The sequence below is a fragment of the Burkholderia sp. BCC1977 genome (assembly GCF_905339595.1).
In the GTDB taxonomy this organism is placed as follows: Bacteria; Pseudomonadota; Gammaproteobacteria; order Burkholderiales; family Burkholderiaceae; genus Burkholderia.
The window spans coordinates 1-55,017 of sequence record NZ_CAJPGQ010000050.1; the positions used below are offsets into that span (position 1 = coordinate 1).

Below are 55,017 nucleotides of genomic sequence, written 5' to 3' on the forward strand. Positions count from 1 at the left end.
TTTGTTGGGAAATCGATTAATTTTTGTAAGAATATGGGCGGATGGTGTTTCGGGGGTTTCTGGTGTTTCGGGGGTTTCTGGTGCCGCGGGCAAGGCGTCGGCTGCAATGGCGGTCGGTGCAGGCGGGACGGCATCGGGCGACGCGACACCGGACGTGCGCGCGTCGCAGCCTGAGCGGCCCGAGCGGCCCGAGCGGCCCGAGCAGCCGGACGGCCGGTCGAGCACGTCGAGCACGTCGGATATGCGGCCTGCCGAGCCCGCAGTGGCCGGCGACAAGCCGCAGGACGGCGCGGCTTCGGCGTCGAAGACGGCTGCGGGAGCGGCGGCTTCATCGGCTTCTTCGTCCTTGTCGCAAGCGTCGCCGTCCTCCGCGAAAACGGGGCGCTCGGATGGGCGTGACAGTGAGAGCAAACGCGCAACGGACGCTTCGCGGGATGCGCCGGCAGCGTCGAAGACCGACGCGCATGACGCCGCCGGCATGCGATCGGCAAGCGCCGGGCCGGACATCGGGCAGCGCGGGGCGACCGATACAGGGAACCTGAACGCAACGGCAGGCCCGATTGCTGGTGCTGCTGGTGCTGCTGGTGCTGCTGGTGCTGCTGGTGCTGCTGGTGCTGCTGGTGCCTCCACATCGACGTCCTCGCCGGGCGCAGCGCCTTCGTCCCGTACGCCACGCCGCCCGTCCTTCATCTCGGCTGGCAGACGGCGCATGCCGACCTACGTGGGTGGCGCGCTGATCGCGCTGATCGCCGTCGGACTCGCGGTGACCTATCTGTCGCGACCCGCGCAAGTCGCGGGCGAATCGGCAGCCGGCGCAAGCCAGCCGCAGGCCGGTGCCGCATCGTCGGCCGGCGCGTCGGACGCGACGCTCGCGCAGCACGGCCCGACGCCGATCGTCGTGCCGCCGTCGAGCCTGCCGGCCGGATCGTCCGCGCAGGTGCCGCCGCCAGCGCTGGCCGCCGCGCCGGCCAGCGCACCCGCCGTCGCGGCTGCCGGCTCCGCGCCGCAGGTCGCGACGACCGCCACGGACGTCGCGGGCGCGACGCCGTCGCAAGCCGGCTCACGCTCGACCATCGCGCCGGCCGGCAGCCTCGACGCGTCGGAGCGCGTCGTCAACGTGCCGCCGTCGGAGGCCGCCGCGTCGCCGTCGACCGCACCGGTGCCCGTGCCGACGTCGCCGTCGGAAGCCGGGACGGCCGTCGCCGCGGTCGACGCGCCGGCCGCCGAGCAGCGCCCGCCGAAGCAGGAAACCGTCCAGGTGCGCTTCAACGTGCGCCCGTGGGGCGACGTGTACGTGAACGGCGCACGGCGCGGCGCGAGCCCGCCGCTGCGCGCGGTGGCGCTGACGCCAGGCGTCTATCAGATCGAGATCCGCAACGGCTCGCTGCCGCCGTTGCACCGCACCGTGGCGATCGACTTCGGCAGCAAACCGGTGAACATCGACTATGCATTCGAATGACGTCAGCCAGGCGGCGCTGGCCGCCGCCACGTTGTCCTCTCCGTCGCCCGGTCTGTCGGCGGCAACGCCGCGCGCCGACCTGATCGGACGGCTGCTCGCGGACGTCGCGGCCGATGCGCCGTGCGGCGCCAACCTCGAATACGACGCCGATTTCATGCAGCTTCAGGAGCGGGCGACGCCGCGGGCCGAGCAGCAGTACGGCGACACCGTGATCCCGGCCGAGACGCCCGACTGGCGCGCGGTCGAGCGCCTTGCGCTCGCGCTGGGCGAGCGGACGAAGGACCTGCGCGTCGCCGCCTGTCTCGCGCGCAGCTGGACCGAGCAGCACGGCATTCCCGGCTACGCGGACGGGCTCGCGGTCGTCGCCGGCCTGATCGAGCGCTGGTGGGACGACCTGCACCCGCGCCTCGACGCCGACGGCGAACCGGACCCGACACCGCGGATGAACGCGCTCGCCGAGGTCGCCGGCGCGCACGAGTGCGCGCGTGCGGCGCGGCGCCAGCCGCTGTTCGACGGCGGCCCGAGCGTGCGCGACGCCGAACGCGTACTCGACGGCCGCGACGAAGCGGGCGGTCCGGCGGCCGGCAGCCGCGACGGCCTGGTCGCCGCGTTGTCGACCGCGCGCGACGACGGCCGCGTGCCGATCGATGCGGTGCGCGCGGCACTGCACGCGCTGGACGCGATCCGTGCGCACGTGACGGACCGGCTCGGCAGCGAATGGGCGCCCGAGGCGAGCGATACGGAGAAGGCGTTGCAACGCATCGTCCGCGAACTGCCGGAACCGGCGCCGGCGGTGCGGCCGTCCGCACCGGACGGTTCGATTCCGGTCACGCCGGCCGCATCCGGCGCCGCACCGGCCGCCGTGCCGAACGCACTGGCCTGGCGCGATGCCGAGGTCACGAGCCGCGACGACGTGCGGCTCGGCCTCGACAAGATGTGCCGCTATTTCGAACTGCACGAGCCGAGCCACCCGGCGCCGCTGCTGCTGCGGCGCGCGCAGCGGCTGCTCGCGCTCGACTTCTACGAAATCATCCGGGACCTCGCTCCGGAGAGCCTGCCGAAGCTGGACCTGCTGAGCGGCGAGCGGAGCGAGTGAGGCAGGCCGCCATCCACGCGGCGGCCACGTACACGCAATCTGAACGATGTGAAGGAGCGGACGATGACGGACAGAACCAAGGCGGCAGGCAGCGGACAGAAATTCATCGCGCGCAATCGGGCGCCGCGCGTGCAGATCGAGTACGACGTCGAGACCTACGGCGCCGAGCGCAAGGTGCAGCTGCCGTTCGTGATGGGCGTCATCGCGGACCTGGCTGGCAAGCGCGCCGAACCGCTGCCGGACCTGCCGGAGCGCAAGTTCCTCGAGATCGACGTCGACAACTTCGACGAGCGGATGAAGTCGGTCGCGCCGCGCGTCGCGTTCCAGGTGCCGAACACGCTGACCGGCGAAGGCATGCTCAGCGTCGACATGACGTTCGAGCAGATCGACGATTTCACGCCGGCGGCGATCGCGCGCAACGTCGACGCGCTGCGCCGGCTGCTGGAGGCGCGCACCGAGCTGTCGAACCTGCTGTCGTACATGGACGGCAAGCACGGCGCAGAACAGCTGATCGAGCGCGCGATCAACGATCCCGACCTGCTGAAGACGCTGGTGCGCGCGCCGCGCGCGGACGCGCAGGACGGCGACGCGACCCAACCGGAGGCCCGCGATGAATGACCCTGTCCAGTCCCGCGCCGATACCCGCGATGCACGCAACGCCGCGCAGCCGGCCGCCGCGCCCGGCGAGTTCGCCGCGCTGCTGCAGAAGGCGTTCAAGCCGAAGACCGCCGAGGCGCGCGAGTCGGTCGAGCGTGCGGTGCGCACGCTCGCACAGCAGGCGCTCGAACATACGGTCGGCATGACGACCGACGCCTACGGCAGCGTGAAGCAGATCATCGCGGAGCTCGACCGGAAGCTGTCCGAGCAGATCAACCAGATCCTGCATCACGACGACTTCCAGACGCTCGAAGGCGCGTGGCGCGGCCTGCATTACCTCGTCACGCACACCGAGACCGACGAGCTGCTGAAGATCAAGGCGTTGCCGGCGTCGCGCAACGAGGTCGCGCGGATGCTCAAGCGCTACAAGGGCGTCGCGTGGGACCAGAGCCCGCTGTTCCGCAAGATCTACGAGGAGGAATACGGGCAGTTCGGCGGCGAGCCGTTCGGCTGCCTCGTCGGCGACTTCTACTTCAATCACAGCCCGCCGGACGTCGAGATGCTCGGCGAGCTGTCGAAGATCGCGGCGGCCGCGCACGCGCCGTTCATCGCGGGCGCGTCGCCGGCGCTGATGCAGATGGATTCGTGGCAGGAGCTGTCGAATCCGCGCGACCTGACCAAGATCTTCCAGAACACCGAATACGCGGCGTGGCGCAGCCTGCGGCAATCGGACGATTCGCGCTACGTCGGCCTCGCGATGCCGCGTTTTCTCGCGCGGCTGCCGTACGGCGCGCGCACCAATCCGGTCGACGAATTCGACTTCGAGGAAGACACCGACGCGGCGAATCACGACCGCTACACCTGGGCGAACGCCGCATACGCGATGGCAGCGAACATCAACCGCTCGTTCAAGCTGTACGGCTGGTGCTCGTCGATCCGCGGCGTCGAGTCGGGCGGGGCGGTCGAAGGGCTGCCGAGCCACACGTTCCCGACCGACGACGGCGGCGTCGACCAGAAATGCCCGACCGAGATCGCGATCAGCGACCGCCGCGAGGCCGAACTCGCGAAGAACGGCTTCATGCCGTTCGTACACCGGAAGAACTCGGATTTCGCGGCGTTCATCGGTGCGCAGTCGCTGTACCAGCCGGCCGAGTATCACGACCCCGACGCGACCGCGAACGCGCGGCTGTCCGGCCGCCTGCCGTATCTGTTCGCGTGCTGCCGCTTCGCGCACTACCTGAAGTGCATCGTGCGCGACAAGATCGGCTCGTTCCGCGAGCGCGACGACATGGAGCGCTGGCTCAACGACTGGATCATGAACTACGTCGACGGCGACCCCGTGAACTCGTCGCAGGAAACCAAGGCGCGCAAGCCGCTGGCGGCCGCACAGGTGGTCGTCGACGAGGTCGAGGACAACCCCGGCTACTACACGTCGAAATTCTTCCTGCGGCCGCACTACCAGCTCGAAGGGCTCACCGTGTCGCTGCGGCTCATCTCGCGGCTGCCGTCCGCGAAGGCGGCGAACGAGTGAGCGGCAACTGGTATTCGATACAGCACGCAATCCGGCATTCAACCTGATTTCGCACCGAAACGGAGACGGCAATGGGCGTGGCAATGTTTATGAAGGTGGACGGCGTGACCGGCGAATCGGCGGACGCGCAGCACAAGGGCTGGACCGACATCGAATCGTTCACGTGGGGCGCGAGCCAGCCGGGCGCGATGGCGAGCGGCAGCGGCGGCAATGCGGGCAAGGCGAGCTTCAACGATCTCGTCGTGGCTGCGTACATGGACAAGGGCGCGCCCGCGATCGTCAAGAACTGCGCGAGCGGCAAGCACTTGCCGAAGGTCGAGATTTCCGCGTGCAAGACCGGCGGCACGCAGGTCGAGTTCATGCGCGTGACGCTGCAGGAAGTGCTCGTCACGTCCGCGCAAGTCGCGGGCGTCGATCCCGGCGACGCGGCGGACCGGCTGATGATGCATTACGGCTTCCAGGCCGCGAAGGTGAAGAAGCAGTACTGGCAGCAGAACGACAACGGCGGCAAGGGCGCCGAGGTGTCGGTCGGCTGGAACATCAAGGAAAACACCGAAATGTGACCACGGACCGACGACGATGGACGACCCGAAAGCCCGCGATGGCCGCCACGGCCGCCACGGCGGGATGCGCGACCGGCTGCAGCCCGCGCTGCTCGACCGGCTGACCGACGACGCGCCGCGGCGCACGACCGATCTGCCCGGCACCCAATGGATCGACGCCGAGCGCCTGCGCGCGGCCGTGCTGCGCGATCTCGCGTGGCTGCTGAATACGCGCAACGCCGAGGACGGCTTCGTCGACTGGGCCGCATTCGCGCACGCGCAGGCGTCGGTGCTCAACTACGGAATGCGGCCGCTCGTCGGCAAGCCGATGTCGGGCGTCGAGCGGATGTCGGTCGAGGCGTCGATCCGCGACGCGATCGTCCGCTTCGAGCCGCGCATCGCGCCCGACAGCGTCGAGGTCCGCAGCATGGCGGATGCAGCAGGCGGGCGGGCCGGCGAACGGCGTCACAACGTGCTGCTGTTCGAGATCCGCGGCACCCTGTGGTCGATCCCGCATCCGGTCGAATTCGTGCTGCGCTCCGATCTCGATCTCGAGACGGGCGCGATGTCGCTGCAGTCGTCAGCGGGACACTGACACGATGGATACGCGCCTGCTCGACTACTACAACCGCGAACTCGCGTACCTGCGCGAGCTCGGCGACGAATTCGCGCAGCAGTTCCCGAAGGTCGCCGCGCGGCTGCGGCTGCACGAATCGGGGCCGCCCGACCCGTACGTCGAACGGCTGCTCGAAGGCTTCAGCTTCCTCACCGCGCGCGTGCAGCTGAAGATGGACGCCGAGTTTCCGCGCTTCACCCAGGCGCTGCTCGATGCCGTGTATCCGGGTTACCTCGCACCGTTGCCGTCGATGGCGATCGTGCGGTTCGCGCCGATGCTGAACGAAGGCAGCCTCGCGCAGGGCTGGCGGTTGCCGGCCGGCACCGCGCTGCGCGCGCGGCCGGCCGCGTCCGAGCAGACCGCGTGCGAATTCCGCACCGCGCACGACCTGACGCTGTGGCCGCTCGAGCTGACCGATGCGGCCGTCACCGGCGCGCCGTCGTGGCTGCCGCGCGGCGCCATGCCGGCGCGCCGGGACGTGCGCGGCGCGCTGCGCATCCGGCTCAAGGCGCGTGGCGGCGCCAGGCTGTCGCAACTGCCGCTCGAGCGGCTGGCCTTTCATCTCGCGGGCCCCGAGCGCGATGCCCTGCACCTGCTCGAACTGATCGCCGCGCATGCGCTTGGCGTTTGCTGCCACGATCCGGGGCAACCGCCGCGCTGGCAGCATACGCTCGACGCGGATGCGATCGTCCATGAGGGATTCGACCCGGCGCAGGCAATCCTGCCCGACGACGGACGCAGTTTTCACGGCTACCGGCTGTTGCGCGAGTATTTCGCGTTTCCGGCGCGCTTCCTGTTCTTCAGCATCGGCGGGCTGCGCGCCGCGCTCGCGCGTGCCACCGGCGACGAATGCGAGCTGACCGTGCTGTTCGACCGGCACGACGCGGCGCTCGAGGCGGCCGTCGACGCGCGGCATCTGGCACTGAACTGCACACCGGCCGTGAACCTGTTCGCGCGCCGCGGCGACCGCATCCGGTTGCAGCCGGGCGCACGCGAGCATCATGTCGTGGTCGACCGCAGCCGGCCGCTCGATCACGAGGTCTATGCGGTGCAGCGGCTCGCGAGCGAGCAGCGCGACGACGGCCAGTCGCGCGAATTCCGGCCGTTTCACGCGTCGTTCGCGCGCGACGACGGCAACTACGGCGCGTACTACACGGTGCGGCGCGAGCCGCGGCTGGTGTCCGCGCAGGCACGCGCGAACGGCACGCGCACCGGCTACGTCGGCAGCGAAGCCTATGTGTCGCTCGTCGACAGCCAGTGTGCGCCGTACGACGAGACGATGCGCTATCTGTCGGTCGACACGCTGTGCACGAACCGCGATCTCGCGCTGCTGCTGCCGGCGGGCGACGCGAACGCGTTCACGCTGCGCATCTCGGCGCCCGTCGAGCGCATCGTCGCGATTCGCGGCCCGTCGCGGCCGCGCCCGCCGATCGCCGATGCGCAGACCGCCTGGCGGCTCATCCGCCATCTCGGGCTGGCCCGCCAGACGCTGACCGATCTCGACGACGACGAGGGCGCGCAGGCGCTGCGCGAGCTGCTCGGCCTGCACGCCGACCCGGCCGATGCCGCGATGCACCGGCAGATCGACGGCGTGCGGCGCGTCGCATTCTCGCCGGTGTTCCGGCGGTTGCCGGCGCTCGGGCCGCTGATGTTCGGGCGCGGCGTGCAGGTCGACGTGACCGTGGACGACCATGCGTTCTCCGGCGACAGCCCGTTCCTGCTCGGCGCGGTGCTCGAACAGTTCTTCGCGCGTCATGTGTCGATCAACGCGTTCGCCGAATGCGTGCTGACCAGCGCGCAGCGCGGCACGCTCGCGCACTGGCCGGCGCGCATCGGCAGGCGGCCCGCGATATGAAACACCGCACGCCGCCCGGCGCTCGGCCGGCCACCGAAGCCGCACGCCGCGACGCGTGGTGGGCACGGCTGCGCGCCGCGCCGCATGGCTACGACCTGTTCCAGGCATTGCGCTGGCTCGACGCGCTGTCGCCCGGCCGCGCACCGCTCGGCCATGCCGCGCGGCCGCGCGACGAACCGGTGCGGCTCGGGCAGCAGCCGTCGCTCGCGTTCGCGGCATCGATGCTGGCCGGCGCCTGCGATGGCGAGGGCGGCGCCGCGCGGCCGCGCATCGCGATCCACGGCTTCGGGCTGTTCGGGCCGAACGGTCCGTTGCCGACCCACCTGACCGAGTACGCGCACGAGCGCGCCGCCCAGCACGACGACCCGACCTTCGCCGCGTTCGCGGACCTGTTTCATCACCGGCTGATCCTGCTGTTCTACCGCGCATGGGCCGACGCGCAGCCGACGGTGAGCCTCGATCGCCCCGGGCGCGCACGCTTCGACGCGTATCTCGCGAGCCTGGTCGGACGCGTGGCGCATGGCGACGGACCGGCCGCGCGGGCCGATGCCGGACCCGCGGCGACCGACACGCTCGCGCCGCATGCGCTGTATTTCCATGCCGGCCATCTCGTCCGGCACACGCGCAACCCGGAAGGGCTGGTGCAGATCCTGCGACGCCATTTCAGCGTCGACGCGCGCATCGTCGAGCACGTGCCGCGCTGGGTCGCGATCGAGCGCTCGCAACGCTGCGTGATCCGTGCGACGCGGCCGACCCTGCGCGTCGGCGCCGTCGCGCTCGGCATCGCGGTGCGCGATGCGCAATCGCATTTCCGGATCGTGCTCGGGCCGCTGTCGCTCGACGCGTACCGCCGCTTCCTGCCCGGCGGCCCGTACGCGCGGCAGCTTGCGCACTGGGTGCGCGAATACGTCGGCATCGAGTTCGACTGGGACGTGCAGCTCGAACTGGCGGCCGACGCGGTGCCGGCGATCGCGCTCGGCGCGCCGCAGGGCCTCGGCCGCACCGCATGGCTCGGGCAGCGGCTCGACGCGGGACCCGCGCGTGATCTCGTCGTCCGTTACGACGCGCGGCATGGCGGCCCGCCGCGCGCCGGCGCCGCCTTTCATCGCGAAACCGCCTAAACGGGAACCGTCATGTCCGATATCGGCCGCGTCAACCTGTTCGGAAAGCTCGATCCGCTCCTCTACGAGACGCTCGAACAGGCGACCGGATTCTGCCGGCTGCGCGGCAATCCGTACGTGGAACTCGCGCACTGGTTCAAGCAGCTCCTGCAGCGGCCCGACGGCGACCTGCAGCGCGTGCTGCGTCGGTTCGAGATCGACGAGGCCGTCATCGAACGCGGAATCGTCGTCGCGCTCGACCGGCTGCCGCGCGGTGCGGGATCGGTGTCGGACCTGTCCGTGCACATCGACGACGCGGTCGAGCGCGCGTGGGTCTATGCCACCTTGAAATACGACGCGACGCGGATTCGCGGCGCCGTCCTGCTGCTCGCGATCCTGAAGACGCCGCAGTTGCGCAACGTGCTCTACGCGATCGCACGCGAGTTCGAGCGCATCGTGCCCGACGTGCTGGCCGACCAGCTCGAAGCGATCGTCGACGGCTCGCCCGAGGCGCAATCGGCCGCGCGTTCCGCTTCGGGTTCCGGCGACGCCGCGACGCGCGGTGCGCCCGCCGCCGAAGGATCGGCCCTGGCACGCTTCGCCGTCGACCTGACCGCCCGCGCGCGGGCCGGCGAGATCGACCCCGTCATCGGGCGCGACGCGGAGATTCGCCAGATCGTCGACATCCTCCTGCGGCGCCGCCAGAACAACCCGCTGCTGGTCGGCGAAGCGGGCGTCGGCAAGACCGCCGTCGCGGAAGGCTTCGCGCTGCGGATCGCCGCCGGCGACGTGCCGCCGGCGCTGGGCGACGTCGCGCTGTACCTGCTCGACATCGGGCTGCTGCAGGCCGGCGCGAGCGTGAAGGGCGAGTTCGAGAGCCGGCTGCGCGGCGTGATCGACGAAGCGATGTCGTCCGAGCGGCCGGCGATCCTGTTCGTCGACGAGGTGCATACGCTCGTCGGTGCGGGCGGGGCGGCCGGCACCGGCGACGCCGCGAACCTGCTGAAGCCCGCGCTCGCGCGCGGCCTGCTGCGCACCATCGGCGCGACCACCTGGTCCGAGTACAAGCAGTACATCGAGAAGGATCCCGCGCTGACGCGGCGCTTCCAGCTCGTGCACGTGCTCGAGCCCGAAGAGGCGGCCGCCGTGACGATGCTGCGCGGCCTCGCCGCGCAACTCGAAGCGCACCATCGCGTGCTGGTGCTCGACGACGCGCTGCAGGCCGCCGTGACGCTGTCGCACCGGTATATTCCCGCGCGGCAGTTGCCGGACAAGGCCATCAGCCTGCTCGATACGGCCTGCGCGCGCGTCGCCGTCAGCCAGCACGCGGTGCCCGCGCCGATCGAGGACGCGCGCCGGCGCATCGACGGCCTGCGCGTCGAACGCGAACGGGTCGCGCGCGAGTGCGCGCTCGGCAGCGGCGACGCCGCGCGGCGCGATTCGATCGATGCCGAAGTCGCCGTCGTTCAGGCGGAACTCGACCGGCTCGACACGCGCTGGCAAGCCGAGCGCGCCGCGTTGGCCTCGATCGTCGCATCGCGCGCCACGCTGCTCGACGACACGCCGTCGCAGCAACGCTCCGCCGCCGCCCGCGCCGAGATTCAGGCACGCCTCGCCGCCGCGCAGCAGGTGCTCGCCGACCTGCAGGGCGACGCCCCGCTCGTGCTGCCCGCCGTCGACACACATGCGGTTGCCGCCGTCGTCGCCGACTGGACCGGCATTCCGCTCGGCCGGATGGTGCGCGACGAAACGCAGGCCGTGCTGAAGCTCGCCGAGACGCTGGGCGAACGCGTCGTCGGCCAGCGTCATGCGGTCGAGTTGATCGCCAAACGGATTCAGACCGCACGCGCGAAGCTCGACGATCCGACCAAGCCGCACGGCGTGTTCCTGCTGTGCGGGCCGTCCGGGGTCGGCAAGACCGAGACCGCGCTCGCGCTGGCCGACACGCTGTACGGCGGCGAGCGCAACGCGATCACCATCAACATGAGCGAGTTCCAGGAGGCGCACACGGTATCGACGCTGAAAGGCGCGCCGCCCGGCTATGTCGGCTACGGACAGGGCGGGGTGCTCACCGAGGCCGTGCGCCGGCGGCCGTACAGCGTCGTGCTGCTCGACGAGATCGAGAAGGCGCATCGCGACGTGCACGAGATATTCTTCCAGGTGTTCGACAAGGGCTGGATGGAGGATGGCGAAGGGCGTGACATCGACTTCCGGCATACCGTGATCCTGCTGACCTCGAACGTCGGTGCCGATCGCGTGATGCAGCTGTGCCGCGATCCCGACCAGCTGCCCGACATGCAGACGCTCGCCGATGCGCTGCGCGCGCCGCTGCTCGACGTGTTCCCCGCCGCGCTGCTCGGCCGGCTGACCGTCGTGCCGTACTACCCGCTGACCGATGCGACGCTTGCGCGCATCGTCGAACTGCAGTTGCGCCGCTTCGAGAAGCGGATCGACCTGCATCACGGCATCCGGCTGCGCTGCACCGACGCCGCGACCGCGTTGATCGTCGAGCGCTGCCGGACGATCGAATCCGGCGGCCGCATGGTCGACGCGATTCTCACGCATACCGTCATGCCGAGGATCGGCCGCGCGATCCTCGAGGCCACGCTCGAAGGCCGCGCGCTGGCGTCCATCGAGGTGAGCGCGTCCAGTGGCGAATTCGCCTACCGGTTCGACGAGGAGGGAACGACGTGAATCGCGTATTCACACTCGACAGCCCGCACGGCGACGACCTGAAATTCCACACGCTCGACGGCAGCGAAGCACTCGGCCAGTTGTTCGAATTCCGGATCGAGACGCTCGCCGACAGCCACAGCCTGTCGCTGAAGGACCTGCTCGGCAAGCCCGTGACGGTCCGGATCGAGCAGCAGGATCATTCGACGCGCTACCTGAACGGAATCGTCGCGCGCGCGTCGCTCGGCGGCCGGCGCGCCGAGCGGCACTACGGTTACGAGCTCGTCGTGCGGCCGTGGCTGTGGCTCGCAACGCGCCGCTCCGACTGCCGGATCTTCCAGAACCGCACCGTGCCCGACATCGTGCAGGACGTGCTGGCGCCTTACGGTTTCCCCATCGAGAACAAGCTGACCGACACATACCCGCCGCGCGAATACTGCGTGCAGTACAACGAGACCGATACCGCGTTCGTGTTGCGGCTGATGGAGTGCGAGGGCATCTATTTCCATTTCCGGCACGCGGCGGACCATCACACGCTCGTGCTGTGCGACGCGATGTCGTCGCACGTTGCGTTGCCCGGTTACGAAACGATCCCGTACATCGCACGGGATCGCACCGCGATCGCCGACGAGGAGCATATCGACGGCTGGCTGCCCGCGCAGGAAGTGAGCGTCGGCAAGCATCAGACCACCGACTACGACTATACGAAGCCGCGCGCCGACCTTTCATCGCAGAAGGTCGATCCGCGCGGCCACGATCACGACAGCTTCGCGTCGTTCGAATGGCCGGGCGGGTATCGCGACGATGCGCCGGGTGCGCACTACAGCCGTGTGCGGCTCGAGGAACAGCAGGCCGAGCACGAGCGCGCGAGCGCCGATACCGACGTGCGCGGCGTCGCGCCCGGCTATCTGTTCGCGCTCGCGCATTGTCCGCGGGCCGACCAGAACCGCGAGTACCTGATCGTGCAATGCCGGTATCGCTTCCAGGAGAACGCGTATGCGAGCGACCAGGGTGCCGAGGCAGTCGTGCATCGGACGATGCTGCTCGTGCAGCCGTCGAGCCTGCCTTACCGGTCGCCGCGCGATACGCCGCGGCCGCGGACCAACGGGCCGCAGACGGCGACCGTCGTCGGGCCGCCGGGGGAGGAAATCTGGACCGATCAGTACGGGCGCGTGAAGCTGCAGTTTCGCTGGGATCGGTACGGGCAGGGCAACCAGGATTCGTCTTGCTGGGTGCGGGTGTCGAGTCCTTGGGCTGGCGGCGGGTTTGGGGGCGTGCAGATTCCGCGGGTCGGCGATGAAGTCGTGGTCGATTTTCTCAATGGCGACCCGGACGAGCCGATCGTCACCGGGCGGGTTTACAACGGCGAGAAGATGCCGCCGTGGGGGTTGCCGGGCAGTGCGACGCAAAGCGGGCTGCTGTCCCGGTCGTCGCCGGGCGGGACGACCGATCATGCGAACGCGTTCCGCTTCGAGGACAAGAAGGGCGCCGAGCAGCTGTGGATGCATGCGGAGCGGAATTTCGATGCGGAGACGGAGCTCGATCATTCGCTTTCCGTCGGGAACAACCATACGCATACGGTCGGGAATGACGAGACGATGCAGGTGAAGAACAACCGGCAGCGGACGGTCGGGCAGAACGAGACGGTGAATATCGGACAGAACCGGGTGGCGCAGATCGGGGCGAACGAGACGCACGGGGTGGCGGGGAATCGCACGCGCACGGTCGGACAGAACGAAACCGTGACGATCTCCGCCAATCGCGACGCGACCATCGGTGGTACGCACAGCGAGACGGTCGCGAAAGGCAAGACGGAAACGATCGGCGAAGGCAAGACGCTGAACGTCGGACAGATGTATCAGACGACGTCGCAGGACATGACGACGTTGGTTGCAGCGTCGCACACCGAGGAAATCGGTGCGAGGACGTCGACGATTGCGAAAGCGCATACGCTCACGGTCGGCGGAGAACACACCGTCAACGTTGGCGCGAACCACACGACGAACGTGCAGCATCAGGTGCTCGTCGCGGCCGGCGACCAACTGGTGCTCATGTGCGGCGCATCGAGCATCGTGATGAAGCGCGACGGCACGATCGCGATCCAGGGCATCAACGTGACATCGACCGGTACGGAAAGCCATAGCGTCAGCGGCAAGACGGTCACGTCGTCGGCGACGGGCGAGCACACCGTCGAAGGCACGATCCTGAAACTGAATCCGTGACGGAGGTTCGCACGAATGCAGAACTGGCAGCCGACCAATCCGGTGGAGCGCAGGTTCATGGATGCGCATTCGGACTGGATGCGTTTCGCGCAGGAGCGGGATGCGCGCTTGATGATCTGGCAGACCGACGAGATGGATGCGCAGCTCGTGCGGCTGTATTTCCAGGTTCAGGATGAAACGTCGTGCGCGGTGCGGACGATGCGTGCGCCATTTGTCAATGAGTCGGGTTATGCCAAGGCATTGACGGACGAACTCATTGCGTTCTACGACAGCCGGCGCGACGCATCCAGTGCGCATGGCGTGCGCGCCGATTGGCAAGCGCCGCACGACGACCGCAAGGATCCCGTGCTGTATCTGCTCACGGTTGCGGAGAGCCTGATGCAGCACCATCCGGAAGTGTTTCCGTCGATGGTGTTCGTGCTGGAGCCGGCGAAGGTGCGCGATGACGCCGCGTGGGTGCGATGGCTGGACCGCTTATTGTCGATCATCGTGGCGGCACCGAAGCTGGGCGAGCGCGTGCGTTTCGTCGTGCCGTGCACGGAGGTCACGCGCTTCGCACCGGTGATGCAACGACATCGGGCCGCGGTGCACGTCGTGCAAGGCAAATACGCGATGGCGAGCGTGCCGCGCGAATTGCTGGCGGAGTCGGGCGAGCGCGGGCCGAGCGGCGAATTCCGTCGGCAATTCGTGATGCTGACCGAGACGATCGAGGGTGGCGATCCTTCCCGGCTGGAGGAGTTGCGCACGGCCGCGCTTAAGGTTGCCGAGCGCGAGCAGTGGTTCGATCAATGCGTCGTCGTGCATCTGATTGCGGGCGCCGCGTATCTGAAATGGCGCGACCTGGAGCGTGCGATCGAGGCTTACCGGAGCGCCGCCAGCAGCGGTATGCGCGCAGTCGAGGCGGGGCATCCGGCGGGGCACAAGCTCGTTGCGAACGGATTGTTCGGCGAGGCGAGCGTGCATTTGACCCACAAGGACTATGCGCACTCGGCGTATTGCTATGAGCGTGCGGCGGCGTCGACTACGGCGGCGAACGACGGTCTGATGACGGTCGAGGCGTGGCGGATGAGCGCCGTGTGCTGGGAGCGGGCAGGGGCGCGCGAGCATGCGCTGGAGGCCGGATTCAATGCGCTTGATGCGGGCTTGATGATCGACGAGCCGATGCGGGCGAACAGTAATCTGCCGCTTGTCGTCGAGTGGATGGCATCGCAATTGGGCGCGATGGACCGGCGGCGTCATGCGCTCAGCGAGAAGGTCGCGGCGTTGCGCGGCGGACGCTGAACGGGGAGGGCGACGTGGGGCTGCTGGCCGTCAAGCATCTGGATCCCGTCGTCGGCATCGACGTTCACTCGGTATTGGTCGCGCCGAGCCCGACACCGGTGTTTCTGCCGCATCCCCATGTCGGATTCATGCTCGATCTGCGGGAGTATGTCGAGGCGGCGAAGGGCGTCGTGGGCAGCATCGCGATGGCGCTTGTCCAGGAGAAGGTCGGCAAGTATCTCGAGGATCATCCGGATGTCGTGAAGAAGCTCGACGATGCGACCTCGTTCGCATCCGGAAAGCTTACCGATATCCAGGACAACGCGATCGTCGCCGAGGGGCTGAAACTCGAGCAGCAAGCGGCGGCGCTTCAGAGCAGCATTGGAAACGCGATCGGCGCAGGCGTCGGAATGGGCGGTGCGGCAGGCCGGCCGATATTCGTGAACGGGTTGATGCGGGCCACGGTCGGCACACATTCATATCACGTGCCGGGGCTGCATTTCCCGCTCGGGGAGTCGTTTGCGCCGCCGCCGGAGCCGGATCCGTTTCCGTCGGACGACGCCGAATCATTTATGGGGAGCCGGACGGTGCTCGCCAACAACGATCCGATGTCGTTCATGGCGCTGCCGGCGCTGAGCTGTTGGGCGGTCGGGATGGAGCCGCCAGGGCACAACAGCGCGCATACGGAGCGGACCTATCCGTCCATGCCGAGTGCGGTGATGCTGCCGATTCCCGCTGGAAGGCCGGTGATGGTCGGGGGGCCGCCGGTGCTGAACATGGCTGCGGCCGCGAAGGGGCTGTTCAAGGCGTTTCAAGGGTCCAAGTGGGCGAAGTCGCTGGCGGACAAGCTGAATTTGAAGTCGGGGTTCTTGCGGTGCAATGTCCTGAAGGCGGAGCCGGTGGATACAACGACGGGAGAGGTTGTCGTTCAGCAGTGCGATTTCACCGTGTTGGGGCGGTTGCCGCTCGTTTGGGATCGCCATTACGCCAGCCACGATACGTATGTAGGTGAGATCGGCGCAGGTTGGCAGACGCCCGCAGATATCAGGCTCGAGTTGATGGAATACGAGATCGGGGGCGGTGTCGTGGCGCACTTTCCGGATCATGCGACAGCGTTCAGTGCAATGCCGGCCGACAGTGGCTGGTCGGGCCGTGTGTATGACTGGCAGCATGGGCATGCGCTGTATTGGAGTGACGATCGGCTGGTGCTTCGCACACGTACCGGGCTCGAATACGAGTTTGCGTTGCCCGCGCACCGGTCTGTGCTGGAATGGCATGCGGATGGCACTCCATTGATCTTGCCCGTTGGACAGGTGGCCGATCTTAACGACAATGCGTGGCAATTTGACCGCGGACCGTATGGCAACCTGGCGCGCCTTGTCGAGTGGAAGGGCAAGGAAGCGACCGGCCGCGTGATCGAGTGTCAGGCGGGCTCGCTCCCCGGCGCCGAAGGCCGTGCGAGCCTGCTCACCGAGCTGACGCTGATCGATACCGACGGCGGTGCACATCCGCTCGTCGGCTACGAACACGACCGGAACGGGAATCTCGTTGCGGCGCTAGACGCGATGAGCCAGCCGCAGCGTTTCACCTACACCGACGGGCACCGGATGGCCAAGCACACAAGTGCCCGGGGGATATCGTTCTACTACAGCCACCATCGGCATGAAGACGGCATATGGCGCGTCGATCACGCGTGGGGCGACGATGGCCTGTTTGATTATCGCTTCGTATTCGATCTCGGACATCGGGAAACGAAGGTCATCGATTCGCTAGGGCACGTGACGATCCTGCAGGCAAACGAACGCGGCATGCCGGTGTCGCTGGTCGACCCGCTGGGGGGGCTGACAAGTTACAGGTATGACGCACAGGGGCGCACGTGCGCGGAAACCGATCGCTCCGGGCGCACCACCACGTGGGCGTACGATGCCTATGGCAATCTGGTTGGACAGACTCTCCCGGATGGGAGCGTCACGCATACCGCGTACAGCGCCCACCATAAACCGGTATGCGTGACCGCCTCGGGCAGCAGGCAGTGGCACTATGCCTGGGACGAGCGCGGCAACCTGCTGGCGCAGACCTTGCCGTCACTGGCCTGCGCTCGCTACGGATACGACCGGTTCGGCCAACTTGTAACGCACATGGGGCCACGCGGCGCGGTGACGCGCTTCGATTACGACCTCGATGGAAATCTCTCACAGGTCATCGATGCACTTGGTCATTGCACCCGGTACACCCATGATGCGCGGGCCAACGTCATTCAGTCTGCCAACGCGCTGGGTCAAGTGAGTCGCTATGAATACGATCGAAACGGCAACATGACACGGGCATTCGAGCCTGGACAGCAGGAGATGTTTTGCAGTTATGACGCCGACGACAACCTGGTGCGCTACTGCGATCCGAATGGCCAGGTGACGCAACTGGAGTATTCCGCTTTGGGGCAAATCGTCAAACGGCTAACGCCGGACGGCGGCGTGGTCGAATACCTGTACGACACCGAAGAGCAATTGGTCGGCGTAGTCAATGAGTGCGGCGAGCACTACCAGATGAGACGCAACGCGTTGGGGCAGGTCATCGAAGAAATCGACTATCGTGGGCAGGTACGCATGTATGAATACGGCCTGAACGGAAGACCCGTATACAGCACCGATCCCTTGGGTCAATCGATCGCCTACCAAACCGACGTGCTTGGACGCATCATACAAAAGCGCATACCCGATCCGCGCCAACCGGACGGATTTCGTATCGAAGTCTTCGAATATGACGCCTGCGGCAATCTTGTAGTTGCAGAGAATCCCGATTGCCGCGTCGAGTTCACCTACGATGCAGCTGGCCGTGTAACTGAAGAAAAGCAGGGGACCGACTTCAGGATCACAAACTGCTACGACGCGTCGGGAAATCGCGTTAAACGCCGCACACATTCGACAAGCCGCGGTAAGCCGGAAATCCATGAGATTCGCTACACGTACGATGCGTTGGACTCAGTCAGTTCGATCCAAATCGACGGCAACGTTGCGATCACTCTGGAACGAGACGAACTAGGCCGGATTTCTGCCGAGCGTCTGGGGAGCGAACTTCGGCGTGAAATGTCATACGACTCGAGCGGATTCCTGGACGCCCAGACTGTCCTTTCAGCATCTGGAACCCTCTTTACGAGCGAATACACCTACGATGTGAACGGGGAAATGATAGAGAAGCGCGACTCCCGGTCCGGCATCGAGCGTTTTGAGTACGACCCGGTAGGAAAGTTGACCGGACACCTCGACCGGGTCGGCAAGCTTCACCGCTTCCTGTATGACCCGATTGGTGATCTGCTGAAGACGCGAATCCGTGAGGGTACCCAGACCGGCGTTTTTGGACAGGGGCAGCAGACCGCCACGTGGATTTGCGAAGGCGAACATGACAGTTGCAGGTATGCGTACGACCGGATAGGCAATCTCGTGCGAAAGAAAGATAAACAACAGGACCTTTTCCTTCATTGGGATGCCGCAGGTCTACTGATTGAGACCCTGACAGTTCGGCAGTGCCTCCGGACGTCCGGTGAATCAGGTCGGATGCTCAACGAATGCACGCGTTATAAGTACGATGCATTTCATCGACGAGTAGCAAAATTCACGGAAATTCATGATGAAACTGTCATGATCACCGATGAACGGCGCGCAATTGTTCATCAATTTTTTTGGGATGGTGATAATTTGGTGTCGAGCCGGATAATTCGCGGCACACAAATCATCAACTCGCTCACACCTGAAAATCAGGCCTTGGCAAATGCCGACGATCATGGCGAGATTCTGTATTTTTATTATCCGAAATCCTTTCGTCCTGTCGCGCTAATTGAGCGTGCTCCGGACCGCAGCGATCCGACATCGTGCGCCGACGCGCGGTTCTTTCACAATGATCCCAATGGAGCGCCGATGCGCATTACGGATATTCGCGGCGAAATTGTCTGGGATGCCGACTACCAGGTTTGGGGGGCGTCAACGTCCCAAAACGGAACAGAGCAGCCTCTGCGTTTTCAGGGGCAGTACCGTGACCACGAAACAGGATTGCACTATTGCCGATATCGCTATTACGACCCGTCGAGCGGGCACTTTATTACCCCAGATCCGATCGGGCTGCTGGGAGGGACGAATGTCTACCGATACTCGCCAAATCCGATCGCCTGGATAGATCCGCTTGGACTTGCACTGCATCTAGTTCAGCACAATTACCACGAGCTACCGGATTATGATGAAATTGCGGGGTACCTGGCTGGGATGCCGCAGCAGCAGTTCGACGCCATGAATTTATTCAAGAAAGGAAATGCTCAGGCAGTCCGGAATCTTGCCGCAATGAGGTTGAGATCTACCGACTCCGGATTAATCATCTCTCCCAGCATTCCCAGCGTACTCCACGGTGAGATTAATACCCTGATGTCTCACCCGAATTACACCGACATCGATTACTTGATGTCGGAACGCGCCCCGTGCCCGAACTGCGCGTCCGATTTGAGATATTTGAGCCAAAGGTTGGGGCGCGACATCACCGTCCATCATGTCTATCCATACATCCGTGGCGATCATGCTACTGGTCAGCGGATTATCACCGCGCGATGTGCGGCGCGCGCGGGCATGTCAGCGCCATGATTCGGGAACACTCCGTACGGGCCCTCTGGTAGTTGACATAACGTGAAGAAAGACCGCTAACTTTAGCTGGCGTTACACCTGCGGGACCCAAGCCCCACAAGCGTTAGCGGGTAGCGCCAGCCACCGAAAACCCTTGGAAAATTTTTCCAAAGCGTCCATCCAGAAATCGCGATGACGATCATCGCGGGCACGCTCTGCGTGCGTCGCTGCAACGACTTCAAACGCCCGAACACCGAGAATTTCCGCAACGCGGAAGCAGGTGTCCTCATCGAAGGTGGATTTGCCGTTGCGGTAAGCGCTGACGGTCGAGCGCGTCACGCCGAGCGCCTTCGCGGCGGCGTAGTCGGAAGGCAAGTCGAGCGCCACTTTGACGGCGTCGAGCCATTCAATCGTAGTTTTCATTGACAACCCCAGTAAATTCAACCCGGTGTCAAGCCTATCCGAACGCTCGACCCGTGGCAACGTTCGCACGTAGCAAACGTTCGGATGGGGTTGACATGTTCGACTGGGTCGAACTATTCTCCGTCCGTCGACCCGGCCCCGGTTTCCAACCCCGCCGGTGACGGACTAGCTATCCGTCTGCCGGGCGACTTTCACGCTGTACACCGTTTCAGGGGTTGAACAAGGGGAAGTCAAATGCAGCACATTTCGTTGCAAGTCTCACACACCGATAGCAGCGCGCTCGCGCTGGCTCAGAAAGCAGCCGACGCCGCGTGGCGTGCGCTGATGGACTCGATGCAATGCATCGTCCAGACGTGGACTAGAGTGCGCGAAGGCGAAGGCGAAGGCGATGGCGTGTGGGGTGTGGCATGAGGGCACTCACGGCAGAAGGTACCGGCGCACACCGCTATTTCCTGTTGCGCTCGATTCTCGAAATGAGAGCGGCAGACGGGCAGCAGGAATTGAACTTCGCCGGGGTTCTGCTTCGTGTTGAGGCACGTAGATCGCTGGCCGCCCTCGGCGGCCTGGCGGGGGAGTGGTGAAGCGATGACGAACTGCACCCGGCCGCCGGCCGGGTTTCACCAGGGCGGCATGCCGGCCTAACTCGAACAACGCAGAAAACCAGCGGAGTTTCTATGTTGCATATCAATCGGAGTACTAACGTAATGCGCGACGAATCCGACGCGATTCGACGTGAACTGAACCAACACAACGAAGTGCAGCGCGTGCGGTATCGCGCGCGGCGCGCGGCGCTGTTTGCGATGCGCGCACGTGAGCAAGGTCGCTCGCACCTGGTCGCGGTAGGTGCGGAATGACGAACGACGAAATCGAAGAGGCAATGCCGCGCGTCGTCGCACCTAGCGTCATCGAGTGCGGCCCGTACACCGATCGATTCGGAAGCGGCGGTTACTTCATCGCGAAGTGCCTGGATGCGCGCCGTGAATTCCACTGGTTCACCGACTACGTGCAAGAGCACGCCCAATTCTTGATGACGCGGGACGAAGCGCTCGAGGCCGCGCTGGCGGCCGTCGACGCGCCGCGAACGAACGGCGCACTGCGGGCCGCGTGATGGGCGCCGCGATCGGGGAGGGCGACAGCGTTGCGGCGCGCGACTTTCTGGCCGCCGACCTTGCCGAGTTTGGCATTGGAGCCGGGGTGTTGGTACCCCCGTTCGTCGTTTACAGCCCGCCGCGCACGCATTGTTCCGACGATGCGGCCGCGCGCGCGATGCACGAACTGCGGCCGCTTCTGGCGAAGCTGAAGCGGCGCAAATGGGTGATTCGATAGGAGAATGTAATGAAGCAAAGCAAGGACCGCAAGCCGATGCCCCTGTGGGCAATCTGGCTGATTTCATTGGTGTCGGTGATCGCCTGGTGCGGCGTCAACGGCGAACCGGCCGAGCAATCGTGGCCGATTCATCGCATGCAGCGCGCGTAACAGGGAGCCGGTCACATGAAAGAAAAAGCGAAATACCTGCTGTCCGTCTTGTGTAGCGCTGCGGTCTACGTGGCGCTGTTGTCCGCATGGACGATTTTCTCGCTCGTTGGCGCGCGCTATGTACTTCTCACATGGGTGTGGTGCTTCATCGCCCTGACGATCGCATTTTCCTTTTATGCGAATCCGAAAGACGTACGGCCCGCACCGTCGATTCTCGCCTTTGAAATGCGAAGCGGCACCCGGATTGCCGTGGGCGTCGTTTTGATCTGGTGCGGCGATGTACTCCCAGGGGCACTGTTCGTCGCGGCCGCTCTGTTCATGCGTGCGGTGAAGCTCGCAGCGCAGCGACGCCACCGCGTCGCCACGGTCGGGAGCTGACGCCATGTACGTCTATATCGAATCGGAACGCTGGCGCGACGACGAAGGATTTACCCGCGTGACATACACGGTCGGGTTCTACGATCCGGCCGGCAAATGGCATTCGGAATCGGACCACGGCGACAGCGCAGCTGCCGCAACCCGCACGGCCTGGCTGAACGGCAAGGCCGAATAAACGAAGTTTCTCCAACCTGAGGTGAGCAATGAAGTTGATTCTGTGTGACAAGTCCAAGGCCGTCGTCGACGCTCTGCGTTCCGCGTTCACTGACTTCCCCGAAGTCGATGTGATCCAGGGCGACATTCTGGAGGTCGACGCCGATGCGATCGTCGCCACGTCGACGAGCTTCGGCAGTCTGGTCTACTGCGCCCCGTTTGGCCTGGGCGTGGTTGCGGACTATCGTGATTTCTTCGGCGTCGAGACGGAGCGCAAGGTGATCGCGGAGATTGCGAATCGGTGCCCGAATTTCGAACTGAACGTCGGTCAAGCACTCGTTGCCAAGATTGCCGTCGGTGCGTTCAAGCGCATGATCGTGACGCCGACCATGCGGGAGCAAGGCTGCGTTGCAAACACGTCGAACGCGTACGAAGCGTTCCGTGCCGCGCTGACCGCCGCACGCCAGGACGGCGTTCGCCGCCTTGTTTCGCCTGGCATCGCGACCGGCGTCGGCGGCATCCATCCGGTTCGTGCCGCTGAAATGATGCGGCGGGCGTGGGCCGAAGTGAACGGCTATGATGCGCCGGGACCGGTGCTGCGCATCAACGCCGGCATGCTGTATAGCGGGGCCGTCGATCCTGGTCATTCGCACGCCGTGACCCTCAACGGCTCGCACGCGCATCCGATCCGCTAAGTCGGGAACAACGGCGGATCTAGGCGATGTGGATTTACGCACGCGATGCGGCCGGCGCGTTGCCTGAAATACCTGAAGCGCAGGCCGCAATCAAGCGCCTGCCGACGAAGTGGTATCGACGGGCGATTCGTCAGGCCGAACAGGCCGGCCGCGACAGCGCGGCGAAAATCGTCGTGCCTGACCGGCCGGTCGCCGATCGACTGTTCGACCTGTCGGAAGCCGCACGCTCGATCCGCGAATTTCTGGACGAGCACGCGCCGGAGCATCTGCCGGTGCGGCCGGACGCGAACGATAACGAAATCTGCATGAAGGCGCGGCGCATCGCCAACGACGTATCGATGCGCGTGCACGGCCTAAAGCTGGCCGACGCGCTCGTCGTCGCGCGAAACGCATGCGCCATCTACGGCGTCGCGCTGCCGGCCTTCGATCATCCTGCCGACCAGGTCGCGCGTGTGCGCTGCGAACTCTGGTGGCGCCGCCAGCTACGCAAGCTCCATATTCGCGCGCTCGAACATAGCAACATCCGTCTCCATTACGTCCACCGTCGCGCCGAGCCATACGCGAGCGACGAGGCGGTGCGCCGGCGCGTCGCGCAGAACCGGCGCAACACGCGCACGCTGGAATCGGTCACGGTCGAGAACGAGGACGGCCAGCAGTTCACGCTCGCCGAGCTGGCGGCAAAGGGCATTTCGAACAAGGCGTTGAAGCGCGGCGAGCTGTTCACGCGTCTGCGTGGCCTTGAGGACCTGGCCGACGATGCGAAATTCCGCGGCGTCATGTTCACGCTGACGTGCCCGAGCCGCTTTCACGCGGTGAGGACGACCAACGGCGTCGTCGAGCCGAATCCCACTTATACCGATATGTCGCCGCGCGACGGTCAGGCGTATCTGCGCAAGGTGTGGCAACGAATTCGCGCCGAGCTGAAGCGCGAGGGCATCGCGTACTTCGGTATGCGTGTCGCCGAGCCGCATCACGACGGCTGTCCGCACTGGCACGGCCTGGTGTTCGCCGACAAGGTCGAGCGCTTTTGTGCGGTCATGCGGAAGCACGGATTGAAGGATTCCGGACATGAGCCAGGCGCGCAGCTGCATCGCGTCCGGTTCGAAATGATCGATCGCGCAAAGGGCTCAGCGGTCGGCTACGTGGCGAAGTACATCAGCAAGAACATCGACGGCCATGCGGTCGGCGAACACCGAACGCAAGACGGCTATGTGATCCAGGCGGATATGTGGGACGGCGACGAAATCACGCCGTCGCAGCGCGTCGAGGCGTGGGCGGCCCTGTGGGGCATTCGCCAGTTCCAACAATTCGGCGGGGCGCCGGTCGGTGTGTGGCGCGAGCTGCGGCGCGTGAAGGAACACGACCTCCCGAGCGAGGCTGAATCGCCGCGCATTCGCGCCGCGTGGCGGGCTGCGCAGAAAACCGACGAGCACCAGGCCGATTGGGCGGAATACTCGCGCGCGATGGGCGGTATCGCCGGTGAAGCGCGCATGGTGTACGTGCGACATACCGTCGAGCATCGCGAGGGGCGTTACGGCATCGCGCCGGTGCGCGTACCGCACGGCGTTGAGGCGATCGGTGTCGCTTATGTCGTCGACGGCCTCTGTTCGTACTCCCGCGAGACGAAAATTTTCGTGCCGTCGACGCGGCACGTATGGCGGGTGGTTCGGCGCGGCGGCGAAGCCGCCCGCCCTTGGACTGGTGTCAATAACTGTACGCGGACGGACGGGCTAGGGGTGGCCGGGACGACCGCCAGAAGCGATAGAAGCGTCAGCGGGGAAGGAAGCGACGCGAAACGGGGTCATCGGAACCTGTAGAGCGAGGAAATTCCCATGTCTGGAATGAAGATCGGTTGTCCGTGCTGCACCGGTGAGATTGAGGCGCGGCACACGGAAGCCATGTCGGTGACGATGCGCCGCCTGTACTTCGTCTGTGACGACTGCGGCTTTCGTTCGCCGGCGACGCTGGAAATCCTGTTCTCGCTGTCGCCGCCGGCGCGGCCGCGGGACGGCGTGGCGCTTGCAGTCTGTCCGTCCGACCGTCTGCGCGGCGCGGTGGATTCGCGAACGACGTTGAGCGTGCTGGAGGTCGGCGCATGAGATTCACGATTGCATGCCCGCATTGCGGCGCGCGCGGCATCGCGCGCGTGCTCGAACAGAAAACCGAGCTGGAGTGGGAAATCGACTACCAGTGCGACGACGTCGTGTGCGGTCACACGTACCGCGCACGACTTGGCCTAGACCTGGCCGCGCCTATTGAGCGACGGCCGCGGCTCGGCGAACAGATTCCGCTTGTATAGCGGTGCCATAGAGGGATATCGACGTGCCATCCAACAGATAGTGCATCGATATCGATTCGATATCGTTTTGATATAGGGGTGATAGATGATTGTAGCGGTCGGAAATCCGAAGGGCGGGGTAGGGAAATCGACGGTTGCCGTGCAGCTCGCGCTCGGCGTCATGCTGGCCGGCCAGCGTGCCTGGCTGGTCGACGGTGATCCGCAAGGCTCAAGCGCCGGCGCCGCGCTCGTGCGCAGCGATGCCGGTCTCCTTGGCCTGGCGTCGCTGTACTGCGATGACGGGCAGGAGCTGCACCGCGCGATCCTGGCGAACTCGCAGAAATACGATCACGTCGTTATCGATATCGGCGCGCGCGATTCGAGCGCATTTCGTGCCGCGCTCGCGGTCGCCGACGTGGTGCTGATCCCGGTCATGCCGCGCTCGTTCGATGTCTGGGCGCTGGATGACATGGCGAAACTACTCGGCGAGGCGCGCAAGGTGAACCGGGTCCGCGCGCTCGCCTTCCTGAACGCGGCGGACACTCAGGGCGCCGACAACCGCGAAGCGGAAGCGGCTATTGCCAGCTACGACGCATTCGACCTGCTGCCGTGCCGTCTGTATCGGCGAAAGGCGTACGCCAACGCCAGCGCGGCCGGTTTGCACGTCGAGGAAATGGGGCGCCGCGATACGACCGCGTGCGCGGAAATTGAGCGACTGCAAGACGCGGTGTTCGGGGTGCTGGATAAGTCGGCTGCCGGTGCATAAGCGCGGGCCGGTATCGGCTCGATATCGGCCCAACATCAAACAAGAAGCGAAACGATATCGAATCGATATCAGAACGATAGGGGTTCATATGTCCATTACGCGAAAGCCGGCGATACGCATCAGCGCAGAGGCTGAGGCCTTCATTTCTGCCGCACCGGACGCGCCCTCTGTGGCGTCACATCGCCCGACTGCCGAACAGTCATCCGCTCGTAGGCCAACAAAGAAGAAGATAAGCCTTGATATTGACCGGCACTTGCTGCAACGCATTGACGATTGCGCTCACAAACTCGGAATTTCGAGGAATGCAGTGCTTGCGCTTGCAGCAGCCCGTTATGTAACGGAGTCTCACACTCGCTGAGCGCTGAGAGGGTCTGGAGCGTCGACTCGGCGCTATCATGTTGATATCGACTAGAGGTAGCCACGGTGGCGCACGCGCCGGCTCGCAGTGCGTGCGTCGCAAAGGCGATTTCCTATCGAATTTGCTACGGGGACATGATGACGCACGATTTGGATCTAGACAAAATGATTGCCGGGGTAAAGAAAACCGGCTACCCGCTTGAGTATGAAATTTCGGCAATATTAAAATCCCGAGGTTGGACGATCATTTCTGGAACGTACTACATAGATTCTGATCGCGATCAGCCGCGGGAGATAGATATTGTTGCCTACAAGATCAGCAATACTCCGGTAAAGGTCGTAACAGCACTAATAATTAGCTGCAAAAAGAGCGCAAATGCGGCATGGGGCTTCCTTGCAAGATCGGCGGACCACTCGAATCCGAACGTCGTCTACGATCCGTTTCATTTTTGGACTGACAACAAACCGATGCAGTACTATATCGAAAAAGAAAACTGGAGAAATATTTACCCTCGATTTGCCGCAAGCCGCCGGGTGAATGGAATTTTAGATAAACCGGAATTTGAGGTTTTTGCACTTCAACCTATGGAAATGGGCGCGCAGCGCGAAGACGGGGCGAAGGGAAAAGATCAAGGAAAACCCTCAGACTCCCCTGCGATGTTCGAGTCGGTCATGTCGCTTATGAAGGCGCAGCAGCACTATTTGAATAGAGGGAGCAAGGGTAGAAAAGTGCCGAGGTTTTATCAATACAATCTCATTTCCCTTGCTGATACCAAATTTATTAGATTTGATTTTTCAGATTCTGGAATTGGCGCCGAATTTGCTGAGCGGATTCCCTATATCGGCCGATACATATTTAAGGACGATGATGTTTTCTCTAAAATTTGGTTCGTGACAAAGAATGACTTTCCATCCTTGCTGTCCGAATACGATAGGCTGCACGAGGCAAATGTGAAACTCGTCAAGGGGAAAACTGAAGAATTTTACAAAAATATAATGAAGGACAGCGAGCGCGTTGACGTACTGCTGCCCGAGTTCCAGAAGAAATTGGTCGCAGCTATTGGGACGCGAATCAAAACAGAGAGACCGATCGCCCCAGATGATTTTTATTTATTCTTCGTGGCGGACGATGTTTTGGAGATTTGCTACGTTTCTTTCGAGGATATTTCTAAAAAGTTAAACTCGAATAAACATATTCTCGCTCGAACGGCTGAAATTCTAAAAAGCTTGTTTAAGTACGAAGGCCCGTTCAAGTTCACTGACCTGTAGCCGCTCGCCGCGACTGCATGGAAGCGCACAGAGTGTGCATAGAAGTGCACAGAAATATCGCATCGTGAAACGGCCGCAGGCCCGCGCTAGTTGCCGCCCGCGGTCCGCCGCCCAGGTGCATAGAAAGTGCCCTGATAAATGAAGCGGGCAGGCGGGGAGGGGACTGCGCAGTGGCGCCGGTGCCGCCGGCGTGCCAGTACCCCCCCGCCCGCCCCTGAGGGTGCCCGCTCAGCGCGCTGTCACCCCTACAGCGGCTTCGCTGGCGGCGTCCGACGGCTCGGCTGCCAGTCAACGGACAACCCGGTATAGGCCGTCTATACGCCCCCTACACATAACGCGAAAAACCGTGCGGAAATGATGCGCGGGCGGCCACTGGTCCGACTGCCGCCCGCCGCGTCCGGCGCCGAACCGGCGAACCGCACAAAGCAGTAGCCATAGTGTCCCCCATGGGTTACAATTGCGCTATGTTCAAAGTCTTGACCACCCCCCAATTTGATAGCTGGCTCGACGGGCTTCGCGATCCAGTCGGCAGCGCGGCAATCAGCCTGCGCATCGAGCGGGCGAAGCTCGGCAACCTCGGCCAGTGGCGCGCAGTCGGTGGCGGCGTCAACGAAATGAAGATCGACGTAGGGCCGGGATACCGGGCCTACTTCGTGCGGCGCGGAAAAATCATCGTCGTGGTGTTGTGCGGCGGGGACAAGTCGACGCAGAAGAAGGACATCAAGACGGCGAAGCAAATCGCCGGCGAACTGGAGGATTGAGTATGAAAATCAGCGAACTGGCCGAATTCGACGGCTCGAAGTACCTGAAGGACGAGGAAACGATTCGTCACTACCTGGCGCAAGCGTTCGAAGATGGCGATCCGCGCCTGATCCAGGCCGCGCTCGGGAACGTCGCAAAGGCGCGCGGCATGACCGCGCTTGCGCGCGAGTCCGGCGTAAAGCGCGAAGCGCTCTATCGGGCGCTGTCAGAAGGTGGGAACGCGGAGTTTGCAACGATCATGAAGGTTGTCGGTGCGTTGGGATTGCACCTGACCGTTGCGCCGGCACAGCCGGCGGCCGAAGCGGCGCCGGTGCCGGCACCGACACCAACACGCGCACGCACGCGCGCACGCGCTGCGGCGCACGCGTAGCGCGCCGGGGCCGGCCGCGTATGTCGCGCCGGCCCGCCGTCGACTATGCCGCGGGCGACGCCGGCGGAATGGCGTACGGATCGAAGCTCACGACTTCTTCGCCGAGCCAGTCGTTCAATTCCAGGAACCGCGACTGCAGCGGCACAATCTCATTTCGCCCGAACACGCGCGCAGCGGTGTCGGGCGTGCCAAACCCGCCCGAATTGCTCGGCACGATGCCGAGCAGCTGCGGCGGCACGCGATGCGCGGCGAGCAAGTCGTCGCGCGTCACGTTCTTGATATTGAAAAATTCATCCTTCGCGGCAACCTCGGAAACGGGGATAAGCTGGATGCCGTCCTTCTTGCCGCCCGGTGCATACATGAACACGTTTCGGAAATTGCCCGGTCCCTTGCTGTTCTTCAACGCGGAGCGCATGTTGTCCACGTCGCTCTGAGTTTGCGCGGCGTCCGTCATGTACAGGATGAAGCCCGCATGGCTTCCGTTCTCGTAATACTTCCGGCGGAACAGCGTCGACGATTCGTTGAGCCAGGCCGAATGGAGCGAGCTGAGATATTCCGGCAGGCCGTACACCTCTTGGTTGATATCCGACTGCATCACATGAAACACGCTGTCCGGCTCGAATTCATGTTCGATCCGCCAGCCGTTCGCGTATACGTAGCCGCTGAAGTCGGCCTTCCGGCGGGTGTACTTCGCGAGTGAGTTCTCAAGGCGTAGTGTGTTACCGAGCCGATTCCGTCGCCGTTCGAGATAGCCGTTACCGAACACCATGAAGTCGAGCGCCAGGCGCCCGAATTGCGCGCGCGAAAGCAACCGGTGCGGCCGGAACGTCGACGCCAATACGTTCGCTTTGAAGTACAGCGCGGAGCTGTGGTGTGTGCTCGCGCGAAATGACTTCGCAATCCCGTGAAAGCTCACCGGCGGCTCGAACCACTGACCATTCGACCAACATTCAACGTAGTCGAGAATTTCGGCACGATCCATGACCGGAATCGGATCGTCGAAGGTGAACACTTCGGCACGCGCCGGCGCTGGCGCGACCGGCGCGAGATGCGAGGATGCTGCGGCCGTGTGGCGGCCGCGCGTGCGCTTGCTCACGAATAAATCTCCATGAAGGATTGAGAATTCAGGCCGCCGCCGTCGAGCGGTTCGCGGTCGATCGCATGCAGGCACGCCCACGCCAGGTCGGCGTGGCCGGTTTCCTCGGAGCGGTCAGCCGTGTACGTCGCGCGGTGGCCGCCGGCCGTGATGGTCTGTTTGATCGCCATGAAGGCGGCCGCCAGGTCTGTCCATCCGGCGTCGAACTGAAATCGGCCGTTGCGAATCACCGACTGGCCCTTGAGAACCAGACGGGTTTTCACCTCGGGCGAGTAATTGATAGCGACCGCGCCGGGGTAGAACTTTCGGACGAGCTGATAGACGCCCTGGCCCATGCCGGTCGTGTCGATGCCGATATGCCCGACGTTGTAGCGCAGCGTGACCCGGCGAATCGCTTCGGCCTGGGCCTCGAAGTCGTTACCGCGGAACTGGTGGCGTTCGAGCACGCGGAACGGACCGCCTTCAACGCGTGGCGGTGCGATAACGGCCAGGCCGGCCGAGTCGCCGGTTAGCGCAGGGTCATAGCCGACCCACACTTCGCGATGGCCGAACGGGCGCAGTAGCAACGGCGAAAAGTCGTCGGCCCATTCTTCCCAGGAATCGACCATGCAGTTCTGCAGCTCGGTCAGCTTGAACACCGACAGAGAATCGTCGATGAACGCGCACATAAGCAGATTGGCGAATTCCTCGGCGCTGTACTCGCGGCGCAGCTCGTCGATGTCGAACAAGTCGCAGCCGCCCGCCATCGCGTCCAAGATCGTCACGATTTGGCGCCACTGCGCGTCCTTGCACAACATGCCGCGTACGAGCGCTTCGTGGCTCGTGTCGATCTGAATGCGATCGGCCGCCGCGCGGCCACGGTTCGCGTGCGCACCGCTCCAGAACGCGAACGCCTCATGCATCACGCTGGATGGCGTGCTGAAGTATGTCTTGCGCCAGCGCTTGTGCATTGCCATGCCGGACGCGACCTTGTTCAGTTCGCGGAACTTCGGTACCCAGAAATACTCGTCGAAGTAAAAGTTCCCGTGGTACGACTGCGCCGTACGTGCGTTCGTCCCCAGGAAATACAGGATCGCGCCGTTCGGGATAACGATCGGATCGCCGGTCAGCTCGACGCCCGCGGCATCAAGCGCAAACTGCGTGATGTACTGCTTGAACACGTGCGCCTGTGCCTTACTGGCCGACAGGAAAATCTGATTTCGTCCGGTATCGAGCGCGTCGACGAAGGCTTCGCGCGCGAAGTACCAGGTTGCGCCGATCTGGCGCGACTTCAGGATGTTCCGCGTGCGCTGATCGCCGTTTCGATACCAGACCTTCTGGTAGTCGAACAGTGAATCGCGGAACGCTTCAACGATGCGCTGGTGCTGTTCTTCGGTGATTTCATTGCGGACGGGTTTGCGCTTCGGTCCTGCGCCACGGCCGGCAACCTTCGGATTCAGGTCGCTTTCCCTGCCGCTGCCTTCGTAGTTGCGCACACGGGCCAGGCGTTCGAGCACGCGGCCCAGCGCGTCCATTTCTTTGTAATCGCCGCCGTCCTTCTTTTCCTTCTCAATCAGCACGACCATGCGCGCTTCGGCTGTCGCGGCGACGCGCTCCTGGGCGGTCGCTTCTTTCCATTGCTCGCGCCGACACCATGACGCGACGGTGGCGTACTTCAGTTCGAGATGACGCGCGATTGACGACACGCGCCAGCCCTGCCAATAGAGCGTGCGCGCAATCTTTCTAACGTCCTTTTCGCGTTTGGAATGGTCGGTGGTTTCGAGCATCCGGCAAGGGTAGGGCGACGCGCGCGCGCGATCACGCCGAGCGCGCTGTACCCGCGAGCGCAACGAACACCGCTCGTTGAGCGCGCGACGCCGAACGCCGAATATGAGAACCACGCTCAATCAACCACGGTTCGAAACCTCTCTATGCCGAAATCGAAATTTTTCCGTGTCGCAGTGGCCGGCGCGACCATCGACGGCCGCGAAATCAAGCCCGAATGGCTGACGCAGATGGCAAAAAACTACGACCGAAATCTGTACGGTGCCCGCGTCAACCTGGAACACGTTCGCGGCGTGACGCCGCTGTCGGCTACCACACCATTCGGCTCCTACGGGGACGTGATCGCGCTGGACGCTCGCGTTATCGATGACGGCCCTCTCAAAGGGAAGATGGCGCTGTTCGCGCAAATCGACCCGACCGACGACATGGTCGCGCTGTCGAAGAAGCGCCAGAAGATCTACTCGTCGATCGAAGTGAATCCGTCGTTCGCGGATACCGGCGAGGCGTACCTGGTCGGCATTGCAGCGACCGACACACCGGCGAGCCTTGGCACCGAAGCGATTCAGTTCGCTGCGCTGCGTTCCAGCAATCTGCTTTCGGAAGCGCATGAAACGACGATCGATTTCGAAAGCACGCAAGAACCCGGCGGCCGCGGTCTGCTGGCGCACGTGAAAAGCATGTTCGCGAACAGTCGCACCGGCGACGAGAAGCGCCTGCAGGAAATTCAAAGTGCCGTCGAAGAAGTGGCGAAGTTCGCGAGCGAGCAGTCGGGCGAACTGCGCACCGCGCTCGCGAACGCCGAGCAACGCGCGACGGCCGCCGAAAAGAGTGCTGCCGACGCGCTGTCGGCCGTCGAAAAGCTGACTGAAACGCTCGCGGCAACCGACAAGAGCCAAACGTTCAGGCCGAAGTCGACCGGTGGCAGCGGCGAAACGGTCACGGACTGCTGACCGTCAAATCTGATCCACGGAGAACAACCACATGCAGAAACTCACGCGCCTGGCGTACGAGCGATACGCCGCGCAAATCGCGAAGCTCAACGACACGACCGATCCGTCGACAAAGTTCGCGGTCGATCCGACCGTGCAGCAAAAGCTCGAATCGAAGATGCAGGAATCGAGCGCGTTCCTGAAGAAAATCAACGTGCTGCCTGTGACGGAACGTGAAGGCGAAAAGGTCGGCCTGAATGTCGGTCGTCCGATCGCAAGCCGTACCGACACGACGAAAGGGCCGCGCAAGCCGATCGATCCGACTGCGCTCGAAAGCAACGGTTATCGTGCGGAAAAGACCGACTTCGATACGGCAATCCCGTACGCGAAGCTCGACGCCTGGGCGAAGTTTCCCGATTTCCAGACCCGCATCCGCGACCTGATCCTGACGCAGAACGCGCTCGACCGAATCATGATCGGCTGGAACGGTACGAAGGTTGCGCCGGAAACCGATCGCGACGCGAACCCGCTGCTGCAGGACGTCAACATCGGCTGGCTGCAACAGTACCGCGCCAAAGCAGCGCAGCGCGTGCTGCATGAAGGCAAGCAAGCCGGCAAGGTGACGGTCGGCAAGGGCGGCGACTACGCGAACATCGACGCCCTGGTGATGGATGTCGTGTCGTCCATGATCGACGCCTGGTTCCAGGAAGATACGGGCCTGGTCGTGATTTGCGGCCGCGATCTGCTGCATGACAAGTACTTCCCAATCGTGAACGCCGATCAGGCGCCGACCGAACGTCTCGCGGCCGATCTGATCGTGAGCCAGAAGCGCATCGGCAATCTGCCGGCGGTGCGCGTGCCGTTCTTCCCGAAGGGCGCGCTGATGGTGACGAAGCTCGAAAACCTGTCGATCTACTACCAGGAAGGCGCCCGCCGGCGCACGCTGAAGGACGTTCCGGAGCGCGATCGCATCGAGAACTACGAATCGTCAAACGATGCGTACGTGGTCGAAGATTTCGGTTGCGGTTGCGTGGCCGAAAATATCGAGCTGGTGACGGCATGACGATCAAGACGCCGGCCCGGATCCATTTCGAGCGCGTGAGCGCCGCACGTGCAGCGGCTGCGGCCGCACCTGGCGAAACGATGGCCGGGGCAACGCCGTACGAGCTGATGCTGCGCAAGCTCGCGATCGACCGCCGCGCACTGAAGGGCGTGCAGTCGGTGACGCGGAAAATCGAGCAGAAGCGGAAGCTGTTGCCGGAGTATGCCGATTACGTGGCCGGTGTCTTGGCGGGCGGCCGCGGTGCGCAGGACGACGTCCTGGTGACGGTCATGGTTTGGCGGATCGATGCCGGCGACTACGACGGTGCGCTCGCGATCGCGACCTATGCGCTGAAACATGGCCTGGTCATGCCTGACCAGTTCGACCGCTCGCTCGCTTCAGTCGTCGCCGAGCAGTTCGCCGACGCGGCGTTGCAATCGTTCATGGAGGACGGCTCGTTCAACGCCGCGAGCCTCGAAACGATTGCCGAGCTGACGGAGCAGGGCGACATGCACGACCAGATACGCGCGAAGCTGTACCGCGCGCTTGGCTATGCCGTGCAGGAGGACGAGCCGGTACGCGCGCTTGAATATCTGCGGCGCGCGTTGAAGTACAACGAACGCGTAGGCGTGAAAAAGGACATCGACCGGCTGACGAAGCAGGTCGAAGCCTCGGGCCGTCAGGGCGACGGCACCGGCGGCACGTAAAGAGCCCAACCCGGCATGGCGGCACCGACGCCCCAGGTCCTACGCCTGACGGACACGGACCTTGTGCGTCGGTCCACCGCCGCCTCACCTATCCCCGACCATGAGCAGCTTTATTGCAACCGCATCGCCGGCGCCCGCCGCGTCGCCGATAGACGGTGTCGTTATCAACGACGGTTGGTATCCCGACGTGAGCCTCACGGACATGCGCGACGCTATGCGCCTCGACGGTACGTTGACGGCTGAACGCATCCGGCATGCGACGCGTGACGCCGTCCTGAGCGTGAACTGCGAGCTGTCCGCATGGCGCATGCACCAGGTCGCAGCCGGTCATGCGGCGCTCGACGATGTGCCCGCGGTACGCGTCGACGGTGAAAGCGCCTTCGTGCATCACTACCTGCGTGCGGTGTATCACCGCGCGTATGCCGACGTGACGGAGAAATTCCGCGGCTACGACTCGACGAAATCGGGCGGTCAGGATGCCGCCGACCTGGCCTGTACCGTCGAAGAAGCCAGGCGCAACGCCCGATGGGCGGTAAGCGCAATCCTCGGCGTCCCGAATTCGACTGTGGAATTGATTTGATGAAGGTTGCGGCCCTGCAAGGTGAATCCCTCGACGCGCTGTGCTGGCGCCACTACGGAACGACGGCCGGCACGGTTGAAGCCGTGCTCGAAGTCAATCCGGGCCTGGCCGGCCTGGGCGTCGCGCTGCCGATGGGGACGCTCGTCGATATGCCCGACCTGGACACGATCGCGCAGACCAAGCCGCTACTGCAACTGTTTGACTGACCTGGAGCCGCCCGTATGGCTGAACCGAACACCTCGACCGCTGCAGCGTTGCTTGCCGCGGTTGGCCTGGCCGGCGTTGCGCCTGGCATCGACGGCGACGCACTGATCGGCGCATTTGCTGGCGCTGCGCTCGTTGTCGTTACGTCGAAAGACCTGGGCATCGCGAAGCGGGCCGCCTACATGTTGATTTCCCTGGTCATGGGCTATCTGGCCGCGCCTGAAATCATCAACGTGATTCCGATCCGCTCGACCGGCGTCGCCGCGTTCTTCGCCGCGGCGCTCGTCATCACGGTCACGCTGACGCTTATCGAGCGGGTGAAGCGGATGGACGTTTTCGATTTTCTCCGCAAGGGGAGGTGACATGCATCTGTCCTATGCCTTGCTCGCGCTGGCGGCGCACGTTGCCGTGATTCTGCGTGTGCTGACGTACCGCAAGAGCGGCGCTCGACACCGTTTCCATGTCGCGTGGACTGCCTGGTTGATCGTCGCGATTTCCGGCGGCTCGGCGATCGAGCTGCTACTGCATCCGGAGCCGGTCGGTGCGTTTCAGGCGCTCCGCGACGTGCTGCTGGCGCTATTCGTACACCTTGCGCGCGGCAACGTCGCGCGCCTATTGCGGAGTGATGACGCATGAACACCCTACGATTGGACGCCCGCGGCGCGGAAGTCGGTCTGCTGCAGCAACGACTCTCGCGGGCCGGCTATCCCGTCGACGTGACGCACGTTTTCGACGAGCAGACAGAGCAGGCGGTGATTGCGCTGCAACGTGCGGCCGGCCTGGTCGTCGACGGCGTCGCGGGCAAGAACACCTATGCATTTCTGGCAACCGGCATGCGCGACCCGAAGCACATGACCGACGCCGATATCGAGCGTGCGGCCGACACATTAGGCGTGCCGATCGCGTGTGTTCGCGCCGTGTCCGCCGTCGAATCGCGCGGCTCGGGATTCCTGCCGGACGGCCGGCCGGTGATTCTGTTCGAACGGCACGTCATGTTTCGGCAGCTGGTGAAGCATCGAGACAAGGGCACCGCGTCCCTATACGCGGCTTCGTGCCCGAACATCGTTTCGATGTCGGCCGGCGGCTATCAGGGCGGCGCTGCGGAATATGTTCGCCTCGACCTGGCGGCACGTATCGACGCGACGGCCGCGTATGAATCGGCTAGTTGGGGCGCGTTTCAGGTCATGGGTTTCCATTGGGAACGGCTCGGCTACGTGAGCGTCGACACCTTCGTCGCGGCGATGGAGACGAGCGAAGGCGCGCAGCTCGACGCGTTCGTGCGCTTCGTCGCGGCGGATACTGGCTTGCTGGCTGCGCTGAAGGGGCGAAAGTGGGCCGCGTTCGCGAAGGGCTACAACGGCCCGGATTACGCCCGAAACCTGTACGACGCGAAGCTGGCCCAGGCATACGCACGCTTCGCCGCCGACGCAAAGGCAGCCGCGTGACCGCGATCCGTGCGCGCGCACTCGTGACCTTGGCCGCCGCTGCCGTCCTGGTTGCAGGCTGGCAGTACATGCGCGCGCTGCGGCTCGAACTGCACCAGGCGAGCGCGGCGGCCGAACAGGCTACAAATAGCCTAAAACAGCGCGACGATGTAATCGACGGGCTGCTGCGCGATGCGAACGAGAAGGACGAGCAGCGCGCACAGCTCGAAAGGACCCGGCAGGCCGTCGACGCGGCACTTGCTGCCTACAGGAAGGAACTACGGAGCCTGATTGATGAAAATCCCGCTGTCCGCGAATGGGCTGCTACTTCTTTGCCTGACGACGTTCGCCGCCTGCACGCCCGTCCGGCCCTCACCGGCGCCGACGATTACGTTCAACGAATGCGCGGCGGTGACGCGCTGCACGCTCCAGGCGACGGAGCCCGAGACAAACGGGGAGCTGAGTGACGCACTCGAAATCGTGCGCGCGGCGTGGGCGCGGTGCGCGGCCGTGGTCGACATGATCGTGGCGTGCCAGGAAAAGAAACACGGAGCGGGCGAGGCGCATGAATAAGATCAACAGCCTGCGCGTCGCGCTCACTGCGGCGGTGCCGGCGTTGGTCCATGCACCGGACCAACTGACAGTGTTCATCAATCACGGGCGGATCGTCGTGACCGGCACGCGCTCGCCGTCGTTCGAATATCGGTACGAGGGCGAAATCATCATCGAGAAGTTCACGGGTGATGCCGACGTCGTGTTCGTTGCAGTGGTGGAATGGGTGCGGGCCAATCAGCCCGACCTGGTCGCGAACCCGGACGAGCGACACCACGGCATTTCGTTCGTGGCCGACGTGCTCGACAATCAGGCAGTGGATCTGTCGATCAAGGTGCAACTGACAGAAAACGTCGTGGTCACGGACGGCGACGGGGGCCGCACAATCGAGCATGTCGACGACTCAGCGGATCGCGCGCTGTCGGATTCGAACGCATGGATGTGGGAATGCAATGGCGGAGCTGACGGCACTTGAGAAATGGGCGAGTGGTTTGCTCGCGAAGCTGTCGCCGGCGCAGCGCATGCGCGTCGCGCGCGACATCGCAGGCGAGCTGCGCCGCGCGCAGCAGTCTCGCATCGTCGCGCAGCAGAATCCGGACGGTTCCCGATACGAGCCGCGGAAGGCGAAAGCGGGCAGAAAGCGGCTGCGCGACAAGAAAGGGCGCGTGAAGCGGGCGGCGATGTTCCGCAAGCTGCGCACCGCCCGCTATCTGCGCATCGAAGCGAACCCGGCCGGCCTGGCGGTCGGCTTCGACGGCCGCCTGGCCGGCATCGTTCGCGTTCACCAGGAGGGGCTGACAGCACCGGTCGAACCGGGCGGCCCGGTGGCGAAGTATCCGGTTCGGATGGTGCTCGGGTTCGCAAAGCACGACCGCGATCTGGTGCGTGACCGTCTGTTACGCCACCTGACCGATTGACCGATAGTGGGCCTCGGTCGACGCCAAACGCCGCGATGCCACGTCGAAGTAGGCCGGATTCGTTTCGCAGCCTATCCACTTCAGGCCGGCGTCGCGCGCGGCAACCAGGAATGTCCCGGAGCCGGCGAACAGGTCACATACCACTCCGTTTTCCGGCACCAGGCGCACTACGTCGCGCGCCAGCTCGAGCGGCTTCTCGGTGACGTGCTGTTTCGGCAGCGTCAGGCGTGTCGGGAACACGCCCGGCAGATACACGCTGCTGTCATTCATCGAGCCGCGGCTCGCCCACACGATGAATTCGGCTTGTTGCGCGAACCCGCCGCGCCGCGGCCGCGTACGACCAGGCGTTTTGTCCCATACCGCGATACCGCGCAGGGTCAGGCCGGCCGCCTGCACAACGTCCGTCAGCGTCGCGAGCTGGCGCCAGTCGATAAAACAGACCAGCAGTGCGCCCGGTTTCATCGCACGCCGGCATTCGGTCAGCCAGGCATGGCACCAGAACGCCCAGGCTCGCTGATCCATGTTGTCGCCTTCGAAATCGGTATAGACGGCTTTCGTGTCGCTGTTGATGTACTTCTGGCTCGGCGCGCGCGTGCGCGCCGATAGGTGCAGCCCGCCCGACGCATACGGCGGATCGGTGAATACCAGGTCGACGGACTGATCGGGCAGTGTGCGCGCCAGGGCGAGCGCGTCGACGCGATGAAGGTGATTGAGTATCGGGGAAATGTCGGCCGCGGGTGCGGCGTTGGAAATCTGAATCGTCATGGTTCTGAGACAGCGTGGAAAGGGCACGCGCGACGCGCACCAGGTGCGCAGTGAGCATGTGACGGCGATTGTCGGCGCACGTTTGCTCGCGCGCGCGGCGAGCGCCCTGTACCCGCGAGCACGACATTGAGCGTTGCTCGCTTCGCGCGCGGGCGATCGGCAACATTGCCGATATGGATTCGAACGAAATTAACCGCCAAATTCGCAACGCCGTCCGGAAGGGATCGATTTTCGATATCGATTTCGCGAACGCGTTGTGCCGTGTCTCGATCGGCGAATCGGACGAGGATGGCCTGCAGACGAACTGGATGCCCTGGTTGACGCCGGCGGCCGGTGACACGCGCGAATGGTTGCCGCCGTCGAAGGGCGAGCAGGTGATGGTGCTCGGCCCGATGGGCGATCTCGCCCAGGGCGTCGCGCTGCGCGGCTTCTTTTCCGATTCGTTCGGCGCACCGGACCAGAGTCCGAACGCACACACCCGCACGTACAAGGATGGCGCGCGCGTGTCCTACGACTTCGCCGCCCACGCGCTCACTGCCGTTTTGCCGGGTGGTGCAACGGTTCGCGTCGTCGCGCCCGTCAGCGTCACTGTCGAAACTGATGCCGCAACCGTCAAGGCGAAGGCCGTCACGATCGACGCGAAAGATACGACCGTCACGGGTGCATTGCTCGTCAAGGGGCCGTTCACGTTCCAGTCGGGCATGACCGGTTCGGACGGTAGCGGCGAGGGCGGCGCCGGCCCAGTGATGGCGATTCAGGGCAGCGCTCGATTCACGGGCGTGGTGACGGCCGACACCGACGTGAAGTCGAAGGGCGTCAGCCTCACGGAACACCCGCACGATGCACGCGGCGAGTATGGCCGCACGTCGGGACCCGTCGCGGGGGCGTCGTGAAAGGAATGAACGCCGTCACGGGCCGCTCAATCTCGGGCCTCGAACACCTGGCGCAATCTGTTGGCCGGATCATCGGGACGCCGCTCGCGAGCTGCATTCAGCGCCGCGAATTCGGTTCCGAAGTTCCCGACCTGATCGACGCGCCGACGAACGGCGAAACCCGCGTGCGCCTGTACGCCGCCGTCGCCACTGCGCTGATTCGATGGGAGCCGCGCATTACGGTTACGCGCGTTCAGCTCGTCGTCGATGCAGAGAATGCGTATGCGGGGCGCCAGTACATCGACGTGGAAGGCTGGACCGATGAACGCGACGAGCCGGTGACGGTTCGCGTGCCCGCATCGAAGGGGACCGGGCAATGAGAACGACTCCGATCGACCTGTCGCAACTTCCGGCGCCCGATATCGTCGACACGATCGACTTCGAAACGCTGTTCGCGCAGCGCAAAGCGCGCTTCATTTCGCTCTACCCGAAGGATCAACAAGCGGAAATCGCGGCAACGCTCGCGCTCGAATCGGAACCGCTGGCGCGCTCGTTGCAGGAAAACGCCTATCGCGAAATGATCCTGCGAGCGCTCCTCAATGACAAAGCGCGTGGCCTGCTGCTGGCCTATGCCACCAAGACGACGCTCGAACACCTCGGCGCGTACTTCGACGTGGAGCGCTTGCAGGTTTCGCCTGGCGATCCGGAAAACGGAATCGATCCGGTCTACGAAGATGACGACAGCCTGCGCGAACGCATCCAGCTCGCGCCCCGTGGATTCTCTGTCGCCGGACCTGACGACGCGTACGTATTTCACGCACGCGCCGCTGATGGTCGCGTGTTGTCGGCGTCCGCCTATAGCCCGAAACCGTGCGTCATGGTCGTGACGATTCTGTCGCGCGAAGGGGACGGCACTGCGTCCGAAGAGTTGCTGCAGGTCGTGCGGAAAGCGCTTGAAGGAAAGCGCCCTCAAACGGACCAGGTCATCGTGCAGAGCGCGAAGATCGTGCGCTATGCGATTCGCGCAACGCTGCGGTTTTTCACCGGCCCCGATCGATCGGTCGCGTTGGCCGAAGCGAAGAAGCGGACGCAAACATTCGCCGATGCAATGCACCGGACGGGAATGGAAGTCACGGTGGATGGTCTGCATGCCGCGATGCGCGTCGCCGGCGTGCAGAAAGTGATTCTCGACACACCGGCGAACGGCGTGCCGATTGGGGTCGACCAGGCGTCGTACTGCACTGGAATCGAGCTGATCGACGGCGGGGTGGCCGATGAATAGCCTTTTGCCGCCGAACGCGACGCCGCTGGAACGGCGCCTGGCCGAGACGAACGCCGCAATCAGCGATATCCCGGTGACGCTCGACGTGCTGATGGATGCCGATGCGATTCCGTTGCGCTTCCTGCCGTGGCTCGCCTGGCACCTTGGCGTCGCGACCTGGCGCGACGAATGGCCGGAAGCGGTCAAGCGCGCACGCGTGAAAACGGCAATCAGCGTCGCCAGGAAGAAAGGAACCGCGGACGCGGTGCGCGAAGTGTGCGCGTCGTTCGGCGCGAACGTTGTCATGCGCGAATGGTTCGAGACGACGCCGCCGGGCGAGCCGGGAACGTTCGAAATCATTCTGACCGTCGGTTCGCGCGATGGCGTGCCGGTCACGGCGGAATACGTCAGCGACATCATCGCCGAAGTGGATCGTGCGAAACGCGGAAGCGCCCACTACACCTTGACGCAGGGCTACGCCTCGATCGGAACGATCGGCGTCGCGGCCGGCGCGCGCGCGGCACTCTATCGCCGCCTCTCCCTCACGGATTGAAACATGGCAGGAAACGTAATTCAGCTGACGGACGCAGGCCGTGCCGCCCTGGTCGCGCCGGGTAATACGGGCACCGCCGCACGGAAGATCACGCAGATTGGCCTCGGAACCGCATCGTTCGTGTTCAAGCCCGACATGAAGGTATTGCCGAACGAGTTGAAGCGCACGACGACGTTCGGCGCATCGAACGTCGCGAGCGACACGATGCACGTCATGATCCAGGACGACACGAACGCGCAATACAAACTCTATGCGTTCGGCCTGTATCTGGACAACGGCGTGCTCCTGGGCGTGTACGTGCAAGACACCCCGATTCTTGAGAAGGCGCCGGCGGCAATGCTGCTGCTGGCCGCCGATATGGTCTTCAAGTCGATCGACGTGACGAAGCTCGAGTTCGGGCCGACAACGTTCCTCAATCCGCCGGCGACGACCGAACAGAAAGGCGTCGTGGAACTGGCGACGCAATTGGAAGTCGACGCCGGCACCGACGACACGCGCGCCATCACGCCGAAGGGCGCGGCGACGCGCTACATGCCGTTCACTGGCGGCCGCTTCACGGGACCGGTGAAAATTTCGAAGGGCACCGGCGAGGTTTCGGACGATGGTTCGAGCGCCCTGCAAACGTTCGGCGATTCGCGCACGACCGGAAAAACGCTTTTCGGAACTGGCGTAAAAAGTGGCCGAGCCTATGCGGACAACGATCGGTTCTACGTGTGCGCGGATGGTGACGTTCGCATCGGATCGAGCGGCGCTGCCGGCCAGCTCCAGCTCGCAGCTGGCAACGCGGTACATGGCGTGCTGACGAAGGATGGCCGCATTCTGTTCGGCAAGAATCAGACGGACGACGGCAATGCTGCGATGCAGGTCATGCCGGAGACACCTGAGGGGTTTGGCCTGGCGATTTACCGGGCTGCGTCATATCCGCAAGCGATCAAGATCGGAGCATCGCCGAGCGCGTCGACCAGAAACGAAAACGTCATTGAATCGTACTCTGCGCTCGACAATGCGAAGCCGCTCGTTATCAGTGCGACGACCGACGGAAACAACGCAGAGCCGACGCGCGGCGTCGTCGCGATCTGGATGCAAGTTCTCGGGCAAACGGTGGCCGTGCTGAACAAGGACGGCAAGTTCTTGTTGGGCAGCGGCACTGCCGCCAGCGGTGCAGCGTTGCTCCAAGTCGGCGGCTCGTCCCGCTTCGCTGGCCCGATCTGGCGCGGCGGCACCAATGCGATGTTGGTTGGTTCGTCGGATAGTGCCGGTATCCAGAACTACGGAACCGGCGGCGATGCCGCGATCAACAATGCGCGATTCAGTGCGGACACGGTCGGCGCGGCCGTCAATCTCGGAAAATCGCGCGGCGAAACAGTCGGCGCCCAGGCCGCCGTAAAGAGCGACGACGTTCTCGGATCGGTCTATTTCAACGGGTCTGACGGCAGCAAGATGTTGATGGGCGCCGCGATTCTCGGCGTTGCATCGTCCGGCTTTACGTCGGCTTCGCGTGCGGCACGGCTTGATTTCCATACCGTTGCAAACGGCGCGGTTGGTTCGAGTCTGCGCATGCGGATCACCGCCGACGGTCGCGTGTTGTACGGCACTACCGACGACAACGGCGAGGACAAAATCCAGGCGCGCGGCTCGATCTACGCGAGCGGTGGCGTGCGAAGTGCAGGGTACGACGCGAGCGGTAGCGGCGCGCAGTTTCGCGCGGTCAGCACGGACTACGGCGCCATGATCCGCAATGACAACAAGAGCGTGTGGTTCCTGTCGACGAAGAAGGGCGACGCGTACGGCACCTACAACGATTACCGCCCGCTCGCCTGGTCGCTCGACACGGGCGCGGTTCGTATCGACGGATCGGGCGCCGGCACCTCGTTCGGCGGATATGCGCGTGTCGCCGGGAATCTGGAGGGGGCAGGAATCGGGTACTTCGCCGGCGGGGCCAGTCAGGCGAAGACGTACGGTTCCGGTGTCATCTTGGGCGCCAACGCAGGCGGCGGCGTTGTTCTGAAATGCGCGACGGCCGACGTGAACATGAAGATGTGGGACGTGCAGTCGAACGAGCGCCAGCTCAACATGCGCGCGGTCGACGACGAATGGACCCAGGGTATTCCGTTCCTGACGGCGACGCGCGAGGACAAGAGCAACGCGATTCGCTCGCTGGCGCTCGTCCCTGCCGGCGGCCGCGTACAGGTTGCCGGTGCACCTGACGACGGCTCGTCAGCGTTCGCGGCGCGGGGCTCGATCAAGGGCATCGGATCGACTGGCGCACTCGTCGCGTCGAACGGTGGCGGCACGGGGCAAACGTCGGTTCAGCTTAAGCGCGACGGTGCGCCCGTCGACCAGAAAACCTGGGAAATGCTGACGTACAGCGATGGCTCGTTCGCCGTTCGCTCGACAAACGACGCCTATACCGCCACGCAAACCGCAATCAACGTAAGCCGCTCGACGAGCTACAACCTCAGCGCCATGAAGCTGATGCCCCAGGGCGGCCGCGTGCTGGTGGGTGGCGCACAAGACGACACATCGGTGCTCGTCAACGTCGGCGGCCTGGTCGCGGCGAGCGCACCGCCGGCCGGCGACAGTTCGAACAAGCTCGTCACGTCGGCCTGGGTGTCGACGGCCATCCTGAATTCGCAGATCGGACAGATTGTTTGGGAGGCGCGAACGGCGGCACGCGCCGGCTACCTGAAGTTGAACGGCGCCGAGCTGAAGCGCACCGATTACCCGCTGCTGTGGGCCTATGCACAGGCGAGTGGGGCGATTGTCGCCGATGCGGATTGGCACAAGGCCCGCAACGGCTGCTTCTCGACCGGCGACGGCAGCACGACGTTCCGCCTGCCGGACCTTCGCGGGGAATTCATTCGCTGTTGGGACGATGGCCGCGGCGTCGACGGCCAACGTCTGATTGGCAGTTGGCAAGACAGCCAGAACCGCAGTCACGCACACGGCGCGTCGGCGTCGGCTGTCGGCGACCACACACACGGCGCGTGGACGGACGCGCAGGGATTCCACGCGCATGGCGTCCACGATCCAGGACACGCTCACGGCGTAAGGATGGGGCGCGTCGGCATCGTCGCTACGTCGTACGGCCAGGGCTGGGGACCGTACAACTGGGATCGTCAGGACATGCACGGCACGGAGGGCGCAGGCACGGGCATTTCGATCGCTGGTGACGGCACTCACGGCCACAACGTCGGCATCGGCGGTGCGGGCAACCATTCGCACGCGATTTCGGTCGCGGCTGACGGCGGAAACGAAGCGCGGCCGCGAAACATCGCGCTTCAACCTTCTATTCGAGCATTCTGAAATGAACGGCAATCTCGTACATCAATACGACCGCGAGACGGGGCAATACCTGGGGAGCATTCTTCCCGATCCCGATCCGCAAAACCCCGATCGCTGGATCGTGCCGGCATTCAGTACGGCCGATCCACTGCCGACGTGCCCGCGCAGGCAATGGCCGTTCCGGCGCGGTGATGCCTGGACGTTGCTCCCCGACTTCCGCGGCGTGAAGCTCTATCGCAAGTCGGACGGGATGCCGTCCGAAATCTTCGCGGCAGGCATCGCGCCTGACGACGCGGAGCTGACGGAGTCGCCGCGCCCCTCGTCGGAACACGTATGGAACGGGACCGCCTGGGTGGTCGATGAAGCCGTCGTGGCGAAGCGAATCTACGACGAAGCGATGGCCGAATTCAATCGCCGTATGGATCACGCTCGCGACATGAACCAGGGCAAGGCCGATGCATACGCCGCGGGTCAGCTGTCCCGCGAAGAACGCTACTACTTCCGGGCCTGGTCGGCATATCAGCTCGACATGGTGCGCGCGATCAACGCGAAGGGTTTCCCGCAGACCGTCGCATGGCCGCAAGAGCCGGCATCGTTCGAAGTGGCGTGCGGTCCGGTCATGACGGACTACGCCGCCCGCATGACGAAGGCGAAGGGAATCACCGATGGCATGGCCGACGCCCACAAGGGCGGGATGCTGTCCGATGAGGAAACGCGCATCTACGAAGCCTGGACGGAGTACGAGCGGCGGCTTACGCAGGCGATCGACGGCGACAAGTTTCCGAACGACGTTGTGTGGCCGGACGAACCGACGAAGCACGAGCCGGCCGCGGCCGACGAAAGCAACGCAACCGACGACGCGGCCCAGGCGCCCGACGCGGACGACACGCTGTAACGCCGTGGCGTTACGGAATTTCCATTTCACATAGACCAGGGAAAGACATGGCAACTACCTATCACCACGGCGTACGAGTCTACGAACTTAACGACGGCGGCCGGCCGATTCGCACGATCTCGACGGCCGTCCTTGGCATCGTCTGCACCGCAGAGGATGCCGACGCTACGGCATTTCCGCTGAACACGCCCGTGCTGCTGACGAACGTTCGATCTGCCGTAGGGAAGGCGGGGACGAAGGGCACGCTGAAGCGGACGCTGGACGCGATCGGCAAGCAGACGAATCCGGTCACGGTCGTGGTGCGCGTCCCGCAGGGGAAAGACGAAGCGGAAACCACGTCGAACGTGGTCGGCAAAGTCACGCCGGAAGGCAAGTACACCGGCGCAAAGGCACTCATGACGGCGCAGGCGAAGTTCGGCGTGAAGCCGCGGATTCTGGCCGCGCCTGGCCTCGACACGCAGCCTGTCGCGGCTCAGCTCGCCATCGTTGCGCAATCGATGCGCGGCATGGCCTACGTGTCCGCGTATGGCTGTAAGACGAAGGAAGAAGCGACCGCGTACCGGAAGCAGTTCGGGCAACGCGAAATCATGGTCATCTGGCCTGATTGGCTCGGTTGGGACGACGACGCAAATGAAACGGTCGTGATTCCGGCGCCGGCGATCGCCGCCGGCCTGCGCGCGAAGATCGACAACGATATCGGGTGGCACAAGACGCTGTCGAACATCGTCGTGAACGGCGTCACGGGTATCAGTGCCGACGTGTCGTGGGACCTGCAAGACCCGGCTACGGATGCGGGCTACCTGAACGAGCAGGAAGTGACGACGCTCGTCAATCGGAACGGCTATCGCTTCTGGGGTTCGCGCACGTGCTCGGACGATCCGCGGTTCGCCTTCGAAAACTACACGCGCTCGGCGCAGGTCGTCGCGGATTCGTTGGCGGAAAGCGAAATGCCGAACATTGACGGCCCGCTGAATCCGTCGCTGGCGCGCGACGTGGTCGAAAGCAACAACGCCTGGTTCCGCGAAACGGTGTCGAACGGCTACCTGATCGGCGGTGAGTCGTGGTTCGACGCGGAGCCGAACACAAAGGAATCGCTGTCGTCCGGCCAGGCATACGTCGACTACGACTTTACGCCGGTGCCGCCGCTGGAAAACCTGATTCTGCGTCAGCGAATCACCGACCGCTATCTCGCCGACTTCGCTGCGCGCGTGGCGGCATAACAGGAGAAACGAAATATGGGTATGCCGCGAAAACTGAAGGGCTTCAACCTGTTCCACAACGGGACGAACTTCATGGGCGAAGTCGCCGAAGTGAACCTGCCGAAGCTCAAGCGAAAGATGGAAGCCTGGCAGGGCGGGGGCATGGGCGGGCCGATCAAGATCGACTTCGGCAACGATGAGTTGCAGCTCGAATGGACGTGCGGCGGCTTCATGGAGGACGTCGTTTCGCAGTACGGCATCCTGAAGCATGACGGCGTGCAGCTGCGATTCGCCGGCGGCTATCAGCGTGAGGACAGCAAGCGCTTCGATTCGATCGAAGTCGTCGTGCGAGGTCGACACGAAGAAATCGACATGGGCCGCGCGAAGGCAAAGGAGGACACCGAATTCAAGGTCACGACGAACGCCAGCTACTACAAGCTCACGATGAACGGGCGCGTGCTGATCGAGCTTGACTTCGTCAACATGATTCAACGCGTCAACGGCGACGACCTGATCGCCGATCTTCGCGCCGCGATCGGCCTGTAACAACGTGCTCGCGCGATACGCACGGGCAATCGAAATCATCATCCAAAGGAAAGCACATGAAAACGACGAAAACCGACGAAGCAGTTCTGCAGGCGACCATCATCGAGAAAACCGACGTTGCCGCGCCGGCGAAGCCGTCGACGGCGTTGTCCGTCGCGGCAACCGAAGCCCCGCCAGCGGTCAAGGACGATCCGAACACGCACGTGCTCGATACGCCGCTCGAAAACGGTGACAACGTGATTACGCGCGTCACGCTGCACAAGCCGAATTCCGGTGCGTTGCGCGGCACGTCGCTGTCGGCCCTGGTCAATCTCGACGTGGATTCGCTGCGCAAGGTGTTGCCGCGCGTCAGCACGCCGACGCTCACCGAATGGCAGGTGACGATGATGGACCCCGCTGACCTGGTCGCCCTGGGAGGTATCTTCATCGGTTTTTTGATGCCGAAGGCCGTGAAAGCGAACATGGAATCCCTGAGCGCGTAGAGGACGCGATTGCGGATATCGCGACGGTGTTCACCGGCTGGACGCCGCCGACGATGTACGAGTTTGAACTGGCCGAACTGATGGAATGGCGCGAGCGCGCCCGGATACGAAGCGGAAGCGACGATGGATAACGCCCTGAAACTGCGGGTCATGTTCGACATGATCGACAACTGGACGAAGCCGATTCGGAACGTCCTGAACAGCAACAAGGGGTTGGCCGAGTCGCTGAAGCGCACCCGCGGCGAGCTGGCCGAACTCGGAAAGAAGCAGAAGGAAGTCGCGTCGTTTCGCGACATGCGCTCGGGCCTGGCCGAAACCGCAACCAAGCTCGGCGCGGCCCAGGCGAAGGTGAAGGCGCTAGCTGGCTCGTTGCATACGTTCGGCCCGCCGTCGCAGCAGATGGTGGCCGACCTGGCGCGCGCACGACAGGCGGCCTCACGCCTACGTGCAGAACAGAAGAAGCAGACCGAATCCGTCGACGCGCTGCGCCAGCGGCTCGCGCGCGCCGGCATCGATACGCGCAATCTTTCCCAGCATGAACGAGACCTGCGCGCGAACATCACGACGACGACGGTTGCGATGCAGGCGCAGACGCGCCAGCTTGAAGCCATGTCCGAACGTGAAAAGCGGTTGGCGGCCGCGCGAGGGAAGATGCAGGCAATGCAGGGCGTCGCCGGCGGCATGGCGATCGGCGGCTATGCCGCGCGATCGACCGGCATGCATACGCTGACCGATATGCGCGAAACGCTCGACGAAGCGAAGAAGATGATGAACGAGCGCGCACGTATTACCGCGCTCGGCCTGGGCGACGTTGCAACGCGCGACGCGGAGAAGTACGCACGCGCCATGAAACAGATGGGCGTGAGCGCGTCGGACAACATGACGTTGATCCGCGACGCGCTGTCGATCTTCGCTGACGAGCATCACGCGCAAATGGTGATGCCGACGCTCGCAAAGATGAAGTTCGCAAACGAAGCGCTGTTCGGCGCCGAAGATGCACACGCGAACGAAGAGAAGTTCATGAACATGCTGAAGGTCATCGAGCTGCGCGGCGGCACGAAAGACGAAGCCACGTTCAAGAACGAAGCCAACATGGTGCAGAAGGTGCTGTCGGCGACTGGCGGCCGTGTCGGCGGCGACGAGTGGCGAAACTTCATCCAGACGGGTGGCGTCGCTGCAAAGCAGATGCGCCAGGACGCGTTCTATTACCAGATGGAACCGCTGATCCAGGAAATGGGCGGCCACGGCGTCGGCACGGGTCTTATGTCCGCGTACAGCAACGTCTACCAAGGTAAGACGACCGTGCGCGCAGCTCAGGAGATGATGAATCTCGGGTTGGTCGACAAGAAGAACGTGGAGTACAACAAGATCGGGATGATTAAGCGGATCAAGCCCGGCGCGTTGCTCGGCGGCGACCTGTTCAAAGCGTCTCCGCTCGAATGGCTCGAAAAGGTGCTGTTGCCGAAGATGGCGGCGAAGGGCATCACCGACCCGGATCGCGTGAAGGACATGATTTCGACGATCTTCACGAACCGAACCGCGGCGAACCTGTTTTCGACGATGTACATGCAGCGCGAGCAGATTCACAAGAACGAGCGATTGAACACCGGAGCGTACGGAATCGACGACGCGGCGCGGCTCGGCGCTGAGCAGACGCAAGGGAAGGAACTCGACGCACTCGCCAAGATTCGCGAAGTCAAGCGCGAGATCGGCGAGCGCATCGCGCCGCTGTACAACGCCGGCCTGGACAAAACGCGCGAGCTGCTGGGGGCCACTATTTCCCTTATTCAAAACCACAGTGCGGCCGCGACGGTCGTGCTGTCCGTCGTAGCGGCAATCGCTGCGCTCCTGGTCGTGATGGGAACGCTTACGATCGCGCTCGCCGGCGTGCTCGGGCCGCTTGCAATTGTTCGTTTCAGCATGACAACCCTCGGCATGGGAGGCGGCATACTCGCGCGCTCGCTCGGCATCGGCGGCGCAGCGTTGCGCATGTTCGGAACCGCCGCGATGTTCGCAGGGCGCGCGATGTTGATGACGCCAATCGGCCTGGCAATCACGGCCATCGTCGCAGTCATTGCTGGTGCCGCCTACCTGATTTACCAGTATTGGACACCGATCAAGGCGTTTTTCGCGGGTGTCTGGAACGGAGTGAAAAACGTGTTCAGCAGCGTCGTCGAATGGATCACGCAATACCTGATGAACTGGACAATCATTGGCTTCATCGTCGCCCATTGGGAAGACCTGAAAGCGATCACGCTTGCCATTTGGGAACTCATCAAGGCCGGCATCGCTTCTGCGGCCGGCGCCGTAGTGGACTTCTTCATGAACTGGACGCTCGTCGGCGTCATCGTTCGCCATTGGGACACGATCAAGGCGGCAGCGGGCGCAACGTGGGATTGGATCGCGAGCACCGCCGCAGCGGTCGGCCGTGGCATCGTCGACTATTTCATGAACTGGACGCTGCTCGGCGTTGTCGTGCGACATTGGGACCAGATAATCGGGTTTGTGTTCGGCTTGGTCGGACGCTTCAGGACGATTGGCGGTCAGATTATCGAGGGCATGATTGCAGGGTTCATGGGCGGCATGTCTGCGATGCGCCAGGCGCTGAACAACATTGGCGAAAGCGCGATTTCCTGGTTCAAACAGAAGCTCGGCATTCATAGCCCTAGCCGGGTGTTCGCCGAACTCGGCGGATTCGTCGGGCAGGGCGCGGCGATCGGGATCGACGGCGAGCAGCATCGAGTCGCACGCGCAGCACTCGGTGTCGCCACGGCCGCGGTTACAGCGTTCGGCACGCCGGCGTTCAGCATGCCGGCACTGACGTTGCCGACGACGAGTGGTGCCGCGCCGGCGTCGCAGCTCGGCGAAGCGGCGGCCGCGGCCGTCGTACGGCAACCGATAGCGATCGACCGTCGACCGCCGCTGACGCTCGCACCGGCCGCGCCCGTGGCCGCAACGGCCGCCAGCATGGCGCCGGCGCCCATCACGATCCACATTCACCCACAGCCAGGAACGGATCCGCAGGCGATCGCGCGTGCGGTCGCGGCCGAACTCGACCGTCGCGAGCGAGCGAAGCGCGCACGTAGCGGCTCGCGGCTGTCGGATTGACCTTCACGGAGATAAACCGATGCTGACATCGCTACTGTCGCTCGACCAATTCGCCTTCAACCTGACGACGGCGCCGTATCACGAACTGCAACGGCACCGACAGTGGAAGCATCCGAAGAAATCGCGAATCGGTGTACGCGACTCACGCCAGTACACGGGGCAGGGCGACGACACAATCACGCTGCACGGCATGGTGGCCCCTCAAGCCATCGGCTCGATCGCGTCGATTAAGCGCCTTGCCGACATGGCCGACGCTGGCGACGGCTACGTCCTGGTCGATGGAATGGGAGTCGTTTATGGGGTATTCGTAATCACCAGCCTGAACGAAACGCAGCGATATCACACGCCCGAGGGGGTGCCGAAGAAAATCGACTTCACGCTAACACTCGAGCGCGTCGACGACGATGCGCTGCGCGTCGACCAGGAGCCGGACGCTAACACGGACGACGAGGTGGGTAATGACGACGGTAAGTGAATACGGAGTCGACGAGCGGCGTCGATCGGATCGCATCGAGCCGAAGCCCGACTACCGCATTACGCTCGGCGGCAAGAACATTTCACGCCGGTTCCTGCCGCGGCTTGAATCGCTGACGCTGTCTGAGGCTCGGTCTGACGAGGCCGACACAATCGACCTGGTGCTGGACGATTCACGGAATGATCTGGCAATTCCGAAGCGCGGCGACGAAATCAAGGTATCGATCGGATGGGCCGGCGACCCACTCGTCGACAAGGGCACGTTCGTTGTGAACGAAGTCGAACACAGCGGGGCGCCTGACACGATCACCGTGCGTGCGCGGTCGGCCGCGATGACGAACGGGATGCAGGAACGCCGTGAAAAGAGCTGGCACAAGCAGACGATCGCAACGATCGTGCAGACCATCGCGAAGCGTTATTCGCTGACGCCGACGGTCGGCGACAAGCTCGCGAAAATTCAGATTGCACATATCGACCAGACACATGAAAGCGATATGTCGTTCTTGACGCGGCTCGCGAAGCGTTACGACGCCGTTATGAACGTGAAGGACAAGCGGCTGCTGTTTATGCCGATCGGCACGGGCAAGACCGCGAGCGGGAAAGCGCTGAAGGTGCTCAACCTGACGCGCGCGGATGGTGACACGCACCGCTATCATGTGTCCGAGCGCGAAAATTACTCGGCCGTGCGCGCGCACTACCATTCGAACGGAAAGGCGAAACGGAAATCAGTCATCGTCGGCGGCGAAAACAATCACAACGTGAAGGTGCTGCCGGAGGACTACGCGACCGAGGCCGAAGCACGCGCTGCAGCGCAAGCAGAATTCACACGCACGCAACGCAGCCAGGCGACGCTCGATTACTCGCTCGCGCGTGGGCAGGCCGACCTGTTTCCGGAAACGCCTGTCACGGTGAGCGGCTTCAAACCGGAAATCGACGAAACGGCGTGGCTGGTGAAGAAGGCAACGCATCGGATCGGTAGTGACGGTTTCGTGACCGACCTGGAGCTGGAGTTGCGCGACGACCCGACGACGGATAGGCATCGGTCGCACTTTCGGAAGGCGAGGTAGAGCAGTGTGATTTGCGGACATTTCTGGAAGCTCATGCAAATCTCACAGAGAAAAGCGACGAGGCCCGCGATGGCGAGCCTCATAGCGACAGCGGTGACTAGCTCTGATCGCTCCAGCACTTCAACCGATGACGCTGGAGAAAATCTGCATAGCGAACGGCGTTCGATGTGAAGAACGGGCTTTGCGCAACGAACCGATCGTCACGCCGCTCGAACAGTATCTGCATCTCGACTGGTTCACCAGTGTCGGCCCGTCGGAGTGTCGGGTAATATCGAACGTCGAAGTAGGATACGTTAGTCTTGGTGTCGTATGCGGACTCAGCGCCATCAAGCGAATTGAAGCCCGTTGCGCAAGTCGTCATGAAGTCGAACAGCGTCTGACCGTTCGCGAGTTTGATCTGCTTTGCGAAATAGAGACCGTGGACGAATTGCTCGCGACGCATAGCAACCGTGTCTGCATCATTGGCTTCGTCCTGGAGTGGGTGGTACTTGATTTTCGCGAGATCCGGATAGCGTTTGAAAATATCGCGCTCGAATCGCTTCGGTCCATAGCACTCCGATTCATCAAGACACGTTTGGTCTGCGACATAGCGTTTCTCTTCGCCAAGCCGCGGCACATCCATAGTGGCCGGCGTGGGCCATGACTCGTGCGACTTCGTCGTTGCATCGGCGCTCGAAGCGGCGCTGGCTTTCGCGGTCTCGACTGGAACAATTGCGGATGCCGCGTGTTCAGTCTCGGCAGTCACGGCGGCCGGTTTCTCCGACGTCTGCGTCGATTCGCTGGGCGGCAGAATTATGCCGGCGGCGAAGATGCACAGCACGAATCCGACAATCGCCGCAGCCGCATGCGAGACGACCGCATTCCATCCTTTACTTCGCCAGTGCCGCGCGAGAAGCCGCCACGTGGCGACCCATATTGCGAAGACTACGAGTAGCAGCAGGAATTCTTTCATCGTGTGGTTTTGCCCTTTCGTTTGTTGTGTAAATGAAAGGCGCGAGCCTAGCACAACGAAATCGCGCCTGGATTGACGATGCATCAACACACACGTTTGTTAGAATCATCAGGTACGGTAACGTATGGTTCTTCGGCATTCAGCGGGTAGGGCGATGGCGAAAACTCACAAAAAGCAGCACTTCGTACCGGCTTCGTACATGAAAGCATGGTGTGACCCGGACTGCCCACCGGGGCAAGACCCGTACGTATGGGTTTATCCGCGCGCTGGTGGTACGCCCTTTCGACGCTCACCACGGAAACTGTTCACGGAAACGGACATGTACACGATCGAGCGCGCAGACGGCACGCGCGATTTGCGTATTGAAGCGACGTTGTCGACGCTGGAAGACCGATTCGTGGGTATCCGCAAGAACGTGTTTGAGGCGAGGCGACCACTCGAACACGACGAACACCTATACTTGTGCTTCTTCGTGGGCGCAGCCCATTTTCGGACGCCCACATCGCGAGATCACCAGGCGCAGCAGTGGGGAAATGTCTTGCGAATTGCAGATGATTTAGCGCAAAAGATGGCATGCGCGAGCCACGAGAAGCGTGCAGCTGCGGCACAAATGGCTACGCCCGGCAACGGGCATAGCCTCACGCACGAGCAGGTGCGCGCGCTGGCCACGAAACCTATTCAAAACATGATAGCCCCGATGTTGGCCGCGGTTGTTCCGCCCTTAGCGAAGATGAATCTGGCCGTCTTATGTACCGATGATTCTATCGGATTCTTGACGTCCGATCACCCATGTGCATGGTTTGATCCTGAGCTGTACAAGCTTCCGCCGCTACTCCGAAGCCCCGCGCTCGGAAGCTCAACCATTGAAGTCACGATGCCAATTTCTCCACGACAATGCCTCTATCTTTCGTGGAATAACATGGTGGGCTATCTCGATATACCAGCGTACGCGCTCCAGGAAATGAATCGCCGCCACCGCGGTTATTGCAACGAGCACGTCGTTATTCGAAAAGAATATTTCAGCGACTACTGGCTACGGGAACGACCGCTGCCGCTCGCCGAGTGGGAGCGTCGTTACCACAAGGGTTAGCACGAACCAAAGTACACGCCGGACAGTGGGCAGGACGAGTATTAGCACCTGGGACTCGCACCGGCCGAACCATGTACTCGAAGCGGTAGGGATCGCGATCTGGTCGCGATCCGGGTCACTTTGACGTGTATGCTGGCGGGCCGATACCGGCCCACATTGGACCGGAGCGCCACATGCGTGGCAGCTCGACGACCAGCGTGCGCCAGCGCGCCAACACGGTCGTGAACGTTCCGTCAGCCTTCGCGCGACGGATTTTGTCCACGACGTTCCATCCACGCACGTAGTGCGTGAGGCTCCGTTTGCTGGACAGATGATGCGGCGAATGGACGCCGACCCATGCCAACATTTCGTCGGGGGTCACGTCCGGCGCAGCCGGATCGGGATCTAGAGTTGCAACAACGGGAGCTTCTTCGGCAGTTGAATCATGGCCGATATCCCCAAGCGCTTCGAGCGCGAGCAGCCGCAGCATTTCAATGCGGTGCCAAGGGATCGGGGAGCGCCCGGCCAGGTAGTTGCGTACAGTGCGTGTGCAGCAGCGCAATCGGCGGGCGATTTCGGCAGTCGATAGACCGTCGATCAGGTCGAGAAACTCCCGCAGTGCGCCGTGGCGTGGTTGGTCAGACACGTGGCGTTTTGTAGGGCTGCGGAAAGGCACGCGTAAACTAGCGTAAACCCTCGATCATTGCTATGAGGAATGCCGTTCGACAACCGATGACGAACATCGGGAAAGCTAGCGATCTGACTTTACATAACGTGAATTATCGATAGTTTTGG

The 55,017-nt window shown here is 63.7% G+C and carries 59 protein-coding genes and 2 pseudogenes; 54 read left to right on the top strand and 7 right to left on the bottom strand.

Going from position 1 to position 55,017, the window contains the following annotated elements; genetic code table 11:
* A pseudogene (locus tag U5771_RS29630) lies at nt 1-507 on the bottom strand (hypothetical protein); the annotation flags it as partial.
* 53 nt (nt 508-560) lie between these two features.
* Here U5771_RS29630 and U5771_RS29635 point away from each other — a divergent pair.
* The 13 genes from U5771_RS29635 (at nt 561) to U5771_RS29695 (ending at nt 19,573) form a co-directional block, all read left to right on the top strand.
* A complete protein-coding gene (locus U5771_RS29635) occupies nt 561-737 on the top strand; it encodes a hypothetical protein (RefSeq protein WP_322027266.1) in 177 nt (58 codons plus the stop codon).
* A complete protein-coding gene (locus tag U5771_RS29640) occupies nt 710-1,459 on the top strand; it encodes a hypothetical protein (protein ID WP_322027267.1) in 750 nt (249 codons plus the stop codon). Before U5771_RS29635 ends, U5771_RS29640 begins: the two co-directional genes overlap by 28 nt.
* Nucleotides 1,446-2,555 carry a type VI secretion system protein TssA gene (gene tssA / locus U5771_RS29645; protein WP_322027268.1) on the top strand — a complete coding sequence of 370 codons (1,110 nt, stop codon included), beginning with the start codon at nt 1,446-1,448 and terminating at the stop codon, nt 2,553-2,555. The genes U5771_RS29640 and tssA overlap by 14 nt, the downstream gene beginning before the upstream one ends.
* Nucleotides 2,556-2,618: 63 nt before the next feature.
* Nucleotides 2,619-3,173, top strand: a complete 555-nt coding sequence (gene tssB / locus U5771_RS29650; RefSeq protein WP_322027269.1) for a type VI secretion system contractile sheath small subunit — start codon at nt 2,619-2,621, stop codon at nt 3,171-3,173.
* Nucleotides 3,166-4,683, top strand: a complete 1,518-nt coding sequence (gene tssC, locus U5771_RS29655; protein ID WP_322027270.1) for a type VI secretion system contractile sheath large subunit — start codon at nt 3,166-3,168, stop codon at nt 4,681-4,683. The genes tssB and tssC overlap by 8 nt, the downstream gene beginning before the upstream one ends.
* 71 nt (nt 4,684-4,754) lie before the next feature.
* The gene (locus U5771_RS29660) at nt 4,755-5,246 is read left to right on the top strand and encodes a type VI secretion system tube protein Hcp (RefSeq protein ID WP_322027271.1); all 492 of its coding nucleotides are present in this window, start codon (nt 4,755-4,757) and stop codon (nt 5,244-5,246) included.
* Between the two features lie 16 nt (nt 5,247-5,262).
* Nucleotides 5,263-5,820, top strand: a complete 558-nt coding sequence (gene tssE / locus U5771_RS29665) for a type VI secretion system baseplate subunit TssE (protein WP_322027272.1) — start codon at nt 5,263-5,265, stop codon at nt 5,818-5,820.
* A 4-nt stretch (nt 5,821-5,824) separates the two neighbouring features.
* Nucleotides 5,825-7,696, top strand: coding sequence for a type VI secretion system baseplate subunit TssF (gene tssF / locus U5771_RS29670; protein WP_322027273.1), 1,872 nt, complete (start codon nt 5,825-5,827; stop codon nt 7,694-7,696).
* Nucleotides 7,693-8,817, top strand: coding sequence for a type VI secretion system baseplate subunit TssG (gene tssG, locus U5771_RS29675; RefSeq protein ID WP_322027274.1), 1,125 nt, complete (start codon nt 7,693-7,695; stop codon nt 8,815-8,817). Before tssF ends, tssG begins: the two co-directional genes overlap by 4 nt.
* A gap of 12 nt (nt 8,818-8,829) precedes the next feature.
* Nucleotides 8,830-11,490 (top strand): type VI secretion system ATPase TssH, encoded by a 2,661-nt coding sequence (gene tssH / locus U5771_RS29680; protein WP_322027275.1) that lies wholly within the window; start codon nt 8,830-8,832, stop codon nt 11,488-11,490.
* Entirely contained in the window at nt 11,487-13,691 is a 2,205-nt protein-coding gene (tssI, locus tag U5771_RS29685) for a type VI secretion system tip protein VgrG (RefSeq protein WP_322027276.1), read from the top strand. The genes tssH and tssI overlap by 4 nt, the downstream gene beginning before the upstream one ends.
* A gap of 15 nt (nt 13,692-13,706) precedes the next feature.
* A complete protein-coding gene (locus U5771_RS29690) occupies nt 13,707-14,972 on the top strand; it encodes a hypothetical protein (RefSeq protein ID WP_322027277.1) in 1,266 nt (421 codons plus the stop codon).
* A 14-nt stretch (nt 14,973-14,986) separates the two neighbouring features.
* A complete protein-coding gene (locus U5771_RS29695; protein WP_322027278.1) occupies nt 14,987-19,573 on the top strand; it encodes an RHS repeat-associated core domain-containing protein in 4,587 nt (1,528 codons plus the stop codon).
* Nucleotides 19,574-19,645: 72 nt separating this feature from the next.
* On the opposite strand, the gene U5771_RS29700 is transcribed toward U5771_RS29695, so the two are convergent.
* Nucleotides 19,646-19,975, bottom strand: coding sequence for a helix-turn-helix transcriptional regulator (locus U5771_RS29700; protein WP_322027279.1), 330 nt, complete (start codon nt 19,973-19,975; stop codon nt 19,646-19,648).
* Nucleotides 19,976-20,209: 234 nt separating this feature from the next.
* Here U5771_RS29700 and U5771_RS29705 point away from each other — a divergent pair, with 234 nt between their 5' ends.
* The 15 genes from U5771_RS29705 (at nt 20,210) to U5771_RS29775 (ending at nt 28,479) form a co-directional block, all read left to right on the top strand.
* The gene (locus U5771_RS29705; protein WP_322027280.1) at nt 20,210-20,386 is read left to right on the top strand and encodes a hypothetical protein; all 177 of its coding nucleotides are present in this window, start codon (nt 20,210-20,212) and stop codon (nt 20,384-20,386) included.
* A 293-nt stretch (nt 20,387-20,679) separates the two neighbouring features.
* Nucleotides 20,680-20,829, top strand: coding sequence for a hypothetical protein (locus tag U5771_RS29710; protein ID WP_322027281.1), 150 nt, complete (start codon nt 20,680-20,682; stop codon nt 20,827-20,829).
* 23 nt (nt 20,830-20,852) lie between these two features.
* Nucleotides 20,853-21,083: a hypothetical protein gene (locus U5771_RS29715; RefSeq protein ID WP_322027282.1), complete on the top strand. Its 231-nt coding sequence runs from the start codon at nt 20,853-20,855 to the stop codon at nt 21,081-21,083.
* On the top strand, nt 21,083-21,301 hold the full coding sequence (locus tag U5771_RS29720) for a hypothetical protein (protein WP_322027283.1): 219 nt from the start codon (nt 21,083-21,085) through the stop codon (nt 21,299-21,301). Before U5771_RS29715 ends, U5771_RS29720 begins: the two co-directional genes overlap by 1 nt.
* A gap of 9 nt (nt 21,302-21,310) precedes the next feature.
* Nucleotides 21,311-21,451 (top strand): hypothetical protein, encoded by a 141-nt coding sequence (locus U5771_RS29725; RefSeq protein ID WP_322027284.1) that lies wholly within the window; start codon nt 21,311-21,313, stop codon nt 21,449-21,451.
* A 15-nt stretch (nt 21,452-21,466) separates the two neighbouring features.
* Nucleotides 21,467-21,829, top strand: coding sequence for a hypothetical protein (locus U5771_RS29730; RefSeq protein ID WP_322027285.1), 363 nt, complete (start codon nt 21,467-21,469; stop codon nt 21,827-21,829).
* Between the two features lie 4 nt (nt 21,830-21,833).
* A complete protein-coding gene (locus tag U5771_RS29735; protein WP_175805378.1) occupies nt 21,834-22,004 on the top strand; it encodes a hypothetical protein in 171 nt (56 codons plus the stop codon).
* Nucleotides 22,005-22,032: 28 nt separating this feature from the next.
* Complete coding sequence (locus U5771_RS29740; RefSeq protein ID WP_059449133.1) at nt 22,033-22,677, top strand: macro domain-containing protein; 645 nt, start codon at nt 22,033-22,035, stop codon at nt 22,675-22,677.
* A gap of 26 nt (nt 22,678-22,703) precedes the next feature.
* Complete coding sequence (locus U5771_RS29745; RefSeq protein WP_322027286.1) at nt 22,704-24,494, top strand: replication endonuclease; 1,791 nt, start codon at nt 22,704-22,706, stop codon at nt 24,492-24,494.
* A 15-nt stretch (nt 24,495-24,509) separates the two neighbouring features.
* Complete coding sequence (locus tag U5771_RS29750; protein WP_322027287.1) at nt 24,510-24,776, top strand: ogr/Delta-like zinc finger family protein; 267 nt, start codon at nt 24,510-24,512, stop codon at nt 24,774-24,776.
* Nucleotides 24,773-24,976 carry an ogr/Delta-like zinc finger family protein gene (locus U5771_RS29755; RefSeq protein ID WP_023476011.1) on the top strand — a complete coding sequence of 68 codons (204 nt, stop codon included), beginning with the start codon at nt 24,773-24,775 and terminating at the stop codon, nt 24,974-24,976. Before U5771_RS29750 ends, U5771_RS29755 begins: the two co-directional genes overlap by 4 nt.
* Before the next feature lie 85 nt (nt 24,977-25,061).
* On the top strand, nt 25,062-25,721 hold the full coding sequence (locus tag U5771_RS29760; RefSeq protein WP_059449130.1) for an AAA family ATPase: 660 nt from the start codon (nt 25,062-25,064) through the stop codon (nt 25,719-25,721).
* Between the two features lie 492 nt (nt 25,722-26,213).
* A complete protein-coding gene (locus tag U5771_RS29765) occupies nt 26,214-27,347 on the top strand; it encodes a hypothetical protein (RefSeq protein WP_322027288.1) in 1,134 nt (377 codons plus the stop codon).
* 464 nt (nt 27,348-27,811) lie between these two features.
* The gene (locus U5771_RS29770) at nt 27,812-28,108 is read left to right on the top strand and encodes a type II toxin-antitoxin system RelE/ParE family toxin (RefSeq protein WP_322027289.1); all 297 of its coding nucleotides are present in this window, start codon (nt 27,812-27,814) and stop codon (nt 28,106-28,108) included.
* Between the two features lie 2 nt (nt 28,109-28,110).
* Nucleotides 28,111-28,479, top strand: a complete 369-nt coding sequence (locus tag U5771_RS29775; protein ID WP_175805386.1) for an addiction module antidote protein — start codon at nt 28,111-28,113, stop codon at nt 28,477-28,479.
* A gap of 43 nt (nt 28,480-28,522) precedes the next feature.
* Here U5771_RS29775 and U5771_RS29780 read toward each other — a convergent pair whose 3' ends face one another.
* Entirely contained in the window at nt 28,523-29,575 is a 1,053-nt protein-coding gene (locus U5771_RS29780) for a phage portal protein (protein WP_322027290.1), read from the bottom strand.
* A complete protein-coding gene (locus U5771_RS29785) occupies nt 29,572-31,341 on the bottom strand; it encodes a terminase ATPase subunit family protein (RefSeq protein ID WP_322027291.1) in 1,770 nt (589 codons plus the stop codon). The genes U5771_RS29780 and U5771_RS29785 overlap by 4 nt, the downstream gene beginning before the upstream one ends.
* On the opposite strand from U5771_RS29785, the gene U5771_RS29790 reads away from it, so the two are divergent.
* From U5771_RS29790 to U5771_RS29845, 12 genes and pseudogenes are all read left to right on the top strand, one after another.
* Nucleotides 31,321-32,289, top strand: a complete 969-nt coding sequence (locus tag U5771_RS29790) for a GPO family capsid scaffolding protein (RefSeq protein ID WP_415859448.1) — start codon at nt 31,321-31,323, stop codon at nt 32,287-32,289. The genes U5771_RS29785 and U5771_RS29790 overlap by 21 nt on opposite strands.
* Before the next feature lie 31 nt (nt 32,290-32,320).
* Nucleotides 32,321-33,331, top strand: coding sequence for a phage major capsid protein, P2 family (locus U5771_RS29795; RefSeq protein ID WP_322027292.1), 1,011 nt, complete (start codon nt 32,321-32,323; stop codon nt 33,329-33,331).
* The gene (locus U5771_RS29800) at nt 33,328-34,017 is read left to right on the top strand and encodes a terminase endonuclease subunit (protein ID WP_322027293.1); all 690 of its coding nucleotides are present in this window, start codon (nt 33,328-33,330) and stop codon (nt 34,015-34,017) included. Before U5771_RS29795 ends, U5771_RS29800 begins: the two co-directional genes overlap by 4 nt.
* A gap of 100 nt (nt 34,018-34,117) precedes the next feature.
* The gene (locus U5771_RS29805; protein WP_322027294.1) at nt 34,118-34,597 is read left to right on the top strand and encodes a head completion/stabilization protein; all 480 of its coding nucleotides are present in this window, start codon (nt 34,118-34,120) and stop codon (nt 34,595-34,597) included.
* Complete coding sequence (locus U5771_RS29810) at nt 34,597-34,803, top strand: tail protein X (RefSeq protein WP_322027295.1); 207 nt, start codon at nt 34,597-34,599, stop codon at nt 34,801-34,803. Before U5771_RS29805 ends, U5771_RS29810 begins: the two co-directional genes overlap by 1 nt.
* A 15-nt stretch (nt 34,804-34,818) precedes the next feature.
* Complete coding sequence (locus U5771_RS29815; protein ID WP_322027296.1) at nt 34,819-35,163, top strand: putative holin; 345 nt, start codon at nt 34,819-34,821, stop codon at nt 35,161-35,163.
* A 1-nt stretch (nt 35,164) separates the two neighbouring features.
* The gene (locus U5771_RS29820; protein WP_175805394.1) at nt 35,165-35,437 is read left to right on the top strand and encodes a phage holin family protein; all 273 of its coding nucleotides are present in this window, start codon (nt 35,165-35,167) and stop codon (nt 35,435-35,437) included.
* Nucleotides 35,434-36,246 carry an N-acetylmuramidase family protein gene (locus U5771_RS29825; protein ID WP_322027297.1) on the top strand — a complete coding sequence of 271 codons (813 nt, stop codon included), beginning with the start codon at nt 35,434-35,436 and terminating at the stop codon, nt 36,244-36,246. The genes U5771_RS29820 and U5771_RS29825 overlap by 4 nt, the downstream gene beginning before the upstream one ends.
* Before the next feature lie 68 nt (nt 36,247-36,314).
* A pseudogene (locus U5771_RS29830) lies at nt 36,315-36,599 on the top strand (LysB family phage lysis regulatory protein); the annotation flags it as partial.
* Nucleotides 36,520-36,798 (top strand): Rz1-like lysis system protein LysC, encoded by a 279-nt coding sequence (gene lysC / locus U5771_RS29835; RefSeq protein WP_322027298.1) that lies wholly within the window; start codon nt 36,520-36,522, stop codon nt 36,796-36,798. The pseudogene U5771_RS29830 and the gene lysC, both read left to right, overlap by 80 nt.
* Nucleotides 36,791-37,252, top strand: coding sequence for a phage tail protein (locus tag U5771_RS29840; protein ID WP_322027299.1), 462 nt, complete (start codon nt 36,791-36,793; stop codon nt 37,250-37,252). The genes lysC and U5771_RS29840 overlap by 8 nt, the downstream gene beginning before the upstream one ends.
* Nucleotides 37,230-37,694 (top strand): phage virion morphogenesis protein, encoded by a 465-nt coding sequence (locus U5771_RS29845; protein WP_175805398.1) that lies wholly within the window; start codon nt 37,230-37,232, stop codon nt 37,692-37,694. The genes U5771_RS29840 and U5771_RS29845 overlap by 23 nt, the downstream gene beginning before the upstream one ends.
* On the opposite strand, the gene U5771_RS29850 is transcribed toward U5771_RS29845, so the two are convergent.
* Nucleotides 37,674-38,459, bottom strand: coding sequence for a DNA-methyltransferase (locus U5771_RS29850; protein ID WP_175805399.1), 786 nt, complete (start codon nt 38,457-38,459; stop codon nt 37,674-37,676). The two genes, U5771_RS29845 and U5771_RS29850, sit on opposite strands and share 21 nt — an antisense overlap.
* Before the next feature lie 173 nt (nt 38,460-38,632).
* On the opposite strand from U5771_RS29850, the gene U5771_RS29855 reads away from it, so the two are divergent.
* Genes U5771_RS29855 through U5771_RS29915 form a run of 13 tightly spaced genes read left to right on the top strand, consistent with a single transcriptional unit; the run spans nt 38,633 to nt 52,201 of the window.
* A complete protein-coding gene (locus U5771_RS29855) occupies nt 38,633-39,352 on the top strand; it encodes a phage baseplate assembly protein V (protein ID WP_322027311.1) in 720 nt (239 codons plus the stop codon).
* Complete coding sequence (locus tag U5771_RS29860) at nt 39,349-39,711, top strand: GPW/gp25 family protein (RefSeq protein ID WP_415859449.1); 363 nt, start codon at nt 39,349-39,351, stop codon at nt 39,709-39,711. The genes U5771_RS29855 and U5771_RS29860 overlap by 4 nt, the downstream gene beginning before the upstream one ends.
* Nucleotides 39,708-40,613 (top strand): baseplate J/gp47 family protein, encoded by a 906-nt coding sequence (locus U5771_RS29865; protein ID WP_322027301.1) that lies wholly within the window; start codon nt 39,708-39,710, stop codon nt 40,611-40,613. Before U5771_RS29860 ends, U5771_RS29865 begins: the two co-directional genes overlap by 4 nt.
* Nucleotides 40,606-41,145 (top strand): phage tail protein I, encoded by a 540-nt coding sequence (locus tag U5771_RS29870; protein WP_322027302.1) that lies wholly within the window; start codon nt 40,606-40,608, stop codon nt 41,143-41,145. Before U5771_RS29865 ends, U5771_RS29870 begins: the two co-directional genes overlap by 8 nt.
* A gap of 3 nt (nt 41,146-41,148) precedes the next feature.
* A complete protein-coding gene (locus U5771_RS29875) occupies nt 41,149-44,451 on the top strand; it encodes a tail fiber protein (RefSeq protein WP_322027303.1) in 3,303 nt (1,100 codons plus the stop codon).
* Nucleotide 44,452: 1 nt separating this feature from the next.
* Nucleotides 44,453-45,325, top strand: a complete 873-nt coding sequence (locus U5771_RS29880) for a tail fiber assembly protein (RefSeq protein ID WP_322027304.1) — start codon at nt 44,453-44,455, stop codon at nt 45,323-45,325.
* 47 nt (nt 45,326-45,372) lie between these two features.
* Nucleotides 45,373-46,545: a phage tail sheath protein gene (locus U5771_RS29885; protein WP_322027312.1), complete on the top strand. Its 1,173-nt coding sequence runs from the start codon at nt 45,373-45,375 to the stop codon at nt 46,543-46,545.
* A gap of 15 nt (nt 46,546-46,560) precedes the next feature.
* Nucleotides 46,561-47,070 (top strand): phage major tail tube protein, encoded by a 510-nt coding sequence (locus U5771_RS29890; RefSeq protein WP_059449109.1) that lies wholly within the window; start codon nt 46,561-46,563, stop codon nt 47,068-47,070.
* A 56-nt stretch (nt 47,071-47,126) separates the two neighbouring features.
* A complete protein-coding gene (locus U5771_RS29895; RefSeq protein ID WP_081053335.1) occupies nt 47,127-47,552 on the top strand; it encodes a phage tail assembly protein in 426 nt (141 codons plus the stop codon).
* An 8-nt stretch (nt 47,553-47,560) separates the two neighbouring features.
* On the top strand, nt 47,561-47,683 hold the full coding sequence (locus U5771_RS29900) for a GpE family phage tail protein (protein WP_081053334.1): 123 nt from the start codon (nt 47,561-47,563) through the stop codon (nt 47,681-47,683).
* On the top strand, nt 47,676-50,660 hold the full coding sequence (locus U5771_RS29905) for a hypothetical protein (protein WP_322027305.1): 2,985 nt from the start codon (nt 47,676-47,678) through the stop codon (nt 50,658-50,660). The genes U5771_RS29900 and U5771_RS29905 overlap by 8 nt, the downstream gene beginning before the upstream one ends.
* Before the next feature lie 19 nt (nt 50,661-50,679).
* Nucleotides 50,680-51,135: a phage tail protein gene (locus U5771_RS29910; protein WP_322027306.1), complete on the top strand. Its 456-nt coding sequence runs from the start codon at nt 50,680-50,682 to the stop codon at nt 51,133-51,135.
* Complete coding sequence (locus U5771_RS29915) at nt 51,119-52,201, top strand: phage late control D family protein (protein ID WP_322027313.1); 1,083 nt, start codon at nt 51,119-51,121, stop codon at nt 52,199-52,201. The genes U5771_RS29910 and U5771_RS29915 overlap by 17 nt, the downstream gene beginning before the upstream one ends.
* Nucleotides 52,202-52,298: 97 nt before the next feature.
* Here U5771_RS29915 and U5771_RS29920 read toward each other — a convergent pair whose 3' ends face one another.
* Entirely contained in the window at nt 52,299-53,153 is an 855-nt protein-coding gene (locus U5771_RS29920; RefSeq protein ID WP_322027307.1) for a hypothetical protein, read from the bottom strand.
* A 154-nt stretch (nt 53,154-53,307) separates the two neighbouring features.
* Between U5771_RS29920 and U5771_RS29925 the strand changes: the two genes are divergently transcribed.
* Nucleotides 53,308-54,243: a DUF4238 domain-containing protein gene (locus U5771_RS29925; protein ID WP_322027308.1), complete on the top strand. Its 936-nt coding sequence runs from the start codon at nt 53,308-53,310 to the stop codon at nt 54,241-54,243.
* Nucleotides 54,244-54,358: 115 nt separating this feature from the next.
* On the opposite strand, the gene U5771_RS29930 is transcribed toward U5771_RS29925, so the two are convergent.
* Nucleotides 54,359-54,868, bottom strand: coding sequence for an IS21 family transposase (locus U5771_RS29930; protein WP_322027309.1), 510 nt, complete (start codon nt 54,866-54,868; stop codon nt 54,359-54,361).
* Between the last annotated feature and the right edge of the window lie 149 nt (nt 54,869-55,017).

Bases quoted from the DNA above. Each gene is read 5' to 3' on its own strand.
- U5771_RS29815 (WP_322027296.1), top strand. From the start codon at position 34,819: ATGGCTGAACCGAACACCTCGACCGCTGCAGCGTTGCTTGCCGCGGTT.
- U5771_RS29690 (WP_322027277.1), top strand. From the start codon at position 13,707: ATGCAGAACTGGCAGCCGACCAATCCGGTGGAGCGCAGGTTCATGGAT.
- U5771_RS29725 (WP_322027284.1), top strand. From the start codon at position 21,311: ATGAAGCAAAGCAAGGACCGCAAGCCGATGCCCCTGTGGGCAATCTGG.
- U5771_RS29870 (WP_322027302.1), top strand. From the start codon at position 40,606: ATGAATAGCCTTTTGCCGCCGAACGCGACGCCGCTGGAACGGCGCCTG.
- tssH (WP_322027275.1), top strand. From the start codon at position 8,830: ATGTCCGATATCGGCCGCGTCAACCTGTTCGGAAAGCTCGATCCGCTC.
- tssF (WP_322027273.1), top strand. From the start codon at position 5,825: ATGGATACGCGCCTGCTCGACTACTACAACCGCGAACTCGCGTACCTG.
- U5771_RS29880 (WP_322027304.1), top strand. From the start codon at position 44,453: ATGAACGGCAATCTCGTACATCAATACGACCGCGAGACGGGGCAATAC.
- U5771_RS29720 (WP_322027283.1), top strand. From the start codon at position 21,083: ATGGGCGCCGCGATCGGGGAGGGCGACAGCGTTGCGGCGCGCGACTTT.
- U5771_RS29890 (WP_059449109.1), top strand. From the start codon at position 46,561: ATGGGTATGCCGCGAAAACTGAAGGGCTTCAACCTGTTCCACAACGGG.
- U5771_RS29740 (WP_059449133.1), top strand. From the start codon at position 22,033: ATGAAGTTGATTCTGTGTGACAAGTCCAAGGCCGTCGTCGACGCTCTG.
- U5771_RS29795 (WP_322027292.1), top strand. From the start codon at position 32,321: ATGCAGAAACTCACGCGCCTGGCGTACGAGCGATACGCCGCGCAAATC.
- U5771_RS29760 (WP_059449130.1), top strand. From the start codon at position 25,062: ATGATTGTAGCGGTCGGAAATCCGAAGGGCGGGGTAGGGAAATCGACG.
- U5771_RS29700 (WP_322027279.1), bottom strand. From the start codon at position 19,975: ATGAAAACTACGATTGAATGGCTCGACGCCGTCAAAGTGGCGCTCGAC.
- tssB (WP_322027269.1), top strand. From the start codon at position 2,619: ATGACGGACAGAACCAAGGCGGCAGGCAGCGGACAGAAATTCATCGCG.
- U5771_RS29820 (WP_175805394.1), top strand. From the start codon at position 35,165: ATGCATCTGTCCTATGCCTTGCTCGCGCTGGCGGCGCACGTTGCCGTG.
- U5771_RS29840 (WP_322027299.1), top strand. From the start codon at position 36,791: ATGAATAAGATCAACAGCCTGCGCGTCGCGCTCACTGCGGCGGTGCCG.
- U5771_RS29705 (WP_322027280.1), top strand. From the start codon at position 20,210: ATGCAGCACATTTCGTTGCAAGTCTCACACACCGATAGCAGCGCGCTC.
- U5771_RS29745 (WP_322027286.1), top strand. From the start codon at position 22,704: ATGTGGATTTACGCACGCGATGCGGCCGGCGCGTTGCCTGAAATACCT.
- U5771_RS29895 (WP_081053335.1), top strand. From the start codon at position 47,127: ATGAAAACGACGAAAACCGACGAAGCAGTTCTGCAGGCGACCATCATC.
- U5771_RS29885 (WP_322027312.1), top strand. From the start codon at position 45,373: ATGGCAACTACCTATCACCACGGCGTACGAGTCTACGAACTTAACGAC.
- U5771_RS29905 (WP_322027305.1), top strand. From the start codon at position 47,676: ATGGATAACGCCCTGAAACTGCGGGTCATGTTCGACATGATCGACAAC.
- U5771_RS29800 (WP_322027293.1), top strand. From the start codon at position 33,328: ATGACGATCAAGACGCCGGCCCGGATCCATTTCGAGCGCGTGAGCGCC.
- U5771_RS29640 (WP_322027267.1), top strand. From the start codon at position 710: ATGCCGACCTACGTGGGTGGCGCGCTGATCGCGCTGATCGCCGTCGGA.
- U5771_RS29925 (WP_322027308.1), top strand. From the start codon at position 53,308: ATGGCGAAAACTCACAAAAAGCAGCACTTCGTACCGGCTTCGTACATG.
- U5771_RS29845 (WP_175805398.1), top strand. From the start codon at position 37,230: ATGGCGGAGCTGACGGCACTTGAGAAATGGGCGAGTGGTTTGCTCGCG.
- U5771_RS29825 (WP_322027297.1), top strand. From the start codon at position 35,434: ATGAACACCCTACGATTGGACGCCCGCGGCGCGGAAGTCGGTCTGCTG.
- tssE (WP_322027272.1), top strand. From the start codon at position 5,263: ATGGACGACCCGAAAGCCCGCGATGGCCGCCACGGCCGCCACGGCGGG.
- U5771_RS29915 (WP_322027313.1), top strand. From the start codon at position 51,119: ATGACGACGGTAAGTGAATACGGAGTCGACGAGCGGCGTCGATCGGAT.
- U5771_RS29810 (WP_322027295.1), top strand. From the start codon at position 34,597: ATGAAGGTTGCGGCCCTGCAAGGTGAATCCCTCGACGCGCTGTGCTGG.
- U5771_RS29855 (WP_322027311.1), top strand. From the start codon at position 38,633: ATGGATTCGAACGAAATTAACCGCCAAATTCGCAACGCCGTCCGGAAG.
- U5771_RS29770 (WP_322027289.1), top strand. From the start codon at position 27,812: ATGTTCAAAGTCTTGACCACCCCCCAATTTGATAGCTGGCTCGACGGG.
- U5771_RS29730 (WP_322027285.1), top strand. From the start codon at position 21,467: ATGAAAGAAAAAGCGAAATACCTGCTGTCCGTCTTGTGTAGCGCTGCG.
- tssG (WP_322027274.1), top strand. From the start codon at position 7,693: ATGAAACACCGCACGCCGCCCGGCGCTCGGCCGGCCACCGAAGCCGCA.
- lysC (WP_322027298.1), top strand. From the start codon at position 36,520: ATGAAAATCCCGCTGTCCGCGAATGGGCTGCTACTTCTTTGCCTGACG.
- U5771_RS29750 (WP_322027287.1), top strand. From the start codon at position 24,510: ATGTCTGGAATGAAGATCGGTTGTCCGTGCTGCACCGGTGAGATTGAG.
- U5771_RS29785 (WP_322027291.1), bottom strand. From the start codon at position 31,341: ATGCTCGAAACCACCGACCATTCCAAACGCGAAAAGGACGTTAGAAAG.
- U5771_RS29790 (WP_415859448.1), top strand. From the start codon at position 31,321: ATGGTCGGTGGTTTCGAGCATCCGGCAAGGGTAGGGCGACGCGCGCGC.
- U5771_RS29660 (WP_322027271.1), top strand. From the start codon at position 4,755: ATGGGCGTGGCAATGTTTATGAAGGTGGACGGCGTGACCGGCGAATCG.
- U5771_RS29805 (WP_322027294.1), top strand. From the start codon at position 34,118: ATGAGCAGCTTTATTGCAACCGCATCGCCGGCGCCCGCCGCGTCGCCG.
- U5771_RS29710 (WP_322027281.1), top strand. From the start codon at position 20,680: ATGCGCGACGAATCCGACGCGATTCGACGTGAACTGAACCAACACAAC.
- U5771_RS29910 (WP_322027306.1), top strand. From the start codon at position 50,680: ATGCTGACATCGCTACTGTCGCTCGACCAATTCGCCTTCAACCTGACG.
- U5771_RS29765 (WP_322027288.1), top strand. From the start codon at position 26,214: ATGATGACGCACGATTTGGATCTAGACAAAATGATTGCCGGGGTAAAG.
- U5771_RS29755 (WP_023476011.1), top strand. From the start codon at position 24,773: ATGAGATTCACGATTGCATGCCCGCATTGCGGCGCGCGCGGCATCGCG.
- U5771_RS29920 (WP_322027307.1), bottom strand. From the start codon at position 53,153: ATGAAAGAATTCCTGCTGCTACTCGTAGTCTTCGCAATATGGGTCGCC.
- tssC (WP_322027270.1), top strand. From the start codon at position 3,166: ATGAATGACCCTGTCCAGTCCCGCGCCGATACCCGCGATGCACGCAAC.
- U5771_RS29735 (WP_175805378.1), top strand. From the start codon at position 21,834: ATGTACGTCTATATCGAATCGGAACGCTGGCGCGACGACGAAGGATTT.
- U5771_RS29865 (WP_322027301.1), top strand. From the start codon at position 39,708: ATGAGAACGACTCCGATCGACCTGTCGCAACTTCCGGCGCCCGATATC.
- U5771_RS29850 (WP_175805399.1), bottom strand. From the start codon at position 38,459: ATGACGATTCAGATTTCCAACGCCGCACCCGCGGCCGACATTTCCCCG.
- U5771_RS29715 (WP_322027282.1), top strand. From the start codon at position 20,853: ATGCCGCGCGTCGTCGCACCTAGCGTCATCGAGTGCGGCCCGTACACC.
- tssA (WP_322027268.1), top strand. From the start codon at position 1,446: ATGCATTCGAATGACGTCAGCCAGGCGGCGCTGGCCGCCGCCACGTTG.
- U5771_RS29875 (WP_322027303.1), top strand. From the start codon at position 41,149: ATGGCAGGAAACGTAATTCAGCTGACGGACGCAGGCCGTGCCGCCCTG.
- U5771_RS29775 (WP_175805386.1), top strand. From the start codon at position 28,111: ATGAAAATCAGCGAACTGGCCGAATTCGACGGCTCGAAGTACCTGAAG.